General features: G+C 61.7%; 49 protein-coding genes and 1 pseudogene (1 of these 50 only partly in view). 24 read left to right on the forward strand and 26 right to left on the reverse strand.

Annotated features, from left to right (window positions below):
* Positions 1 to 209: 209 nt before the first annotated feature.
* The 10 genes from gcvT to arcD (KVQ74_RS19840) form a co-directional block, all read right to left on the reverse strand.
* Positions 210 to 1334 carry a glycine cleavage system aminomethyltransferase GcvT gene (gene gcvT, locus KVQ74_RS19795; protein WP_217832847.1) on the reverse strand — a complete coding sequence of 375 codons (1125 nt, stop codon included), beginning with the start codon at positions 1332 to 1334 and terminating at the stop codon, positions 210 to 212.
* Between the two features lie 176 nt (positions 1335 to 1510).
* The gene (locus tag KVQ74_RS19800; RefSeq protein ID WP_217832848.1) at positions 1511 to 2887 is read right to left on the reverse strand and encodes an L-serine ammonia-lyase; all 1377 of its coding nucleotides are present in this window, start codon (positions 2885 to 2887) and stop codon (positions 1511 to 1513) included.
* A 207-nt stretch (positions 2888 to 3094) separates the two neighbouring features.
* Complete coding sequence (gcvP, locus tag KVQ74_RS19805) at positions 3095 to 5947, reverse strand: aminomethyl-transferring glycine dehydrogenase (RefSeq protein WP_217832849.1); 2853 nt, start codon at positions 5945 to 5947, stop codon at positions 3095 to 3097.
* 11 nt (positions 5948 to 5958) lie between these two features.
* Positions 5959 to 6342, reverse strand: a complete 384-nt coding sequence (gene gcvH, locus KVQ74_RS19810; RefSeq protein WP_217832850.1) for a glycine cleavage system protein GcvH — start codon at positions 6340 to 6342, stop codon at positions 5959 to 5961.
* A 414-nt stretch (positions 6343 to 6756) separates the two neighbouring features.
* Complete coding sequence (locus KVQ74_RS19815; RefSeq protein WP_217832851.1) at positions 6757 to 8265, reverse strand: sigma-54-dependent transcriptional regulator; 1509 nt, start codon at positions 8263 to 8265, stop codon at positions 6757 to 6759.
* Positions 8266 to 8515: 250 nt separating this feature from the next.
* Positions 8516 to 8878, reverse strand: a complete 363-nt coding sequence (locus KVQ74_RS19820; RefSeq protein ID WP_217832852.1) for a DUF5064 family protein — start codon at positions 8876 to 8878, stop codon at positions 8516 to 8518.
* A 62-nt stretch (positions 8879 to 8940) separates the two neighbouring features.
* Complete coding sequence (arcC, locus tag KVQ74_RS19825; protein ID WP_217832853.1) at positions 8941 to 9870, reverse strand: carbamate kinase; 930 nt, start codon at positions 9868 to 9870, stop codon at positions 8941 to 8943.
* Between the two features lie 141 nt (positions 9871 to 10011).
* Complete coding sequence (locus KVQ74_RS19830; protein WP_217832854.1) at positions 10012 to 11022, reverse strand: ornithine carbamoyltransferase; 1011 nt, start codon at positions 11020 to 11022, stop codon at positions 10012 to 10014.
* 69 nt (positions 11023 to 11091) lie between these two features.
* A complete protein-coding gene (arcA, locus tag KVQ74_RS19835; RefSeq protein ID WP_217832855.1) occupies positions 11092 to 12348 on the reverse strand; it encodes an arginine deiminase in 1257 nt (418 codons plus the stop codon).
* A 34-nt stretch (positions 12349 to 12382) separates the two neighbouring features.
* Positions 12383 to 13810, reverse strand: a complete 1428-nt coding sequence (gene arcD / locus KVQ74_RS19840) for an arginine-ornithine antiporter (protein WP_217832856.1) — start codon at positions 13808 to 13810, stop codon at positions 12383 to 12385.
* Between the two features lie 449 nt (positions 13811 to 14259).
* Between arcD (KVQ74_RS19840) and arcD (KVQ74_RS19845) the strand changes: the two genes are divergently transcribed.
* The gene (arcD, locus tag KVQ74_RS19845) at positions 14260 to 15687 is read left to right on the forward strand and encodes an arginine-ornithine antiporter (protein WP_217832857.1); all 1428 of its coding nucleotides are present in this window, start codon (positions 14260 to 14262) and stop codon (positions 15685 to 15687) included.
* Complete coding sequence (locus tag KVQ74_RS19850) at positions 15684 to 16547, forward strand: DNA-3-methyladenine glycosylase family protein (RefSeq protein WP_217832858.1); 864 nt, start codon at positions 15684 to 15686, stop codon at positions 16545 to 16547. Before arcD (KVQ74_RS19845) ends, KVQ74_RS19850 begins: the two co-directional genes overlap by 4 nt.
* A 235-nt stretch (positions 16548 to 16782) precedes the next feature.
* Here KVQ74_RS19850 and KVQ74_RS19855 read toward each other — a convergent pair whose 3' ends face one another.
* The 9 genes and pseudogenes from KVQ74_RS19855 to gap form a co-directional block, all read right to left on the reverse strand.
* Positions 16783 to 18132, reverse strand: a complete 1350-nt coding sequence (locus tag KVQ74_RS19855; protein WP_217832859.1) for a CoA transferase — start codon at positions 18130 to 18132, stop codon at positions 16783 to 16785.
* A 38-nt stretch (positions 18133 to 18170) separates the two neighbouring features.
* Complete coding sequence (locus KVQ74_RS29625; protein ID WP_404822709.1) at positions 18171 to 18926, reverse strand: methyl-accepting chemotaxis protein; 756 nt, start codon at positions 18924 to 18926, stop codon at positions 18171 to 18173.
* 102 nt (positions 18927 to 19028) lie between these two features.
* A pseudogene (locus KVQ74_RS29630) lies at positions 19029 to 20309 on the reverse strand (PDC sensor domain-containing protein); the annotation flags it as partial.
* 213 nt (positions 20310 to 20522) lie between these two features.
* Positions 20523 to 20918, reverse strand: coding sequence for a YbaN family protein (locus KVQ74_RS19865; RefSeq protein ID WP_217832861.1), 396 nt, complete (start codon positions 20916 to 20918; stop codon positions 20523 to 20525).
* Between the two features lie 161 nt (positions 20919 to 21079).
* Positions 21080 to 21676 carry a biliverdin-producing heme oxygenase gene (locus KVQ74_RS19870; RefSeq protein ID WP_217832862.1) on the reverse strand — a complete coding sequence of 199 codons (597 nt, stop codon included), beginning with the start codon at positions 21674 to 21676 and terminating at the stop codon, positions 21080 to 21082.
* Positions 21677 to 21787: 111 nt separating this feature from the next.
* Entirely contained in the window at positions 21788 to 24373 is a 2586-nt protein-coding gene (locus KVQ74_RS19875) for a TonB-dependent receptor (protein ID WP_217832863.1), read from the reverse strand.
* A 122-nt stretch (positions 24374 to 24495) separates the two neighbouring features.
* Positions 24496 to 25461 (reverse strand): FecR family protein, encoded by a 966-nt coding sequence (locus tag KVQ74_RS19880; protein WP_217832864.1) that lies wholly within the window; start codon positions 25459 to 25461, stop codon positions 24496 to 24498.
* 110 nt (positions 25462 to 25571) lie between these two features.
* Entirely contained in the window at positions 25572 to 26090 is a 519-nt protein-coding gene (locus tag KVQ74_RS19885; RefSeq protein WP_217832865.1) for an RNA polymerase sigma factor, read from the reverse strand.
* Between the two features lie 190 nt (positions 26091 to 26280).
* The gene (gene gap / locus KVQ74_RS19890; protein ID WP_217832866.1) at positions 26281 to 27282 is read right to left on the reverse strand and encodes a type I glyceraldehyde-3-phosphate dehydrogenase; all 1002 of its coding nucleotides are present in this window, start codon (positions 27280 to 27282) and stop codon (positions 26281 to 26283) included.
* Between the two features lie 220 nt (positions 27283 to 27502).
* On the opposite strand from gap, the gene edd reads away from it, so the two are divergent.
* The 11 genes from edd (at position 27503) to KVQ74_RS19945 (ending at position 40887) form a co-directional block, all read left to right on the forward strand.
* Positions 27503 to 29329 (forward strand): phosphogluconate dehydratase, encoded by a 1827-nt coding sequence (edd, locus tag KVQ74_RS19895; RefSeq protein WP_217832867.1) that lies wholly within the window; start codon positions 27503 to 27505, stop codon positions 29327 to 29329.
* Positions 29326 to 30279, forward strand: coding sequence for a glucokinase (locus KVQ74_RS19900; RefSeq protein WP_217832868.1), 954 nt, complete (start codon positions 29326 to 29328; stop codon positions 30277 to 30279). The genes edd and KVQ74_RS19900 overlap by 4 nt, the downstream gene beginning before the upstream one ends.
* Before the next feature lie 118 nt (positions 30280 to 30397).
* Entirely contained in the window at positions 30398 to 31129 is a 732-nt protein-coding gene (locus KVQ74_RS19905) for a response regulator (RefSeq protein WP_025112821.1), read from the forward strand.
* Positions 31130 to 31160: 31 nt separating this feature from the next.
* The gene (locus tag KVQ74_RS19910) at positions 31161 to 32588 is read left to right on the forward strand and encodes an ATP-binding protein (RefSeq protein ID WP_217832962.1); all 1428 of its coding nucleotides are present in this window, start codon (positions 31161 to 31163) and stop codon (positions 32586 to 32588) included.
* A 106-nt stretch (positions 32589 to 32694) separates the two neighbouring features.
* Positions 32695 to 33954: a D-mannose isomerase gene (locus tag KVQ74_RS19915; RefSeq protein ID WP_217832869.1), complete on the forward strand. Its 1260-nt coding sequence runs from the start codon at positions 32695 to 32697 to the stop codon at positions 33952 to 33954.
* Between the two features lie 118 nt (positions 33955 to 34072).
* Positions 34073 to 35374 carry an ABC transporter substrate-binding protein gene (locus tag KVQ74_RS19920; protein WP_217832870.1) on the forward strand — a complete coding sequence of 434 codons (1302 nt, stop codon included), beginning with the start codon at positions 34073 to 34075 and terminating at the stop codon, positions 35372 to 35374.
* A gap of 157 nt (positions 35375 to 35531) precedes the next feature.
* A complete protein-coding gene (locus KVQ74_RS19925; protein ID WP_217832871.1) occupies positions 35532 to 36440 on the forward strand; it encodes a carbohydrate ABC transporter permease in 909 nt (302 codons plus the stop codon).
* Positions 36433 to 37278, forward strand: coding sequence for a carbohydrate ABC transporter permease (locus KVQ74_RS19930; protein ID WP_217832872.1), 846 nt, complete (start codon positions 36433 to 36435; stop codon positions 37276 to 37278). The genes KVQ74_RS19925 and KVQ74_RS19930 overlap by 8 nt, the downstream gene beginning before the upstream one ends.
* Positions 37279 to 37280: 2 nt before the next feature.
* Positions 37281 to 38441, forward strand: coding sequence for an ABC transporter ATP-binding protein (locus KVQ74_RS19935; RefSeq protein ID WP_217832873.1), 1161 nt, complete (start codon positions 37281 to 37283; stop codon positions 38439 to 38441).
* A 126-nt stretch (positions 38442 to 38567) separates the two neighbouring features.
* Positions 38568 to 39917 (forward strand): carbohydrate porin, encoded by a 1350-nt coding sequence (locus KVQ74_RS19940; protein ID WP_217832874.1) that lies wholly within the window; start codon positions 38568 to 38570, stop codon positions 39915 to 39917.
* A 115-nt stretch (positions 39918 to 40032) separates the two neighbouring features.
* A complete protein-coding gene (locus tag KVQ74_RS19945) occupies positions 40033 to 40887 on the forward strand; it encodes a D-hexose-6-phosphate mutarotase (protein ID WP_217832875.1) in 855 nt (284 codons plus the stop codon).
* Between the two features lie 213 nt (positions 40888 to 41100).
* On the opposite strand, the gene KVQ74_RS19950 is transcribed toward KVQ74_RS19945, so the two are convergent.
* Positions 41101 to 41961: a MurR/RpiR family transcriptional regulator gene (locus tag KVQ74_RS19950; protein WP_169842436.1), complete on the reverse strand. Its 861-nt coding sequence runs from the start codon at positions 41959 to 41961 to the stop codon at positions 41101 to 41103.
* Positions 41962 to 42187: 226 nt separating this feature from the next.
* Here KVQ74_RS19950 and zwf point away from each other — a divergent pair, with 226 nt between their 5' ends.
* From zwf to KVQ74_RS19970, 4 genes are all read left to right on the forward strand, one after another.
* A complete protein-coding gene (gene zwf, locus KVQ74_RS19955) occupies positions 42188 to 43654 on the forward strand; it encodes a glucose-6-phosphate dehydrogenase (RefSeq protein ID WP_217832876.1) in 1467 nt (488 codons plus the stop codon).
* Positions 43641 to 44351, forward strand: coding sequence for a 6-phosphogluconolactonase (gene pgl / locus KVQ74_RS19960; RefSeq protein ID WP_217832877.1), 711 nt, complete (start codon positions 43641 to 43643; stop codon positions 44349 to 44351). The genes zwf and pgl overlap by 14 nt, the downstream gene beginning before the upstream one ends.
* A gap of 17 nt (positions 44352 to 44368) precedes the next feature.
* Complete coding sequence (locus KVQ74_RS19965; protein ID WP_217832878.1) at positions 44369 to 45034, forward strand: bifunctional 4-hydroxy-2-oxoglutarate aldolase/2-dehydro-3-deoxy-phosphogluconate aldolase; 666 nt, start codon at positions 44369 to 44371, stop codon at positions 45032 to 45034.
* Between the two features lie 194 nt (positions 45035 to 45228).
* Positions 45229 to 45945: an intradiol ring-cleavage dioxygenase gene (locus tag KVQ74_RS19970; RefSeq protein WP_217832879.1), complete on the forward strand. Its 717-nt coding sequence runs from the start codon at positions 45229 to 45231 to the stop codon at positions 45943 to 45945.
* Here the strand turns inward: KVQ74_RS19970 and KVQ74_RS19975 are convergent.
* Together KVQ74_RS19975 and KVQ74_RS19980 are read right to left on the reverse strand one after the other, a co-directional pair.
* Positions 45942 to 47123: an aminotransferase class V-fold PLP-dependent enzyme gene (locus KVQ74_RS19975; RefSeq protein WP_217832880.1), complete on the reverse strand. Its 1182-nt coding sequence runs from the start codon at positions 47121 to 47123 to the stop codon at positions 45942 to 45944. The two genes, KVQ74_RS19970 and KVQ74_RS19975, sit on opposite strands and share 4 nt — an antisense overlap.
* A gap of 27 nt (positions 47124 to 47150) precedes the next feature.
* The gene (locus KVQ74_RS19980; RefSeq protein ID WP_025112833.1) at positions 47151 to 47387 is read right to left on the reverse strand and encodes a DUF3820 family protein; all 237 of its coding nucleotides are present in this window, start codon (positions 47385 to 47387) and stop codon (positions 47151 to 47153) included.
* A gap of 204 nt (positions 47388 to 47591) precedes the next feature.
* Between KVQ74_RS19980 and KVQ74_RS19985 the strand changes: the two genes are divergently transcribed.
* The gene (locus KVQ74_RS19985) at positions 47592 to 48059 is read left to right on the forward strand and encodes a ferritin-like domain-containing protein (protein WP_217832881.1); all 468 of its coding nucleotides are present in this window, start codon (positions 47592 to 47594) and stop codon (positions 48057 to 48059) included.
* Positions 48060 to 48168: 109 nt separating this feature from the next.
* Here the strand turns inward: KVQ74_RS19985 and KVQ74_RS19990 are convergent, their stop codons facing one another.
* Positions 48169 to 48639: a MaoC family dehydratase gene (locus tag KVQ74_RS19990; RefSeq protein WP_217832882.1), complete on the reverse strand. Its 471-nt coding sequence runs from the start codon at positions 48637 to 48639 to the stop codon at positions 48169 to 48171.
* A gap of 42 nt (positions 48640 to 48681) precedes the next feature.
* Positions 48682 to 49626 (reverse strand): alpha/beta hydrolase, encoded by a 945-nt coding sequence (locus KVQ74_RS19995; protein WP_217832883.1) that lies wholly within the window; start codon positions 49624 to 49626, stop codon positions 48682 to 48684.
* A 235-nt stretch (positions 49627 to 49861) separates the two neighbouring features.
* On the opposite strand from KVQ74_RS19995, the gene fadD2 reads away from it, so the two are divergent.
* Together fadD2 and fadD1 are read left to right on the forward strand one after the other, a co-directional pair.
* Positions 49862 to 51550: a long-chain-fatty-acid--CoA ligase FadD2 gene (gene fadD2, locus KVQ74_RS20000; protein WP_217832884.1), complete on the forward strand. Its 1689-nt coding sequence runs from the start codon at positions 49862 to 49864 to the stop codon at positions 51548 to 51550.
* A 357-nt stretch (positions 51551 to 51907) separates the two neighbouring features.
* Positions 51908 to 53608 (forward strand): long-chain-fatty-acid--CoA ligase FadD1, encoded by a 1701-nt coding sequence (fadD1, locus tag KVQ74_RS20005; protein WP_217832885.1) that lies wholly within the window; start codon positions 51908 to 51910, stop codon positions 53606 to 53608.
* A 227-nt stretch (positions 53609 to 53835) separates the two neighbouring features.
* On the opposite strand, the gene KVQ74_RS20010 is transcribed toward fadD1, so the two are convergent.
* The gene (locus KVQ74_RS20010; RefSeq protein WP_217832886.1) at positions 53836 to 54213 is read right to left on the reverse strand and encodes a hypothetical protein; all 378 of its coding nucleotides are present in this window, start codon (positions 54211 to 54213) and stop codon (positions 53836 to 53838) included.
* Between the two features lie 196 nt (positions 54214 to 54409).
* Here KVQ74_RS20010 and KVQ74_RS20015 point away from each other — a divergent pair, with 196 nt between their 5' ends.
* The 3 genes from KVQ74_RS20015 to def all read left to right on the forward strand — a co-directional run bounded on the left by KVQ74_RS20015 (position 54410) and on the right by def (position 56272).
* The gene (locus tag KVQ74_RS20015) at positions 54410 to 54601 is read left to right on the forward strand and encodes a CsbD family protein (protein WP_217832887.1); all 192 of its coding nucleotides are present in this window, start codon (positions 54410 to 54412) and stop codon (positions 54599 to 54601) included.
* A gap of 177 nt (positions 54602 to 54778) precedes the next feature.
* Positions 54779 to 55729 carry a YihY/virulence factor BrkB family protein gene (locus KVQ74_RS20020; protein ID WP_217832888.1) on the forward strand — a complete coding sequence of 317 codons (951 nt, stop codon included), beginning with the start codon at positions 54779 to 54781 and terminating at the stop codon, positions 55727 to 55729.
* A 3-nt stretch (positions 55730 to 55732) separates the two neighbouring features.
* Entirely contained in the window at positions 55733 to 56272 is a 540-nt protein-coding gene (gene def / locus KVQ74_RS20025; protein ID WP_217832889.1) for a peptide deformylase, read from the forward strand.
* A gap of 24 nt (positions 56273 to 56296) precedes the next feature.
* Here the strand turns inward: def and KVQ74_RS20030 are convergent, their stop codons facing one another.
* Positions 56297 to 56716: a GNAT family N-acetyltransferase gene (locus KVQ74_RS20030; RefSeq protein WP_217832890.1), complete on the reverse strand. Its 420-nt coding sequence runs from the start codon at positions 56714 to 56716 to the stop codon at positions 56297 to 56299.
* Between the two features lie 132 nt (positions 56717 to 56848).
* Here KVQ74_RS20030 and KVQ74_RS20035 point away from each other — a divergent pair, with 132 nt between their 5' ends.
* A protein-coding gene (locus KVQ74_RS20035; RefSeq protein ID WP_217832891.1) for a fatty acid desaturase crosses the window boundary here: on the forward strand, positions 56849 to 57671 show its 5' portion. The gene runs 119 nt beyond the window's last position; the window shows 823 of its 942 coding nt (coding positions 1-823); the start codon lies at positions 56849 to 56851; its stop codon lies beyond the right edge, outside the window.

The raw sequence follows: 57671 nt of genomic DNA on the forward strand, positions 1-57671 counted from the left end.
CCCCGTGAAGGCCCCGGTTTTCCTGCCCCTGATGGCAGTTAGTCGATTTGCGGAAGTGGCTTATACGATTAGCTTGTTCAATTGTTTTCGAACGTTATAAGCCAAGTTCATATTCGAATCGGATGTAAAAACAATGCACTGTTTTATGGCGATTGCGTTACACATTAGTGCACGCATAACGCAATCGCGTTACTTATAGAAACAGTCAATCAACCGCGATAGTAGCGTTGTGGAACAAATGGCATTTTGCTTACAAGCATTTGCACCTTTTTCCCACGAACGATGGCCCAGACTGGCGTCTCAAGTGCGACATAAGCGCTGTCGAGGTAACCCATGGCCAGCGGCCCACCCAGGGTCGGGCCGAAACCGCCGCTGCACACGCTGCCGATGATTTCGCCGGCCTCGTTGACGATTTCCGCGCCTTCACGCACCGGGGTGCGTTCCTGTGGCAGCAGGCCGACGCGTTTGCGGGCGACGCCGTTCTGTTGCTGGGCGAAGATGTTTTCCGCCCCCGGGAAACCGCCGGCCCGTGCGCCGTCGGCACGTCGTGGCTTGGACATCGCCCACAGCAGGCTGGCTTCGATCGGCGTGGTGTCGGTGTTCATGTCGTGGCCGTACAGGCACAGGCCGGCTTCCAGGCGTAGCGAGTCACGGGCGCCGAGGCCGATGGCTGCCACTTCCGGCTCGGCCAGCAGGGCGCGGGCGAGTTTTTCCGCGTCGGCGGCAGGCACCGAGATTTCGAAACCGTCTTCACCGGTGTAGCCCGAACGGCTGACGAAGCAATCCACGCCCAGCAATTGCACACGGTTGAACTGCATGAAGGTCATCTTCGCCACTTCCGGCGCCAGGCGTGCCAGCACGGTCACGGCGGCCGGGCCTTGCAGGGCGAGCAGGGCGCGCGCTTCGAACAGCGGCTCGATCGTGCACTGAGCGCCGATGTGCTTTTGCAGATGGGCCAGGTCCTGATCCTTGCAGGCAGCGTTCACCACCAGGAACAGTTCGTCGTTGCCGAGATTGGCCACCATCAGGTCGTCGAGGATGCCGCCGGTCTCATGGGTGAACATGGCGTAACGCTGCATGCCCACCGGCAGGTCGATGATGTCCACCGGCACCAGGGTTTCCAGGGCTTTGGCGGCGTTGGCGCCGGTCAGGCGGATCTGGCCCATGTGCGAGACATCGAACAGCCCGGCCTGCTCGCGGGTGTGCTGGTGTTCTTTCATCACGCCCAGCGGGTATTGCACCGGCATGTCGTAGCCGGCGAACGGCACCATGCGGGCGCCGAGTTCGATGTGCAGAGCGTGCAGCGGGGTTTTCGACAGTTGTTCGGTGGACATGCGGGACTCCTTTCAAAGTGGGTTCCGGGTCAGGAGCAAAAGCCCCTCACCCCAGCCCTCTCCCGGAGGGAGAGGGAGTTGATTGTGTTTACCTCTCCCGGAAGGAGAGGGCGCTGGTTACCTTTACCTCTCCCTTGGGAGGAGAGGGGATGAATACGTTTGATCCGGGTGACGGATCAGCACTCGATAATGTTGACCGCCAGGCCGCCGCGGGCGGTTTCCTTGTATTTGCTTTTCATGTCGGCGCCGGTCTGGCGCATGGTGCGGATGACCTTGTCGAGGGAGACGAAGTGTTGCCCGTCGCCGCGCATGGCCATGCGCACGGCGTTGATTGCCTTGACCGAGCCCATGGCATTGCGCTCGATGCACGGCACCTGCACCAGCCCGCCAATCGGGTCGCAAGTCAGGCCGAGGTTGTGTTCCATGCCGATTTCCGCCGCGTTTTCCACTTGTTGCACGCTGCCGCCGAGGACTTCGCACAGTGCACCGGCGGCCATCGAGCAGGCGACGCCGACCTCGCCCTGACAGCCGACTTCGGCGCCGGAAATCGAAGCGTTTTCCTTGTACAGAATGCCGATGGCGGCGGCAGTCAGCAGGAAACGCACCACGCCATCGTCGTTCGCGCCGGGGATGAAGCGCATGTAGTAATGCAGCACGGCCGGAATAATCCCTGCCGCACCGTTGGTCGGTGCCGTGACCACGCGCCCGCCGTTGGCGTTTTCTTCGTTGACGGCGAGGGCGTAGAGATTGACCCAGTCGAGTACTGACAGTGGATCGCGCAGCGAGGATTCCGGGTTCTTGCACAGTTGCCGATGCAAGGCTGCTGCCCGTCGTTTGACCTTGAGCCCGCCCTGCAGGATGCCTTCGTTGCGGCAACCGGCGGTCACGCAGTCCTGCATCACTTGCCAGATTTTCAGCAGGCCGGCGCGGGTTTCCGCTTCCGGGCGCCAGGCGCTTTCGTTGGTCAGCATCACCTGGCTGATCGACAGGCCATAGGTGGCGCAATGACCGAGCAAGTCCTTGGCGCTCTTGAACGGGAAGGTCAGTTTGGTCGTGTCTGCGACGATGCGGTCAGCACCGGCCGCGTCTTCGTCGACGACAAAACCACCGCCGACCGAGTAGTACTCGCGGCTGCGGATCTGCAATCCGGCTGCGTCGAAGGCGCGAAAAATCATGCCGTTGGGGTGATAGGCCAACGGTTTGCGGATCATCGCCAAATGTTCTTTCTCGTTGAACGCGATGCCGTGTTCACCGAGCAGATTCAAGCGACCGCTGCCACGAATGTCTTGCAGGCGGGCGGCGACGGTTTCGGTGTCGACGGTGTCCGGGTGCTCGCCTTCAAGGCCCAGCAACACGGCTTTGTCGCTGCCGTGGCCCTTGCCGGTGGCGCCGAGGGAACCGTACAGCTCGACTTTGACGCTGGTGGTGGCTGAGAGCAGGTTGTCCCGGCGCAGGCCTTCGACGAAGCGCGCGGCGGCACGCATCGGGCCGACGGTGTGGGAACTTGAGGGGCCGATGCCAATCTTGAACAGGTCGAACACGCTTAACGACATGAGTTGTTCTCCGGTTTCTTGTTATAGGAATTGGCGAAACGTCAGGCTTGGTGCAACTCCCCGGTGGAGGCGGGCTTGCTCGCGAAAACGGTCGGGACAGACAGCATCGGTGTGACTGACAAACCGCTTTCGCGAGCAAGCCCGCTCCCACGAAGAGAGTCGGGGTGTTCTTGAAGTGTGGGGCGAGCGAACCCGCCCCACACAGTCTTAAGCGTAGCTTTCGATCGACGGGCAGGCACAGACCAGGTTGCGGTCGCCGAACACGTTGTCGACGCGACCGACCGGCGGCCAGTATTTGGCTTCGATCAACGAGGCCACCGGGTAGACGGCTTGCTCGCGGCTGTACGGGTGAGTCCACTCGCCAACCAGTTCCGCTGCGGTGTGCGGAGCGTTTTTCAGCGGGTTGTCGTCCTTGTCCAGGGTGCCGTTTTCCACCGCGCGGATTTCTTCGCGGATGCGGATCATGGCCTCGCAGAAGCGGTCCAGTTCTTCTTTGGATTCGCTTTCGGTCGGCTCGATCATCAGCGTGCCAGCCACCGGGAACGACATGGTCGGGGCGTGGAAGCCGAAGTCGATCAGGCGCTTGGCGACGTCATCGACGCTGATGCCGCTGCTGTCTTTCAGCGGGCGCAGGTCGAGGATGCATTCGTGCGCCACCAGGCCGTTGCTGCCGGTGTACAGCACTGGATAGTGCTCTTCGAGGCGACGGGAAATGTAGTTGGCGTTGAGGATCGCCAACTGCGAAGCGCGCTTCAGGCCGGCGCCGCCCATCATGCGAATGTACATCCAGGTGATCGGCAGAATGCTCGCGCTGCCGAACGGTGCCGCGCAGACCGCGCCTTCCTTGCGCTCCATCTGGGCGTGGCCCGGGAGGAACGGGGCGAGGTGCGATTTCACGCCGATCGGGCCGACGCCCGGGCCGCCACCGCCGTGCGGGATGCAGAAGGTCTTGTGCAGGTTCAGGTGCGAGACGTCGCCGCCGAACTTGCCTGGCGCGCAGAGGCCGACCATCGCGTTCATGTTGGCGCCGTCGATGTATACCTGGCCGCCGTTGTCATGAATGATCCCGCAGATTTCACGGATGCCTTCTTCGAACACGCCGTGGGTCGACGGGTAGGTGATCATCAGCGCGGCGAGGTGTTCGCGGTGCTCGATGGCTTTGGCGCGCAGGTCTTCGATATCGACGTTGCCGCGGGCGTCGCACGCGGTCACCACCACACGCATGCCGGCCATTTGCGCGGTCGCCGGGTTGGTGCCGTGGGCGGACGACGGGATCAGGCAGATGTCGCGACGGTCTTCGCCACGGCTCTGGTGGTAGGCGCGGATGGCCAGCAGACCGGCGTACTCACCCTGGGAACCGGCGTTCGGTTGCAGCGAGATCGAGTCGTAACCGGTGGCGGCGCAGAGCATCGCTTCCAGTTCGTCGGTCAGTTGCTGGTAACCGGCGCTTTGCGCGGCCGGGGCGAACGGGTGCAGGGCGCCGAATTCGGCCCAGGTCACCGGGATCATTTCGCTGGCGGCGTTGAGTTTCATGGTGCACGAGCCCAGCGGGATCATGGTGCGATCCAGTGCCAGGTCCTTGTCCGCCAGTTTGCGCAGGTAGCGCATCAGCTCGGTTTCCGAGTGATAACGGTTGAACACCGGATGGCTGAGGATCGGCGACTGACGCTCCAGCGCGGCCGGGATGGTGCTTTGCACCGAGGCGGCGAGGGCGGCGAAGTCGGGCAGGGCCTTGCCGTCGGCGAACAGGCTCCACAGGGTTTCGATGTCAGCCTGGGTGGTGGTTTCGTCCACCGACAGGCCCAGACGCTGGGCATCGACCACACGCAGGTTGATCTGCCGGGCGCGGGCCTTGTCGTGCAGGGCGGCGGTTTGCGCGCCGGTTGCCAGGGTCAGGGTGTCGAAGAAGTTCGCTTGCTCGACGTTCAGGCCCAGGGCGGTCAGACCCTTGGCGAGAATCGCGGTCAGGTGATGCACGCGATTGGCGATTTGGGTCAGGCCTTTGGGACCGTGGTACACGGCGTACATGCTGGCGATGTTGGCGAGCAGCACTTGCGCGGTGCAGATGTTCGACGTGGCTTTCTCGCGGCGGATGTGTTGCTCGCGGGTCTGCATCGCCAGGCGCAGGGCCGGCTTGCCGAAACGGTCAACCGAAACACCGACCAGACGGCCCGGCATGTCGCGCTTGAACGCATCCTTGGTCGAGAAATACGCCGCGTGCGGGCCACCAAAGCCCAGCGGCACGCCGAAGCGTTGCGCGCTGCCGATGGCAACATCGGCACCGAATTCGCCCGGCGGGGTCAGCAGGGTCAGGGCCAGCAGGTCGGCGGCCACGGCCACCAGCGCGTTGGCGGCGTGGAAACGCTCGGTCAGCTCGCGGTAGTCGAACAGGTCACCGTTGCTGGCCGGGTATTGCAACAGGGCGCCGAAGAATGGCGTCACGTCGCTCAGCTCACGCTCGTCGCCCACCACGACTTCGATGCCCAGCGGCTCGGCACGGGTGCGCAGCACGTCGAGGGTTTGCGGGTGGCTGTGGATAGAGGCGAAGAACTTGTGGCTGCCTTTGTTCTTGCTCAGGCGTTTGCAGAAGGTCATGGCTTCGGCAGCTGCAGTGGCTTCGTCGAGCAAGGAGGCGTTGGCGATCGGCAGGCCGGTGAGGTCGCTGATCAGGGTCTGGAAGTTCAACAGCGCTTCGAGACGGCCCTGGGAGATTTCTGGCTGGTACGGGGTGTAAGCGGTGTACCAGGCCGGGTTTTCCAGCAGGTTGCGCAGGATCGGCGACGGCGTGTGGCAGTTGTAGTAGCCCTGGCCGATGTAGGTCTTGAACAGCTGGTTCTTGCCGGCGATGCCTTTGATCATCGCCAGTGCGTCGGCTTCGCTCAGGCCGTCGTCCATGCCGAGCACGCTGGTGCCCTTGATGCTTTCCGGGATGACGCTGGCGCTCAGGGCTTCCAGGGAGTCGAAGCCCAGGCTGTTGAGCATGGCTTGCTCGTCACCGGCGCGCGGGCCGATGTGACGGGCGATGAATTCGTTGGCGGTGCCGAGGTTTACTTGGGTCATGTCGGTACTCCTCAGGCTTCGGCTTGGGCTTTGATCAGGCGGTCGTAGGCGTCCTGGTCCAGCAGTTTGCCGACAGCGGCGGCGTCGCTTGGCTGGAAGCGGAAGAACCAGCCTTCGCCCAGCGGATCTTCGTTGACCAGTTCCGGGCTGTCTTCCAGCGCCGGGTTGGTTTCCAGCACTTCGCCGTCGAGGGGCATGTACACGCCGCTGGCGGCTTTGACCGACTCCACGGTGGCGGCTTCGGCGCCTTTGTCATAAGCCTGCAATTCAGGCAGTTGCACGAACACCACGTCGCCCAATGCGTTCTGCGCGAAAGCGGTGATGCCGACCGTGACGCTGCCGTCAGCTTCGGCGCGCAGCCATTCGTGATCTTCAGTAAAACGCAACTCGCTCATGGAAACTCCTAAGGGGCCAGACTCGTCTGGTGGACGCGGTGGAAGGCTGGGGCAGGAAAGCCCTTTATTTATGAGCGGGTACTTAGCAAAAAAGCGGCCAATATAAAATTATCGTTATAAATCAAGTATTTATGTGATTTTTAAGGCGCACAAGAAGATGTGGCTGTAGCGAAATCGCTACAGCGTAGGGCGAGGAGAAAAGCTGAACCGGATCAAAGCCTTGCAAAGTGGTGATCACAGAGGGGTGTAGCGATATCGTTCCGCTGTAGCGCTTTCAGTACAGATGGAGGTCGCTTTTGGCGCAAGCCCCGTAAGAGCAGGCTTGCCCCCGAAGGCGTCGGATCGGATGTAGCGCTTTTTGCGCGCAAGCCCACGCCCGCAAAGATCTTCAGTGACGACAAGGTTCAGGTTGTTTCAGGTCTTGTTGGGAATGCCGTACTTGCGCAGTCGATGGGCGATGGCGGTGTGGGAGGTCTGCAGGCGGCTGGCGAGCTGGCGGGTCGATGGGTAGCTGGCATAGAGCTTTTCCAGCAGGGATTTCTCGAAGCCTTCCACGGCCTGTTCGAGGCTGTCGACGTCGGTGTCGGTCTGCCGCGCCACCGAGGTGCCGGCGATGTCGAGGTCGCCGATGTCCACCAGGCTGCTTTCGCAGATCGCCGCTGCGCGGAAGATCACGTTCTGCAACTGTCGCACGTTACCCGGCCAGCGGTTGCCGAGCAGCGCCGGATACGTGCCGGGGGCCAGGCGGCAGACCGGGCGCTGGATCTGCGCGCAGGCCTGCTGCATGAAATAACGGGCCAGCAGCAGGATGTCCTGGCCGCGTTCGCGCAACGGCGGGACTTCGACATTGAGCACGTTGAGGCGGTAGAACAGGTCTTCGCGGAACAACCCTTCGCTGACCATCTTTTCCAGGTCGCGGTGGGTGGCGCTGAGGATTCGCACGTTGACCTTCACTTCACGATCGCCCCCGACCCGGCGGAAGCTGCCGTCGTTGAGAAACCGCAGCAACTTGGCCTGCAGGTACGGCGACATCTCACCGATCTCGTCGAGAAACACCGTGCCCTGGTTCGCCAGTTCCATCAGCCCCGGTTTGCCGCCGCGCTGGGCGCCGGTGAAGGCGCCGGGGGCGTAGCCGAACAGTTCGCTTTCGGCGAGGTTCTCCGGCAGGGCCGCGCAGTTCAGCGCGAGGAACGGCGCGTTGTGCCGTGCGCTGATGGCGTGGCAGGCGCGGGCCACGAGTTCTTTGCCGGTGCCGGTTTCGCCCTGGATCAACAGCGGCGCATCGAGTGCCGCCACACGCTGCGCGCGGGCCTTGAGGGTGCGGATCGGTGGCGACTCGCCGAGCAGTGCATCGAAGCCTTCGGCGTGGTCGTGGTGCAGCGCCGAGAGTTGTTCGCCGATGCGGTTCGGTTGGTAGAGGGTGAGCAGGGCGCCGGCGTCGGTGATCGGCGTGGCGTCCAGCAGCAGCGTCTGGCCGTTGACGGTGATTTCCCGCAGCGGCAGGCGAAAGCCCTGTTCGAGCAGGGTTTCCAGCAGGGCCGGGTCGTTGAACAGTTCAGCGACACTTTCACCCGCCGGCTCACGGCCGTACAAGGCGATCAGCGCCGGGTTGGCCAGCAGCACCTTGCCCGCGCTGTCGAGGGCCAGCACCGGGTCGGTCATCGCCGCGAGCAAGGCATCGAGCTGCAAGTGCCGACGCTGGCCGGGCAGGATGTCGACCACCACCACGGCCTCGACGCCGCGCACGCGGAACAGCGCGTCTTTCAGCTCCTCAAGTACTTGCGGGCTCAGGGTCGGGGCGTCGATGTAGACGTTCGGCGGCACCATCTCCACCGCATCCAGATTGAGGTTGCGCCCACCGAGCAAGGCCAGGACTTCCTGGGTGATGCCGACGCGGTCGATGAAGCTGACGTGGATACGCATGGGGCGATTCAGTGTTCTGGGATGCGGAGGGGGGCAAGTATGCCTTGAGCAGCATCAAAAGCCACCCCTCACCCCAGCCCTCTCCCAGGGGGAGAGGGAGCCGATTGTGCGATGCTCGGGAGATACGCCGACCTGAAAATACTGCTGTGAATCCATAATCGACTCAGGTGTTCAGGTCGATGTCTGCCGTTCGACAACTCGGTCAGTCCCCTCTCCCCCGGAGAGGATTAGGGTGAGGGGCCTTCGGGGTTTATTCGAAATGCTCGGGATTCACCGGCTCCCCGGACTTCATGTTCAGTTGCACCCGGATGTCCTCGAACATGGCGTCGTAATGCTTGTGGGTCGACTGGATGCTGCTCAAGGCCTTGGGGATGCCGTATTTTTCGGCAATCTGCGTCACGTTTCGGGCAAAGTTGTAGGCCTCCTCCTTGGGCAGAAAGAACGGCTCGTCCACCGCTTTGCCCTGGATCGTGCCGTGCATCCGGAACTGCATCCCTTTGCCTTTCTGCGGGTCCTGCGCCACTTCATAAGTCAGGCAAATGTCGTAGTTGACATCACCTTTGGTCAGCGCGTGTCGCTCGATGTGCAAACGGCCGGGTTCGAACTGGGCCATGGTGTTCTCCTTTCAAGGCATGGGAGAAGGGCAGACCGCCGGCCTGCCCCCGGAGTTTCTTGTTATCGGTAAGTGATCCCCGGCGTAGCGGTGCTGACCCGCGTGCCGGCGCTGCCCTGGACGATGGCTTCGATATCCGCGAGCGAACCGATCACCGCGACCTTGCCAGTATGGCGCGCAAATTCGCTGGCTGCCTGTACCTTTGGCCCCATGGAACCAGCGGCGAAGCCCAGACGCTCCAATTCATCCGGGTGGGCCTGGGCGATAGCCTTCTGGGTCGGCTTGTTGAAGTCGATGTAGGCCGCGTTGACGTCGGTGGCGATCACCAGCAAGTCGGCTTCCAGTTGTTCGGCCAGAAGCGCCGAGCACAGGTCCTTGTCGATCACCGCCTCGATGCCCTTGAGGTTGCGGTTCTCGTCATACATGGTCGGGATGCCGCCTCCGCCGGCGCAGATCACGATGCTGCCCTTGTCCAGCAGCCACTTGATCGGGCGGATTTCGAAGATGCGTTTCGGCCGTGGACTGGCGACCACGCGGCGGAACTTGTCGCCGTCCGGGGCAATCGCCCAGCCTTTTTCGGCGGCGAGTTTTTCCGCCTCGGCCTTGTCGTAGACCGGGCCGATCGGTTTGGTCGGGTTCTTGAAGGCGGGGTCCTGGGCGTCGACTTCGACCTGGGTCAGCAGGGTGGCGAACGGCACCTCGAAGTCCAGCAGGTTGCCCAGTTCCTGTTCGATGATGTAGCCGATCATGCCTTCGGTTTCGGCACCGAGCACGTCCAGCGGGTAAGGGGTGACGGAGGTGTAGGCCGCCGCCTGCAACGACAGCAGCCCGACCTGCGGGCCATTGCCGTGGGCGATGACCAGTTGATTGCCGGGATGGATCTTGGCGATCTGCTCGGTGGCGATACGGATGTTGGCGCGCTGATTGTCCGCGGTCATCGGTTCACCGCGACGGAGCAGGGCGTTACCGCCCAGAGCAACGACGATACGCATGATGCTGGTCCTTCTGAAAAAGGAAAGTACGGGCTCCCGGTCGACGGTGGGGGCGGGTGGGTTCGCGAAGGAAGCGTGTCAGGCAACATCGGTAGCGCCTGAAACACCGCATTCGTGAGCAAGCCCGCTCCCACTGGGGCTTTACAGGTCAGCCAGGGTCGAGACCAGGATTGCCTTGATGGTGTGCATGCGGTTTTCCGCTTGCTCGAAGGCGATGCAGGCTGGCGACTCGAACACGTCGTCGGTCACTTCGATGCCGTTGGCCAGGTGTGGATACTGCTCGGCGATCTGCTTGCCGACCTTGGTGTCGCTGTTGTGGAACGCCGGCAGGCAGTGCATGAACTTGGTGCGCGGGTTGCCCGAGGCTTTCATCAGCTCGGCGTTGACCTGATACGGCAGCAGTTGCTGGATGCGTTCGCCCCAGGCTTCGACCGGCTCGCCCATCGAGACCCAGACGTCGGTGTGGATGAAGTCCACGCCTTTGACCGCCGCTTTCGGGTCTTCGGTCAGGGTGATGCGCGCGCCGCTTTCTTCCGCGTACTTGTTGCAGCGTTCCACCAGATCGTCATGGGGCCACAGGGCTTTCGGCGCAGCGATGCGCACGTCCATGCCGAGCTTGGCGCCGATCAGCAGCAGTGAGTTGCCCATGTTGTTGCGCGCGTCGCCCAGGTAGGCGTAGCTGATTTCATGGATGGGCTTGTCGGCGTTTTCGCGCATGGTCAGCACGTCGGCGATCATTTGTGTCGGGTGATATTCATCGGTCAGGCCGTTGAACACCGGCACCCCGGCGAACTTCGCCAGCTCTTCGACGATTTCCTGCTTGAAGCCCCGGTACTCGATGGCGTCGTACATGCGCCCCAGCACGCGGGCGGTGTCCTTCATGCTTTCCTTGTGACCGATCTGCGAAGAGTTCGGGTCGATGTAGGTGACGTTGGCGCCCTGGTCATAGGCGGCGACTTCGAAGGCGCAGCGGGTGCGGGTCGAGGTTTTTTCGAAGATCAGGGCGATGTTGTTGCCCTTCAGGTGTTGTTGCTCGGTGCCGGTGTATTTGGCGCGCTTGAGGTCGCGGGACAGGTCGAGCAGGTAACGCAGCTCGCGGGTGGAGTGGTGCTCCAGGCTCAGCAGGTTACGGTTGTGGATGTTGAAAGCCATGATGGATCTCCTTCGGTATCGGTTATCCCCCTGGCTGCACTCGGTCAGTGACAGCCAGGGCTCAGAGGTTTAGTAGTCGATCGGATCACGCACGATCGGGCAGGTCATGCAGTGGCCGCCGCCACGGCCACGGCCCAGTTCCCCGGCGCTGATGGTGATGACCTCGACCCCGGCCTTGCGCAGCAGGGTGTTGGTGTAGGTGTTGCGGTCGTAGCCGATTACCACGCCCGGCTCCACGGCCACCACGTTGTTGCCGTCGTCCCATTGCTCGCGCTCGGCGGCGAAGCTGTTGCCACCGGTTTCCACCACGCGCAGGTTCGGCAGGTTGAGCGCCCCGGCCACCACTTCGAGGAAGGTCTTGTTCTCGCGTCGCACGTCCAGGCCGTAAGGCTTGCTTTCATCCTGACGGATGACGAACGGTACGATCTCCCTGACCACTTCCGGGAATACCGTGACCAGGTCGCGATCGCAGAAGCTGAACACGGTGTCCAGGTGCATCGCCGCACGGGATTTCGGCAGGCCGGCGACCACCACTTTTTCCACTGCGCCTTTGGCGAACAGCGACTGCGCCAGTTGCGCGATGGCCTGGCGCGACGAGCGCTCGCCCATGCCGATCAACACCACGCCATTGCCGATCGGCATCACGTCGCCGCCCTCAAGGGTGGCTTTGCCGTGATCTTTGTCCGGGTCGCCGTACCAGACTTCGAAGTCGGCGTTGGTGAACTCGGGGTGGAATTTGTAGATGGCGCTGGCCAGCAGGGTTTCCTGACGGCGCGCCGGCCAGTACATCGGGTTGAGCGTCACGCCGCCGTAGATCCAGCAGGTGGTGTCGCGGGTGAACTGGGTGTTGGGCAGCGGGTCGAGCAGGAAGCTCGAATGGCCCAGGTAGTCGCGGTACATCTTGATGACGTTGGAACCTTCGCTGTCGGGCAGGTCCTCACCGGACACGCCGCCGATCAGGAATTCGGCAAGCCGGCGTGGCTCCAGGCCTTCGAGCCAGCTGCGCACTTCGTTGGTCAGGCCGAGGCCGACGGTGTCAGCGGTGATCTTGCGATCGAGAATCCATTTCAGCGCTTCGGGGTTCTGCACGGTCTCGGTCAGCAGGTTGTGCATTTCCAGGACTTCGATGCCGCGCTCACGCATCTTGGTGACAAAATCGAAGTGATCGCGCTTGGCCTGGTTGACCCAGATCACGTCGTCGAACAGCAGTTCATCGCAGTTGCTCGGGGTCAGCCGCTGATGGGCCAGGCCGGGGGAACAAACCATGACTTTGCGCAGTTTGCCGGCTTCGGAATGGACGCCGTACTTAACTTTTTCCGTGGTCATTACAGTGATCCTCCAGAGTGAAACAATCGGTGCATTACAGGGTCAGGAAGCCGTCGTACAGTCCGTAGGCCGCCACGATGGCGCCCACGACCACTGCGGCGAAAATCAGCTTCTCGACGTTGGTGAATACCGGTTTGTTGAGTTCCATCTTGGCCTTGGCGAACAGGATCGCGCCGGGCGCATAGAGCAGGGCCGAGAGCAGCAGGTACTTGGTGCCGCCGGCGTACAGCAGCCAGATCGCGTAGATCAGGGCGACCGCGCCGATCAGCAGGTCCTTGCTGCGTTCGCTGGCCGCGCCTTCATAGCTTTCGCCGCGCACCGCCAGCAGCAGGGCGTACGCCGCCGACCACAGGTAGGGCACCAGGATCATCGAGGTGGCGAGGTAGATCAGCGACAGATAAGTGCTGGCCGAGAACAGGGTGATGACCAGGAACAGTTGCACCATGGCATTGGTCAGCCACAGGGCGTTGACCGGCACATGGTTGGCGTTTTCCTTGCGCAGGAACTCCGGCATGGTGTGGTCCTTGGCGGCGGCGAACATGATCTCCGCACACAGCAGCACCCACGACAGCAGCGCCCCGAGCAGCGAAATGATCAGGCCGACGCTGATCAGGATCGCCCCCCAGTGACCGACCACATGTTCGAGCACGGCGGCCATCGACGGGTTCTGCAGTTTCGCCAGCTCCGGCTGGGTCATGATGCCCAGCGACAGCACGTTCACCAGCACCAGGAACAGCAGCACGGTGATGAAGCCGATCACGGTGGCCTTACCGACGTCGGAGCGTTTTTCCGCCCGGGCCGAGAAGATGCTCGCGCCTTCAATGCCGATGAACACCCAGACGGTGACCAGCATCATCTTGCGCACCTGATTCATCACACTGCCCAGGTCCGGGTTTTTCACGCCCCAGATGTCGGCGGTGAAGATCTCCAGTTTGAAAGCGAAGATCGCGATCAGCACGAACAGCAGCAGCGGCACGACCTTGGCGACGGTGGTCACCAGGTTGATGAACGCCGCCTCCTTGATCCCCCGCAGCACGAGGAAGTGCACGCCCCACAGCAGCAACGAGGCGCCGATGATCGCCGCGACGGTGTTCCCTTCGCCGAACACCGGAAAGAAGTAACCCAGGGTGCTGAACAGCAGAACGAAGTACCCCACGTTCCCCAGCCAGGCACTGATCCAGTAACCCCAGGCGGATGAGAAGCCCATGTAATCGCCGAATCCGGCCTTGGCGTAGGCGTAAACACCACCGTCCAGGTCAGGTTTGCGATTGGCCAGGGTCTGGAAGACAAAAGCGAGGGTGAGCATGCCGACGGCGGTAATGGCCCACCCGATCAACACGGCGCCGACGTCCGCACTGGCGGCCATGTTTTGCGGTAATGAAAAGATCCCGCCACCGATCATCGAACCAACTACCAGCGCAACAAGTGCGCCGAGTTTTAGTTTTCCGGGGGATTCAGACATTGCATGACTCCAATGTAGGAGAAGAGAGACATCAGGTTAAGTCGACCTGTCGGTGAAACAGCTGACATGGATCAGTGCATCGCTACATTCCATTGTTGAATGAATGACTTATCTCTCGGGATCAGGCAAAAGCATACGACCGGAAAAGCCTGTTCCAGAGGCCTCTGGCTAGATCAAAAAGGAATTGCTCTCATTGCTTCGAATTTCAACTTAGATGGTTTTCGGGTTTTCGCAAATTTTCATCATCTGTTTTCGGAACAGATTCGATTTATTAGTGTCCCGGCTGGTAACTAGATGTTTCGTACTATGAGTTAGAGTGATCGGCTATATATAAAAAGCGAGAATTGGCGTTATCGAATAAACGTTATTACGCTTTATCCATTTAGTTAATGCCGGTTACATGACGGTTTTGCGGCAACCGCCGCCCTTGGGGAATGGGAGACGCTTCAATGTCGCAACCGACGCAAAAACTGCGCCTTGGGGCGCTGATCGCCCTGGTGGTCGGATCGATGATTGGCGGGGGGATTTTCTCGCTGCCGCAGAACATGGCGGCCCGCGCCGATGCCGGGGCGATCCTGATCGGCTGGGGCATCACCGCCATTGGCATGCTGACCCTCGCATTTGTCTTCCAGACCCTGGCCAACCGCAAGCCGGAGTTGGATTCCGGGGTGTACGCCTACGCCAAGGCTGGGTTCGGCGACTACATGGGCTTCTCCTCCGCCTGGGGTTACTGGATCAGCGCCTGGCTGGGCAACGTTGGCTATTTCGTGTTGCTGTTCAGCACGCTCGGGTATTTCTTCCCGGTGTTCGGCCAGGGCAACACACCGATTGCCATTGGCTGCGCCTCGCTGCTGCTGTGGGCCGTGCATTTCCTGGTGATGCGCGGGATCAAGGAGGCGACGTTCATCAACCAGGTGACCACCGTGGCCAAGATCATTCCGCTGATCATGTTCGTGGTGATTGCAGCGGTGGCGTTCAAGGCGGACGTGTTTACCCGGGACATCTGGGGCCGCAGCAACCCGAACTTCGGCGGGGTGATGGAGCAGGTGCGCAACATGATGCTGGTGACGGTGTTCGTGTTCATCGGCATCGAAGGCGCCAGCGTGTACTCGGCGCGGGCGGAGAAACGCAGCGACGTCGGGCGGGCCACGGTGATCGGTTTCATTGGCGTGCTGGCGTTGCTGGTGCTGGTCAACGTGCTGTCGCTGGGGATCATGAGTCAGCCGGAGCTGGCGACCTTGCAGAACCCGTCACTGGCGGCGGTGCTGGAACACATCGTCGGGCCGTGGGGCGCGTTGTTGATCAGCATCGGTCTGGCGATATCGCTGCTCGGCGCGTTGTTGTCCTGGGCGCTGCTGTGCGCCGAAATCCTCTTCGCCACCGCCCGGGACAAGACCATGCCGGCGTTCCTGAAAAAGGAAAACGCCAACCATGTGCCGGTCAACGCGTTGTGGCTGACCAACCTGATGATTCAACTGTTCCTGCTGATCACGCTGTTTTCTGAGGGCACGTACACCAGCCTGATCTACCTCGCGTCATCGATGATTCTGGTGCCCTACCTGTGGTCGGCGGCCTACGCGGTGCTGTTGAGTGGACGCGGCGAAACCTACGAACACGCCTCGGCCGAGCGCACCAAGGATCTGCTGATCGGCGGCATCGCCCTGTGTTACGCGGTGTGGCTGTTGTATGCCGGCGGGGTCAAGTACCTGCTGCTGTCGGCGCTGCTCTACGCGCCGGGGGTGATTCTGTTCGCCAAGGCCAAGCATGAGCAGGGCGAGCCACTGTTCACCACCATCGAGAAGGGCATTTTCACCTGCGTGATCGCCGGGGCAGGACTCGCGGCGTACGGGCTGTACAGCGGTTTGCTGTCGCTGTGAGGTTGCGACTCGAATATCAGCCGCCCTATGACTGGCCGGCGATGCTCGGTTTTCTGGCGGCGCGGGCGGTGACCGGGCTGGAGACGGTGGTCGATGGCGTGTATTCGCGCAGCATCGGTTTGAACGGGTTGCATGGTTGCGTTTCGCTGTGGCCGAGCGCCGAAGATGCGCTGGAGGTGGCGCTGGATTTTCCCGATGCGACGGCCGTGCCGGAGATTGTTGCGCGCTTGCGGCGGATGTTTGATCTGGACGCGGATTTGCCGGTGATGCACGGGCATCTGGCGCGTGATCCGTTGCTGGCGCGGTTGATTGCCGAGCGTCCGGGGCTGCGGGTGCCGGGGGCATGGGACGGGCTGGAACTGGCGTTTCGCGCGGTGCTTGGGCAGCAGATTACGGTGGTGGCGGCGATTCGGCTGGCAGGGAAACTGGTGGCCGGGTATGGCGAGCCTTTGGCGTGTGCGGTGCCGGGGCTGACGCACGTTTTTCCTCGTGCAGAGGTGCTGGCGGTGGCTGATCTGGCGGCGCTGGGCATGCCGAAGAGTCGCGGGCGAACCTTGTCCGGCGTAGCACAGGCGTTGCTGGATGATCCGGCGTTGTTCGAGCCAGGGCGCGAGGAAGGGGTGGCGCGGCTGTTGGCGTTGCACGGGATTGGCGAGTGGACGGCGCAGTACATCGCCTTGCGCCAGTTGCGGGACATGGATGGCTTTCCCCATGGCGATGTCGGTTTGTTGCGGGCGCTGGAAGTGCTGGAGGGCGAGCGGCCGACGGCGCGGAACCTGGCGGCGCGAGCTGAGGCCTGGCGGCCATTTCGCGGGTATGCGGCGCAGGTGTTGTGGTCAGTCATGAGCCGGGTGGACTGAGGTTTGGTGCCTGGCTCTTGACCGCTCACCCTCACCCCAGCCCTCTCCCGGAGAGGGAGAGAGAGGGGGCCGACCGAGTTGTCTGGCGTCTTGTATTGACCTGAAATACCGAGTTGATTATGGATTCGGTGCGGCCCGTCCAGGTTGACGCAGTTTTTGAGCATCCCCCATTCGGCTCCCTCTCCCCTCGGGGAGGGCTGGGGTGAGGGGAGCGGCCTTGAGTCATGCACAACAGTCAAAACCACCGCGCCCGATGCGCCCCCAACTCCGTAGCCGGTAAAGCCCATTGCAATGGCGTTCCCTCTATCCGCAGCGGCACCTGCAACCGATGTGCCGGCCCCCACGGTGTCTGCTCCACCCGCAAGTCCTGATCCTGTTGATCCTCGGCACGCAACACCTCATTCGTCCCCGGCCCATGCTCGATCAGCAGCTTCGCCGTGCGCGCCAGTGACAACCGTGCCGAACTGCCCCGTCCACTGTGCAAGCGCTCGCTCAGCAACCGGATCGCACTCGCTGCCATCAAATACCCGGTGGCGTGATCCAGTGCCTGTACCGGCAGTGGCGTGGGCTTGTCGGCATGTTTCCAGCGCTGTCCGGCCTCGGCGATGCCGCTGCTCATCTGCACCAGACTGTCGAAGCCCCGGCGGTTCTGCCACGGGCCGCTCCAGCCGTAGGCATTCAGGCAGACGTCGATCAACCCCGGCGCCAGTTGTCGGCGGCGTTCGGCACCGAAGCCAAGGTGTTCCAGCGCATCGGCGCGATAGCCGTGGAGCAGGATGTCGGCGTCTTGCAGCAGCCCCTCGAACACCGCGCGATCCGCCGGATCCTGCAGATTGAGGCGGGCACAACGCTTGCCGAGGGTCATTTCCGACACCACGCCGGGTTCGTTCCAGGTCGGTGGATCGATGCGCAACACATGGGCGCCGAGGCCGGCGAGAAAGCGGCTGGCGGTGGGGCCGGCGAGGACACGGGTCAGGTCGAGTACCTTGAGGCCGGCCAGCGGTTGCGCCATCGAGCCTTGCCACGCCTGGCGGTTTTCCTCCGGGTGATCGAGGAACTGAGCCAGCGGCTCGGCATTCACCGCCAGTCCTTGCGGATGTTGCTGCCATTGCGCCCAGCTGCGCATTTCAGCGGCGCAGCCGTTGGCGTCGACCACCGCTTGTTCCAGATCGGCGCTGGACCATCGCGCGACTTTCGCTGCCATCGCCGCACGGTCGGCACAGGCACCCAGCACGCTTTCAGCGGCGGCGCGATGGTGCGGGGCGTTGGTGTGCAGACGAATCCAGCCGTCCTTCGTCGGATAGTCACCGGCGACCGGATCCCACAGCGGCGGCACTTCCCAGCCGATCGGTCGCAGTGAGGCGGCAAACCAGAATGACGCGAGGCGGCGGTCAACTTCTACGCTGGGCAAGTCGCCGGTTTGCTGCTGGAGGAGTTCGGCGACGGCTTGCCCGGCAGCGGCAATGCTCGCACAGGCAAGGTCGGTGACGGCAAACACCGAGGGCACAGCGCCTTCGCCGGTCAACGGAATCGGTGTGTGGGACAAGCCGAGTGCGGCTTGAACGGACGTGAGCAGATCAGTCATCGCAGGCCCTCCGGAAGAGGGCCTGATCATAAATCAAATCAGACGCGGAACTGATCCATCAACTTCATCTGCTGGCTCGCCAGGGCATTGAGCTGGCTGCTGATCGCCGCCGATTCGGTGGCCTGTTCGGTCAGGGTTTCGGTCACGGTGCGGATCGCCGAGACGTTGCGGTTGACCTCTTCGGCCACCGCGCTCTGCTGTTCGGCGGCGCTGGCGATTTGCAGGTTCATGTCGCTGATGACCGTCACCGCGTCGCTGATCTTGCCCAGGGCGTCCACGGCCTGGCGGATCTGCCCGGCATTGTTGTGGGCCTGGGTCTGGCTCGAGTGCATGGTCGCGACCACGCCACGGGTGCCGGTCTGGATGCGCTCGATCACCAGGCGGATTTCCTCCACCGAATCCTGGGTGCGCTTGGCCAGGTTGCGTACTTCGTCGGCGACCACCGCAAAACCGCGTCCGCTCTCGCCGGCGCGGGCCGCTTCGATCGCCGCGTTGAGGGCCAGCAGGTTGGTCTGCTCGGCGATGCTGCGGATCACCTCCAGCACCGAACCGATCTGCTCGCTGTTGACCGCCAGCGCTTCGACTTCGGCCACCGCTTTGCTGACCTCGTCGGCCAGTTGATTGATGTCGCGGGTGCTGCGCTCGATGATCGACATGCCGTCCTTCGCCGATTGGTCGGCGCCTTTTGCCGCGTTGGCAGCGTTCGAGGCGCTGTTGGCGACGTCGTGGGCGGTGGCGCTCATTTCGTTGGACGCGGTGGCGACCTGATCGATTTCGCGGAACTGCACCTGCATGCCTTCACTGGTCTGGCGGGCGATTTCCGAAGACTGGTCGGCGGTGCCTCGGGCTTCGGTGATGCTCTGCTTGATCTGCGCGATGGTCGGTTGCAGCTTGTCGAGGAAGCGGTTGAACCAGTTCACCAGCTCGCCCAGCTCATCCTTCTTGCTGTAGTGCAGACGCTGGGTCAGGTCGCCTTCACCGCTGGCGATGTTTTTCAGCATCTCGGCGACGCTGTTGATCGGCCGGGTGACGCCCGATGCGGTCAGCCAGATCAGCAGCAGCCCCACCAGGCCCGCGACTACCGCCACCAGCAATGCGGTGAGCGTGCCGGTTCGCTGGGCGTCGTCGAGCACGGCTTGCAGCTTGACCGAATCGGCCAGCAGCACTTGCTTGGGCAGGTCGATGACCACCGCCCAGGCCTTGGAATCGGCAATCGGATTGACCGGGTACACCGCGCGGATCAAATCGCCCTGTTCGAGGATCTTCGGTGCGCCGGCACCGAGCAGTTGCAGGATGTCCTTGCCTTCGGCGCCGAGGGTTTCGCCGATGCTTTTGCCGACCTTGCTCGCGTCGTTGCTGTAAGCGCCCAGCACGCCGCTGCCGGAGACGATCAGCATGTGCCCGGCGCTGTTGAACAGCTCACGCTGGGAGTCCACCGCCGCCGCTTGCAGGGCGTCGAGGGCGATGTCGATACCGACCACGCCGATCGCCTTGCCGTCCACCAGCAGCGGTACGGAAATGGTGGTCATGAGCATTTCCTTGCCGCCGACGGTATCGGCATAGGGGTCGAGCAGGCAGGTGCGCTTGTTGTCGCGCGGGCAGGTGTACCAGCTGTTGTAGGGCGTGCCGCTGAGGCTCAGGGTGGTCTTGGTCATGTCGTCTTCGACCATGATCGTGTTCAGCGCGGCCCCGGCGGCACGGCTCCAGTACGTCGCGAAGCGCCCGGCTTCGTTGGACTGGCGGGCGGCATCGTTGACGAATTCGCTGTCCTTGCCATCGAGGCCATTGGGTTCGAACGCCAGCCACACGCCGAGCACTTTGCCGTTGCGCTCGAACGCGGTTTTCACGCTCTGGTTCAGCTCCTCGCGCAGGGCTCCGGCGTCCAGCGAACGCTTGGCGGCCATCACCCGCATGTCCTTGATCTGATCGGCCAGGGCGGTGATCACCGTCAGGCTTTCGCCAAAGGTTTTCTGCACCCGCACGGCCTGCTCGCCAGCCTTGGCCTGCAACAGATTCTGCACACTGGCGGTGAGCATCTTGCTGCTGGAGTCGTTGACCAGTTCGTCGTTCTGGTTGGTCTGGTAGATGTTGATGCCGACGATCAGCGCAACCACGCCGAGCAGACACAGGCCGGACAGCAGGACGATTTTCAGGCGAATGGAAAGAGAGTCGAACATGGGGCGATCTCGCGAATGGAATGTACGGTTGGCCACGGGGCGGACTCACCCGGTTCGCCAAATCCATTCAGCGCCATGTTTTGCTCATCGGCGCATAACGAGGGCGCATGAATGGCCTGCCGACGAACGGTCATGGCTAAACGTTTGCGCAGGAAAATGTGCTGAAAAGGCACTTAATTACAGTGAAGTTTCACGGCTGTTGCAGGGGTGTGATCAGACAGGATCAGGCAGGGATTCGGGGCGCGACCAGATCCACAGGTTGCCCAGGCTCATGCCGGCGATTGCCAGGTAGATTGGCCAGCCGTGATCGAGCATTACCAGCATCAGGGTGGCGCACAGCAACATGCTGACTGTGGCGCTGACCTTGGCCTTGCGGGCGATGATCTTGCCGTTGCGCCAATTGCTCAGGATCGGCCCGAACAACCGATGGTTTTCCAGCCAGGCACTCAGGCGCGGCGAGCTGCGCGTCGCGGCCCAGGCAGCGAGCAGAATGAACTCGGTGGTCGGCAGGCCGGGCACGACAATGGCGATCAGGCCGATGCCGAGGCTGACGTAGGCCAGCAGGCCGAACAGCACACGGGCTAGTTTTGAGGAGGCGGGTTGCGGCATGGGCTCGGAACAAGACTTCTGAAGCGGGAGCGGGATCTTACAGGCTTACGCAATTCCCTGTGGGAGCGGGCTTGCTCGCGAAGAGGCCGTGTCAGCCGCCGACTGTGTTGACTGACACAGCGCATTCGCGGGCAAGCCCGTTCCCGCAAGGGGAGAGCGGGTCAGGCCGGTTCGGCTTCCGCCGCGTAAGCCTGCTCCAGCAGCACGGTGAAGCGGTTGAAGGCATCGAGGGCGCCTTGCTCGGCTTCGGCTTCTTCCTCGGCCGTGAACTGCAGCGAGTCCAGGGTTTTGACGAAGCGCTTCCAGCCTTCGGCGCGACCACCTTCCGGCTCGCCGAGGTGACGGGCGCCGAAGGTTTCGCTCAGTTCCAGCGCCACCGCGCGTTTGATCAGGAACGCGGCGCCGAGTTTCGAGCCTTCGGAGACGAAGATCCAGCCCAGGGCGCGGGCCTTGCTCGGGTTCTTCACCGCGCCGGCCACCGGGGCCGGGATTTCAGTATCCAGGTCCGCCAGGTCAGCCTTGGCCGCTTCGGCGCGGCAACGGGCTGGCAGGTCAGGCACGATGGCGGTCAGTTCGGCATCGTTGTACAGGTCGACCAGCTCCGACTGGAACAGGTACTGCGCAACCACGAAACGGGCGAAACTGGCGCGGGTCTCGAACGGCGCATGGGCCTTGACCAGCGCATCGAGCTTGCTGTGCGGTTCGTGGGTGATCTGGTTCAGGCGTTGCGAACGCAGGGATTTTTCCGGGGCAGTCATGAGATGTCCTTGAAAAGAATTGGCACTTGATAACGAGACGAACGGGCCAGTGCCGGACAGTAAAAAAACCTCACTGCGCGACGATGAACGCACGCAGTGAGGCGGGCAGTATCAGATGTCCCAGATCAGGTTGACCGCAAAGTTGCGACCCGGTTGAGTCAGACGGTCGAGGTTGGCCGGGCTCAGTACCGCCGCTTCGCCGACGCTGTCGTAACCGCGCACGTCATCCCACAGCCAGTATTTTTTGTCGGTCAGGTTGTAGATACCGCCGCTGACGGTGACGTCGTTGGTAACTTTGTAGAACCCGGTCAGGTCAAGAATGCCGAAGCCCGGCGACTTGAACTGGCTGCTGACACCGTCCGGCGACTTGAAGTTGCTGTCGTCGACGCGATCCTTCTTCTTCACTACGGTCCAGCTCAGCAGGCCGCCGTAGTTGTCCTGGTCGTAGCCGAGGCCGAACACGCCGGTCAGCGGGTTGACGCTGTTGAGCGGCTCGCCGCTGTCGTCGTTGCGACCGTAGGCGTAGGCAATCGAACCCTGGGTGTACAGGCCTTGCGGCGCTCCGAAGGTATCCAGGTTCAGGCGACCCTTGACCTCGGCACCCTTGATGGTGGCGTGCTTGATGTTGTTGGTCTGGAAGGTCAGCTCGCTGTAGCCGGGAGTGACGGCGTCTTCGTTGATGAAGTCGCGGTACTTGTTATAGAACACCGCCACATCGAACGAGCCGGACTCGAAGTTGCCGCGCAGGCCGGTTTCATAGCTTTTGCTTTTTTCCGGTTCCAGATCCGGGTTCGGCGCCACGTTGTAGCCGGTGGTGCTGTTTTCGAAACGTCCGTACAACGCTTTCGCGGTCGGGGTGCGGAAGCCTTCGGCGTATTGACCGTACCAGGTGTAGTTCTCGCTCAGGGCGTAGGTCAGGCCGAATTTCGGCGAGACTTTGTGCCAGGTCTTGTTCTCGTCGCTGACGGTGCCCAGGCCATCGGCGGCCACGGTGTTGAGGAATTCCTGGGTGATGTGCGGCTTGAGCTGGGTGTAGTCGTAGCGCAGGCCCGGCAGGAAGGTCCAGTTGTTCCAGCTGATCTGATCCTGGGCGAACAGGCTGTAGGTGTTGATGGTCGGGTCCGGGAAGTCGCTGGACTTCTTCAACACGTCGGCCGCACTGGTGGCGCCGATGGCGGTGCAGCCACGACCGACCGCCAGGCACTTGCCGTCGCCGCTGCGCGAACCGGTGACTTCCTGCTGCTTGAGGGTGGTGCCGTAGGTCAGGACGTGATCGGTGGCGCCGATGCTGAAAGCCTTGTCCGCCTGAGCGTCGAAGATCCACTGCTTCTCTTCGTAAATCGTGTCGCGGGTGCGCAGCACTTTACGGGTGATCGGGTAGTAGAACTCGTCGGTGCTCTGGTCGGTCTTGGCGGTCTGGTGGTTGAGGCTCCACTTCACGTTGTCTGCCAGCAGGCTGTTCAGCTCGAAGCTGTGTTCCAGACCGAAACGTTCGCGGGTGATGGTGTCGTTACCGGTGCGCCACTGGTACATGCCGCCGGGCAGCACGCTGTCCGGGATGGTCGGGGCGCCGTTGAAGTACGGGCCGCCGTAGGCGCTTTTCTGATCGGTGTCGCGATCATCCTTGTACTTCTCGTAGGTCAGGCCCAGGCGCGAACCTTCGTTGTAGTTCCAGCCGATTTTTGCCAGTACGTTGGTCGCTTTCACGTCTTCCGGGTTGGCGGCGGTGCGCTCAAGGCCAGTGCCGTTGTTGCTGCCGTAAGAGTCGGTTTCATGGCCGTCGCGCTGGCTGTAGTGCAACAGACCGTCGAACTGGTCGGCGCGACCGGCGACGGTGGCGGACTTCAGCCAGCTCTCGTCGGCGGAGCTGTAGCCGGTTTTCAAACGGGCGCCGACGTCCTTGCCCGGTTTGATGATGTCATCCGGGTCGAGGGTGAAGTAGCTGACCGCGCCGCCGATGGCGTTGCTGCCGTACAGCACCGAGGCCGGGCCGCGAAGGATTTCCACACGCTTGATGATTTCCGGGTCGACGTAGTTGCGCTGGGTCTTGGCGTAGGGGCCGTTGAAGAAGCCGTCTGGCACTTCGACGCCGTCGACCTGAGTCAGGATGCGGTCACCGTCGATGCCACGGATGTTGTAGCCGCTGATCCCGCCACGCTGACCGGCGCCGCCCACGGAGACGCCCGGCTCGTAGCGCACCAGATCCTTGATGGTGTTGACGTTGTTGCGATCGAGCTCTTCGCGGGTGTGTACGGTGACGGTGCTTGGCACGCTGTTCACCGACTGCTCCTGACGGGTGGCGCTGATGGTCACCTGATCGAGATTGAGCGCGCCGCTGGTGCTGCGTTTCTCCAGCACGACGTTGTTGTTGCCCAGTTTGCGGAAGCTCAGGTTGGTCCCCACCAACAGGCGCTCCAGGGCTTTTTCCGGTGGCAGCGAACCGCGCACGCCCGGCGACGACACGCCTTCACCCAATTGCGCCGGCAAGCCGACCTGCCAGCCCGTGACGGCAGTGAAGGCATTGAGCGCCGACACCAGCGGCTGCTGACCGATGGCGAACGAGTAGTCGCCCATGTTGCGCGCCGGCTGTTCGTTGGCGGCCATCAGCGGCGCGGTGCCGGCCATCAGGATGGCGGCGGTCAGCAGCGACAGCACGCGGGAAGGGGAAGAGGTCTGGCGGGTAAGGCGTGAGGACATCGATAGCGCTCCGTGTCGCACGAATCTTTATAGGTGCTGATTGAGTTCGCGAGATGCGAATCAATTGCATTGGCTATAACGAGACGAACGAGCTTTCGCTATCGAGTAAAAATAATTCTCATTTAGTTCAAAATCACCAGCGCCGGGAATTCCTGGAGCTTGGCCGAGGTGATGTGGGCCAGCGAACGCACCACGTCCAGCGGCTGGTCGAGACGGTAATTGCCGGTGACGGCGACGTCGGCCAACTGCTCGTTGGTGTTGATGATCCAGCCCGGATAGTAGCGACGCAGCTCCGCCAGCACCTGGCTCAGCGGGCAGTTTTCGAACACCAGCCGACCCTGCACCCAGGCCAGATCGGTGGCGGCGTCGACTTTCGCCGGACGGTCGAAACCGTTGGGGCCGATGCGGATGCTTTCCCCGGCGGACAGACGCACCCGGGCGTCATCACGGGTGGCTTGCAGATCGACGTCGCCACGCTGCACGCGGACCTGCGCCACGCCGTCGAGGTAGCGCACGGCGAACGCGGTGTCGCGCACGCTGGCCTTGACCGGGCCGGCATCGATTTCCAGCGGCTGGCCGCGATTGGCCGCGACCTCGAAAAACGCCTCGCCCTGATACAGTCGAGCCACGCGTTTCTGCTCGTTGATCGTGCTGGAGAACGCCGAATTGGTGTTGAGCAGAACCTTCGAGCCGTCCTCCAGTTGCAGGCGCTGGCGTTCGCCGACGACCGTCAGGTGATCGGCCTGCAAACGCATCGGCAGATTGCTGAAACTGAACAGACCGAGCACAAGAACGGCGGCGGTAGCCAGCGGTTTCCAGTGCGGACGCAGCCGGGTGAGGACGGTGACTTTTGCCGGTTTTGCCGCCAGGTGTTGCGCACATTCGGCGACTTGCGGGCCATCCCAGATCGCCTGGGCCTTGGCGAACGCCGCCGCATTCAACGGGTCCGCCGCCAGCCAGGCATGAAATTGCCGGGTCTGCTCTTCATCCGGACTGCCGAGCACGATGAGCCAGTCCAGGGCCTGGTCCATTGCGCTTGCGGCGTCCTGCGCCGATGAGGGCGAAGGCGAGCGGTGGGTGTCCGTCACGGTGTTTCCTCGGCAGTGTCTGTGCACGGCTGTTTTTTTAGTGAAGCGTAAAAGTCGGGCAAGGGTAACAAAGCCCGATGATCCGTGCAGTCGATCTGCAACCGGCCGGCTCAGTCGCCATTCAGGCGTTCGGCGACGCCAATGCAGATGGTCATGATCAGCTTGAGTTCTTTCTGCACGGTGCTGAGGGACACGTTCAGTTCGCTGGCGATTTCCTGATAGCTGTGCCCGTGCAGGCGGCTGAGGATGAAAATCTGCTGCTGACGCGGGCTGAGTTCACTGAGGCTCACGTTCAGGCGCTCCAGCAATTGTTCGGCGTGGGCGGCGTCTTCGGCGCTGCTGGCGGGGGCGGCGACGCTGTGCACCACGTCCTGTGGCACGTCGTCGACCATGGTGCGCGAATGGATCTTGCGCGCCCGCAAATGGTCCAGCGCCAGATTGCGCGCGGTCTGGAAGACAAAGGGTTCAAGGTGATCGATGGCCCGCTCGCTCAACGCCCGCGTCACGCGCAGGTAGGTTTCCTGCAACAGGTCTTCGGCGGTGCTGTGGTTGTTGACCATCCGTTCCAGCGTGCGCAGCAGCGAATTGCGCTGGGCAAGGAAGACGTGATTGAAGTGCGATTGACTCACGGGAGGACCTGATCCGTTTCGAGCGAATGATAATGCTTATCATCCAGTCGAGTGGTCAAGTCCTGATTTCAAAATGAAGATGTGGAAACGGGCTGGCTTGCGAAGGCTGCGTGTCAGTCGAAATCAAGGCTGACCAACACGGCCTCTTCGCGAGCAAGCCCGTTTCCACAGGAGGGATGGGGACGACTGCTTACTCGGCGTTGCACAGCGCCAGGCAGTTATCGAGCATGCGGTTGGAGAAGCCCCATTCGTTGTCGTACCAGGCCAGCACTTTCAGCAATTTGCCGCTGGATTTGGTGTGGTTGGCATCGAAGATCGACGACAGCGGGTTGTGGTTGAAGTCGCTGGAAACCAGCGGCAGCGCGTTGTAGCCGAGAATCTTCGAATGCTGGCTGGCGGCCTTGAGCAGGGCGTTGACTTCGTCGGCAGACGCTTCGCGCTTCAATTGCACGGTCAGGTCCACCAGCGACACGTTGATCACCGGTACACGCACGGCCATGCCGGTCAGCTTGCCTGCCAGCTCCGGCAGCACCAGGCCCACGGCTTCGGCGGCGCCGGTCTTGCTCGGGATCATGTTCTGAGTGGCCGAACGGGCGCGGTACGGGTCGCTGTGATAGACGTCGGTCAGGTTCTGGTCATTGGTGTAGGCGTGGATGGTGGTCATCAGACCGCTTTCGATGCCCAGTTCGCGGTGCAGCACCTGGGCCACCGGGGCCAGGCAGTTGGTGGTGCACGAGGCATTGGAAATGATCTGGTGCGACTGGCGCAGGATGTCGTGGTTCACACCATAAACGACGGTGGCGTCGGCGCCCTTGGCCGGTGCCGAGATAATCACTTTGCGTGCGCCGGCAGTAATATGCGCGGCGGCTTTGGCGCGGTCGGTGAACAGACCGGTACATTCGAACACCACATCAATCTTTTCCGCCGCCCAGGGCAGGTCGGCCGGGTTGCGAATCGCGCTGACCGAAATGCGGTCGCCGTTGACGGTCAGGCTTTCGTTGTCATGCTGAACATCGGCATCGAACGTGCCGTGAACGGTGTCGTATTTGAGCAGATGGGCGTTGATCGCGCTGTCGCCCAGATCGTTGATGGCGACGATCTGCAAATCCTGTCGATAGCCTTGGGTATACAGTGCGCGCAGGACATTACGGCCGATGCGGCCAAAACCATTGATTGCGATTCGAAGAGTCATTGAGCAGCGCCGCCGTCGTTTTGTTGTTGGAATTACAAGATTATTCGCATAAAAATAGAAAACAAGCCTTTTTAGTGGCAATATTTTGTTTTATCTACAACGAGTGACCTGAATCAACTGGTCCGAATGATCAAGAAAACCGTCTGTCATCCCACGCATGCGGGCTTTTGATCAGCATAGACAATCAGGTCGCCACATCCGTTAGCCTGGAGTTCTACACATGCATCCCCGCGTCCTTGAGGTCACCGAACGGCTTATCGCCCGCAGCCGCGCCACGCGTCAGGCTTACCTTGCACTGATTCGCTCAGCTGCCACTGACGGGCCGATGCGCGGCAAGCTGCAATGCGCCAACTTCGCCCACGGTGTGGCCGGTTGCGGCAGCGAAGACAAGCACAGCCTGCGGATGATGAACTCGGCGAACATCGCCATTGTGTCTTCGTATAACGACATGCTCTCGGCGCATCAGCCGTACGAAGTCTTCCCGGAGCAGATCAAGAACGCCCTGCGCGAAATCGGCTCGGTCGGCCAGTTCGCGGGTGGAACTCCGGCGATGTGCGATGGCGTGACCCAGGGCGAGCCGGGCATGGAGCTGAGCCTGCCGAGCCGCGAAGTGATCGCGATGTCCACGGCGGTGGCGCTGTCTCACAACATGTTCGACGGCGCGCTGATGCTCGGCATCTGCGACAAGATCGTGCCGGGACTGATGATGGGTTCCCTGCGTTTCGGCCACCTGCCGACGATCTTCGTACCGGGCGGGCCGATGGTTTCGGGGATTTCCAACAAGGAAAAAGCCGACGTGCGCCAGAAGTACGCGGAAGGCAAGGCCACCCGCGAAGAGCTGCTGGAATCGGAAATGAAGTCCTACCACAGCCCCGGCACCTGCACCTTCTACGGCACCGCCAACACCAACCAGTTGCTGATGGAAGTCATGGGCCTGCACCTGCCGGGCGCCTCTTTCGTCAACCCGAATACGCCGCTGCGCGACGCGCTGACTCGCGAAGCCGCGCATCAGGTCACCCGTCTGACCAAGCAGAACGGCAGCTTCCTGCCGATCGGCGAAATCGTTGACGAGAAGGCGCTGGTCAACTCGATCGTCGCGCTGAACGCCACCGGCGGCTCGACCAACCACACCCTGCACATGCCGGCCATCGCCATGGCGGCGGGCATCCAACTGACCTGGCAGGACATGGCCGACCTCTCCGAAGTGGTCCCGACCCTGAGCCACGTCTATCCGAACGGCAAGGCTGACATCAACCACTTCCAGGCCGCTGGCGGCATGTCGTTCCTGATCCGCGAACTGCTTGAAGCGGGCCTGTTGCACGAAGACGTCAACACCGTGCTCGGCCATGGCCTGAGCCGCTACACCAAAGAGCCGTTCCTCGATAACGGCCAACTGGTATGGCGCGAAGGTCCGACCGAAAGCCTCGACGAAAACATTCTGCGCCCGGTGGCGCGGGCGTTCTCGCCGGAGGGCGGTCTGCGGGTGATGGAAGGCAACCTCGGCCGCGGTGTGATGAAGGTGTCTGCCGTGGCGCTGGAAAACCAGATCGTCGAAGCGCCGGCCATGGTGTTCCAGGATCAACAGGATCTGGCCGATGCGTTCAAGGCCGGTCTGCTGGAGAAAGATTTCGTCGCGGTGATGCGCTTCCAGGGGCCGCGCTCCAACGGCATGCCGGAGCTGCACAAAATGACGCCGTTCCTCGGCGTGCTGCAGGATCGCGGCTTCAAGGTCGCGCTGGTGACGGACGGACGGATGTCCGGCGCCTCGGGGAAAATCCCGGCGGCCATCCACGTCAGTCCCGAAGCTTATGTCGGCGGCGCTTTGGCGCGGGTGCAAGAGGGCGATATCATCCGCGTCGATGGCGTCAAAGGCACCCTGGAACTCAAGGTCGACGCCGCAGAATTTGCAGCGCGCGAACCGGCCAAAGGCTTGTTGGGCAACAACATCGGCAGCGGTCGCGAACTGTTCGGCTTCATGCGCATGGCCTTCAGCTCGGCGGAGCAGGGCGCCAGCGCCTTCACTTCTGCCCTGGAGACGCTTAATTGAAACTGGCTTTGGTCGGTGATATCGGAGGCACCAACGCACGGTTCGCGTTGTGGAAAGATCAGCAGCTCGAAGCGGTGCAGGTGCTCGCCACGGCCGACCATGCCAGCCCGGAGGAGGCGATTGCCCTCTATCTGAGCGGGCTCGGTCTGGCGCCGGGGGCCATCGGTTCGGTGTGCCTGTCGGTGGCGGGGCCGGTCAGCGGTGACGAGTTCAAATTCACCAACAACCACTGGCGCCTGAGTCGCAAGGCGTTCTGCCAGACCTTGCAGGTCGAGCAACTGTTGTTGGTCAACGATTTCTCGGCCATGGCGCTGGGCATGACCCGTTTGCAGCCCGGCGAATTCCGTGTGGTTTGCGAAGGCACGCCTGAGCCGTTGCGTCCGGCGGTGGTGATCGGCCCGGGCACCGGCCTGGGTGTCGGCACCTTGCTCGATCTTGGCGAAGGGCGTTTTGCCGCGTTGCCGGGAGAGGGCGGTCACGTCGATCTGCCGCTGAGCAGCCCGCGTGAAACCCAGTTGTGGCAACACATTTACAACGAAATCGGCCATGTCAGCGCCGAAACCGCGTTGAGCGGTGGCGGCTTGCCGCGTGTCTATCGGGCGATCTGCGCGGTGGACGGGCATGAACCAAAACTCGACACGCCGGAGGCGATCACCGCCGCCGGCCTGGCCGGTGACCCGATCGCCCTGGAAGTGCTGGAGCAGTTCTGCTGCTGGCTCGGCCGTGTGGCCGGCAACAACGTGCTGACGACCGGCGGACGCGGCGGGGTGTACATCGTGGGTGGCGTGATTCCGCGCTTCGCCGATTTCTTCCTCGAAAGCGGCTTTGCCCGCAGCTTCGCCGACAAGGGTTGCATGAGCGATTACTTCAAGGGCATTCCGGTGTGGCTGGTGACGGCGCCGTACTCGGGCCTGATGGGCGCGGGTGTGGCGCTGGAACAGGCGGGTTAAAAGTGGTTGCAGGTTGTGGGAGCGGACAAGTCTGCTCCCACGGCAGTTTTGTGGTGTTTGTAAAATCAGTGCTTAAGGCATAATCCGCCCCAATTCCAATAATCAGGATGCCTTCGAAGTGAGTTCAGTCAACAAGTCGATTTTGTTGGTCGATGACGACCAGGAGATACGCGAGTTGCTGGAGACGTACCTGACCCGCGCGGGTTTTCAGGTGCGTGCCACGGCCGATGGCGCCAGTTTTCGCCAGGCGTTGAACGAGGCGCCGAGCGATCTGGTGATTCTTGATGTGATGCTGCCCGATGAAGACGGCTTCAGTCTGTGCCGCTGGGTGCGCCAGCATCCGCGTCAGGCCCAGGTGCCGATCATCATGCTCACTGCCAGTTCCGACGAAGCCGACCGGGTGATCGGTCTGGAGCTGGGCGCCGACGATTACCTCGGCAAACCCTTCAGCCCGCGCGAGCTGCAAGCGCGAATCAAGGCGTTGCTGCGTCGCGCGCAATTCGGTCAGGAGCGCAGTGGCAGCGAAGTGCTGGCCTTCGACGAATGGCGGCTGGACATGGTCAGTCACCGGCTGTTCCACACTGACGGCGAGGAAGTGATTCTGTCCGGCGCCGACTTCGCCCTGTTGAAACTGTTCCTTGACCATCCCCAGGAAATTCTCGACCGCGACACCATCGGCAACGCCACCCGTGGCCGTGACCTGATGCCGCTGGATCGCATTGTCGACATGGCTGTCAGCCGCTTGCGCCAGCGTCTGCGCGACACCGAAAAACCGCCGCGCCTGATCCGCACCGTGCGTGGCAGCGGTTACCAACTGGCAGCCAATGTGGTTGCCGGCAATGGCCACTGAGTTGTTGCGCCAACTCGCGCGCAAGGTGCCGATGCCGCGTTCGCTGCTCGGGCGGATGCTGTTGCTGACTTTGCTCGCGGTATTGTTCGCGCAGACGTTGTCCAGCGTGATCTGGGTGTCGCAACTGCGTGCGACGCAACTTGAAGGCCTGGTCACCAGCGCCCGCAGTCTGGCGCACTCAATGACCGCCAGCGTCAGTTACTTCCGCTCCTTGCCTGTGGCCTATCGACCGCTGGTGCTCGATCAGTTGCGCAGCATGGGCGGCACGCGCTTCGTGGTGACGCTCAACGACAAGCCGCTGGGCATGGACGTGTTGCCGGTCACGCCACGCAAAGCGGCGGTGATGAAAGCCGTGGACGAAGTGCTGCATCAGTCCCTCGGCCAGGACACCGACATCTCGGTGACCTTCGTCAGCCCCGAGGATCTGCGGATCTTCAACGCCGGCCTGAAACTCGATGAATTGCCGCGTTCGTGGGCGCATTACGCGCTGACCCTGGAGCCGGTGAATCCGCCGGTGCTGGTCACCCAGATCCAGATGGCCCCGGGCGAATGGCTGTACATCGCCTCGCTGCTGCCCGAGCCTTACACCAGCCTTGAAGAACAAGGCCTGCCGTCGCAGCAGGTGTGGTTCATCGTGCTGACCAGCGGATTCTTGCTGTTGTTCATCGGCCTGTTGGTGCATTGGCAGAGCCGGCCGCTCAAGCGTCTGGCCCGGGCAGCGCGGGATCTGTCGCTGGGGGCTGACGTCGAGCCGGTGGCCGAGGGCGGCGGCAGCGAAGTGGTCGAGGTGGGGCGTGCATTCAACACCATGCGCGAGCGCATCAGCCGTTACCTGACTGAGCGTGCCCAGTTGTTCAGCGCGATTTCCCATGACCTGCGCACGCCGATCACCCGGCTGCGCCTGCGGGTCGAGCTGCTGGAAGACGAGCAGTTGCAAGCCAAGTTCGGTCGCGATCTGGATGAGCTGGAGCTGCTGGTCAAAGGCGCGTTGCAGTGCGTGAAGGACACTGACATCCACGAGAACATCGAGTCGGTGGATCTGAACCACGTACTCGAATGCCTGGTGGAACCGTACCTGGCACCGAATGGCAACGGCCGTGTGACCCAGCAGGGGCGGGCGCTGGCAGCGTATCCGGGCAAGCCGCTGGCGCTGAAACGCTGCATCGGCAACCTGATCGACAACGCGCTGAAATACGGGCGGAACGCACATCTGCACATCGATGACGATGAGAGTGCGTTTGTCCTGCACGTCGACGACGAGGGACCGGGCGTGCCCGAGCAGCGCCTGGAGCAAGTCTTCGAACCGCACTTCCGTCTGGCCGGACAGCAGCAGGGGTACGGGCTGGGATTGGGGATTGCGCGCAACATTGCCCACAGTCATGGCGGGGAGGTGACGTTGCAGAATTTGCGTGAGGGCGGGTTGCGGGTGACCCTGCAGTTACCGCGCTCGGTGGATTGAACGTCCTTTGTCACGGTTTGGTGACAAAACCCGCCCCCTTCGTTACAAGCCCGCCCCGGCCCGTTGTTTAGACTGCCCGCAGTCATAACAACAAAAAGGGCCACCCATGGATCAGTTCAATCCAGGCTTCAGCAGTTGGCTGAATGCTCCTGCCCACCAGCACTGGCTCGCGGCCGAAGGCCTGCGCCTGCTGGCGTTCGCCAAGGCTTCACGACTTCCCGAAGGGTTCGGCAACCTCGATGAGCGCGGTCATCTGCCCGCCGGTGCGCAGGCCGAAACCATGAACACTGCGCGTATGACCCACAGCTTCGCCATGGCCCACATTCAGGGTCTGCCGGGGTTCGCCGAACTGGTCGATCACGGCATCCAGTCCCTGCGCGGGCCGTTGCGTGATGGGCTGCACGGCGGCTGGTTCGCCAGCGCCGAACACCGTGACGGCAACACCGGCAAGAATGCCTATCTGCATGCCTTCGTTGCTCTCGCCGCCAGCTCTGCCGTGGCCGCCCGGCGTCCGGGCGCCCAGGCGCTGCTCGATGACGCAATCGACATCATCGACAGCTATTTCTGGAGCGAAGAAGAGGGCGCCATGCGCGAGTTCTTCAACCGCGACTGGAGCGAAGAGGAAGCCTATCGCGGCGCCAACAGCAACATGCACGCCACCGAAGCCTTCCTCGCGCTGGCCGATGTCACCGACGACCCGCGTTGGCTGGTGCGCGCCCAGCGCATCGTCGAGCGGGTGATCCACGGTCACGCTGCCGCCAACGACTATCTGGTGATCGAGCATTTCGACCGCGACTGGCAGCCGCTGCGCGAATACAACCACGACAATCCCGCGGACGGCTTTCGCCCTTACGGCACCACCCCGGGCCACGGTTTCGAGTGGGCGCGGCTGTTGCTGCACCTCGAAGCGGCGCGCGTGCGGGCCGGCATGCTCACGCCAGGCTGGCTGGTCACTGACGCGCAGAAACTGTTCGAGCACAACTGCCGTCACGGCTGGGACGTCGATGGCCTGCCGGGCATCGTCTACACCCTCGACTGGGACAATCGCGCGGTGGTGCGCCATCGTCTGCACTGGACGCACGCCGAAGCCAGCGCCGCCGCCAGTGCCTTGCTCAAGCGCACCGGCGATGAGCAGTACGAGGCCTGGTATCGACTGTTCTGGGAATTTTGCGAAACGAATTTCATCGACCGCTGCGACGGCAGCTGGCACCACGAGCTCGACCCGCAAAACCGCCCGAGTGCCGATATCTGGGCAGGTAAGCCGGATCTGTATCACGCCTGGCAAGCGGTGTTGATCCCGCGTCTGCCGCTCGCGCCGAGCATGGCGACGGCGCTGGCGTACTTGTCCCAGAGCGTTCCTGTGTAACCATGCGGTGACATTTGCGCGTCCCTTCGTTACCTGCGAGGGCGCGCGCCCTGTTTAAACTCCTGTGCAGCGCAAGCACCAGACTTGCATGCATAACAACAAGAAAGGTACATCTCAGATGAATGCGATTTCTCGCCTCGCTACTGTCATTTCTGTCGCCTCCCTGTTCCCGCTCGCAATTCTGCCTCTCAGTGTTTCCGCTGCCGAATCCAAAGGTTCGGTCGAAGTCGTGCACTGGTGGACCTCCGGTGGCGAAAAAGCCGCTGTCGATGTGCTCAAGGCGCAAGTTGAAAAAGACGGTTTCACCTGGAAGGACGGCGCCGTTGCCGGTGGTGGCGGTGCGACTGCCATGACCGTGCTGAAAAGCCGTGCCGTCGCCGGCAACCCGCCAGGCGTGGCCCAGATCAAAGGCCCGGACATCCAGGAGTGGGCCTCCACCGGCCTGCTCGACACCGACGTGCTGAAAGACGTTTCCAAGTCGGAAAAGTGGGACAGCCTGCTCGACAAGAAAGTCTCCGATACCGTGAAGTACGACGGTGATTACGTGGCCGTGCCGGTGAACATCCACCGCGTCAACTGGCTGTGGATCAACCCGGAAGTCTTCAAGAAAGCCGGCATCGAAAAAGCCCCGACCACCCTCGAAGAATTCTATGCCGCCGGTGACAAGCTCAAGGCAGCGGGTTTCATCCCGCTGGCCCACGGCGGTCAGCCTTGGCAGGACAGCACCGTGTTCGAAGCCGTCGTGCTTTCGGTCATGGGCGTGGATGGCTACAAGAAAGCCCTGGTCGACCTGGACAACGCTGCGCTGACCGGCCCGGAAATGGTCAAGGCCCTGACCGAGCTGAAGAAAGTCGCGACCTACATGGACCAGGACGGCAAAGGCCAGGACTGGAACCTGGAAGCGGCCAAGGTCATCAACGGCAAGGCCGGCATGCAGATCATGGGTGACTGGGCCAAGTCCGAATGGACTGCCGCCAAGAAAGTCGCTGGCAAGGACTACGAGTGCGTAGCGTTCCCGGGCACCGACAAGGCGTTCACCTACAACATCGACTCCCTGGCCGTGTTCAAGCAGAAGGACACGGGCACTGCAGCCGGTCAGCAGGACATCGCCAAGGTCGTGCTGGGCGAGAACTTCCAGAAAGTCTTCAGCATCAACAAGGGCTCGATCCCGGTGCGTAACGACATGCTGGCCGACATGGGCAAATACGGTTTCGACTCTTGCGCCCAGACCGCCGCCAAGGACTTCCTGGCAGACGCCAAGACCGGCGGCCTGCAGCCGAGCATGGCGCACAACATGGCGACCACGCTGGCGGTGCAGGGTGCGTTCTTTGACGTAGTCACCAACTACATCAACGACCCGAAAGCCGACCCGGCCGATGCCGCGAAGAAACTGGGCACCGCCGTCAAGGCCGCCAAGTAAAGGTCAGCACCGCTCTCCATGGTGAGGGCGGGCTAGCCCGCGAAGGCGTCGTGTCAGGTGATGCACCTGCTGCCTGACACAGCGCTTTCGTGAGCAGGCCCGCTCCCGCCGGGAGGGGATGCCCCAGCCATTTCTTTTCCCTGTACTGGATCTTCCCATGAGTTCTGTTGCTGTGTTCAGCAAGGCCTCGCCGTTCGATGCGTTGCAACGCTGGCTGCCCAAACTGGTGCTGGCGCCGAGCATGTTCATCGTTCTGGTGGGCTTCTATGGCTATATCCTGTGGACGTTCGTCCTGTCGTTCACCACCTCGACCTTCCTGCCAAACTACAAGTGGGCGGGCCTGGCGCAATACGCGCGGCTGTTCGACAACGACCGCTGGTGGGTGGCGAGCAAGAACCTGGCGCTGTTCGGCGGCCTGTTCATCGGCATCACTCTGGTGATCGGTGTGCTGCTGGCGGTGTTCCTCGACCAGCGCATTCGTCGCGAAGGTTTCATCCGCACCATTTACCTGTACCCGATGGCGCTCTCGATGATCGTTACCGGTACGGCCTGGAAATGGCTGCTCAACCCGGGCATGGGCCTGGACAAATTGTTGCGTGACTGGGGCTGGGAAGGCTTCCGTCTCGACTGGCTGATCGACCCGGATCGCGTGGTGTATTGCCTGGTGATCGCAGCGGTCTGGCAGGCTTCGGGTTTCATCATGGCGATGTTCCTCGCCGGCCTGCGCGGCGTCGATCAATCGATCATCCGTGCCGCGCAGATCGATGGCGCGAGCATGCCGACGATCTACTGGAAAGTGGTGCTGCCAAGCCTGCGTCCGGTGTTCTTCAGTGCGGTGATGATCCTGGCGCACATCGCGATCAAGAGCTTCGACCTGGTCGCAGCCATGACGGCTGGCGGCCCGGGTTACTCCTCCGACCTGCCGGCGATGTTCATGTACTCCTTCACCTTCAGTCGCGGCCAGATGGGCATGGGCTCGGCCAGTGCGATTCTGATGCTCGGTGCGATTCTCGCGATCATCGTGCCTTACCTGTACTCCGAGCTGAGGACCAAGCGTCATGACTAGTCTCGCCGACAAACCTTCCATCAGCCTGAGCCGCATTGCGATCTACGCGGTGCTGATTCTCGCCGTCCTGCTGTATCTGGTGCCGCTGGTGGTGATGCTGCTGACCAGCTTCAAGACCCCGGAAGACATCAGCACCGGCAACCTGCTGAGCTGGCCGACCGTGGTCAGCGGCATCGGCTGGGTCAAGGCCTGGGCCACGGTCAACGGTTACTTCTGGAACTCGATCAAGATCACCGTTCCGGCGGTGCTGATCTCCACCGCCATCGGTGCGCTGAACGGCTACGTGCTGTCGATGTGGCGCTTCCGTGGTTCGCAACTGTTCTTCGGCCTGTTGCTGTTCGGCTGCTTCCTGCCGTTCCAGACCGTGCTGCTGCCGGCCTCGTTCACCCTCGGCAAGATGGGCCTGGCGAGTACCACCACCGGCCTGGTGTTCATCCATGTGGTCTACGGCCTGGCGTTCACCACTCTGTTCTTCCGTAACTACTACGTGAGCATTCCCGACGCACTGGTCAAGGCTGCACGCCTGGACGGCGCAGGGTTCTTCACGATCTTCCGGCGGATCATCCTGCCGATGTCGACCCCGATCATCATGGTCTGCCTGATCTGGCAGTTCACCCAGATCTGGAACGACTTCCTGTTCGGCGTGGTGTTCTCCAGCGGTGATTCGCAACCGATCACGGTGGCGCTCAACAACCTGGTCAACACCAGCACCGGCGCCAAGGAATACAACGTTGATATGGCGGCGGCGATGATCGCCGGGCTGCCGACCCTGCTGGTCTATGTGGTGGCAGGCAAGTATTTCGTGCGCGGCCTGACGGCCGGCGCAGTCAAGGGGTAATCATGGCAACGCTCGAACTTCGCAATGTAAACAAGACCTATGGCGCCGGCCTGCCGGATACCCTGAAGAACATCGAACTGTCGATCAAGGACGGTGAGTTCCTGATCCTCGTCGGCCCTTCGGGCTGCGGCAAGTCGACCCTGATGAACTGCATCGCCGGCCTGGAAACCATCACCGGCGGCGCGATCATGATCGGCGACCAGGACGTCAGCGGCATGAGCCCGAAGGATCGCGACATCGCCATGGTGTTCCAGTCCTACGCGCTGTACCCGACCATGAGCGTGCGCGAGAACATCGAGTTCGGTCTGAAGATCCGCAAGATGAGCCAGGCGGCCATCGACGAGGAAGTGGCGCGCGTCGCCAAGCTGCTGCAGATCGAACACCTGCTCAACCGCAAGCCCGGCCAGCTCTCCGGCGGCCAGCAGCAGCGGGTGGCGATGGGCCGTGCCCTGGCGCGGCGGCCGAAGATTTATCTGTTCGACGAACCGCTGTCCAACCTCGACGCCAAGCTGCGCGTCGAGATGCGCACCGAAATGAAACTGATGCATCAGCGCCTGAAGACCACCACGGTCTACGTGACCCACGACCAGATCGAAGCGATGACCCTGGGCGACAAAGTGGCGGTGATGAAGGACGGCATCATCCAGCAGTTCGGCACGCCGAAAGAGATTTACAACGACCCGGCCAACCTGTTCGTGGCGAGCTTCATCGGTTCGCCGCCGATGAACTTCATTCCGCTGCGCCTGCAACGCAAGGACGGCCGTCTGCTGGCGCTGCTCGACAGCGGCCAGGCCCGTTGCGAGTTGCCGATGAGCATGCAGGACGCGGGTCTGGAAGATCGCGAAGTGATCCTCGGCCTGCGCCCGGAACAGATCACTCTGGCGAGCGGCGAGGGCAATGGCCTGCCGAGCATCAAGGCTGAAGTCCAGGTCACCGAGCCGACCGGTCCGGACACCCTGGTCTTCGTCAATCTCAATGACACCAAGGTCTGCTGCCGCCTGGCGCCGGACGTGGCACCGCAGGTGGGCGAAACCGTGACCCTGCAATTCGATCCGGCGAAAGTGCTGCTGTTCGATGCCAAGACCGGTGAGCGTCTGGGAACGGCAGGTGCGCCGAAGGCCGAAGCGCATTCGGCAAACGTCGCCCAGTTCAAGGGCCGCTGAAAGACAACAGATGGGAGCCGTCGGCTCCCATCGGGGGCACGCGGCGGATGGCCTGTTATCCGTCGCAAGTTATGTAAACCGCGTTGGAAAAAAACAGTTAATAACAATAAAGACGAGGATGTAGGGATGAAAAAGAAACACTTAAATGCCCGGTTGATCTGCCAGGTTTCCGCTGCCGCAGCCCTGGTGCTGGCCGGCAACGCAATGGCCGCCGACGCATTCAGCTCCGATTCCAAATGGATGACGGGCGACTGGGGCGGAGAGCGGACCAAGCTGATCGAGCAAGGTATCGACATCAAGGCCGACTACGTGGGGGAAATGGGCTACAACGCCCACGGTGGCTACAACGACGACAAGACCGGCCGCTACAGCGACCAGTTCGGTCTGGGCGTGGCACTGGATCTGCAAAAGCTGTGGGGCTGGGATAACACCCAGACCAAGATCCAGCTCACCAACCGTAATGGCCAGAACATCTCCAACGACCGTATCGGCGACCCGCGTGCCGGCACCCTGAGCTCCTCGCAAGAGGTTTACGGCCGTGGCCATATGGTGCGTCTGACCCAGTTGTGGATTCAGCACCAGTTCTTCGACAACAAGCTCGACGTCAAGGCCGGTTACTTCGGTGAAGGCGAAGACTTCAACACCTTCCCGTGCGAATTCCAGAACCTGGCGTTCTGCGGCTCCCAAGTGGGTAACTGGGCGACCAACATCTGGTACAACTGGCCGGTCAGCCAGGCTGCGATCCGTGTGAAGTACAACATCAACGACGAGCTCTACGCGCAAATCGGCGCGTACAACCAGAACCCGTCGCAGCTGGAACACGGTAACGGCTTCAAACTCAGCGGCAGCGGCACCGCCGGTACTGTATTGCCGGTCGAGCTGGTGTGGTCGCCGAAGGTCAACAGCCTGCCGGGCGAATACCGTGTGGGTTACTACAAGAGCACGGCCGATGCCAATGACGTCCGTGAAGACGCCAACGGTAACGACGCTGCGACCACCGGTGACGCTTACCGCGTTCACAACAGCAAGCATGGCTACTGGTTCGTTGCGCAACAGCAACTCACCAGCCACAACGGCGATGCATCCCGTGGTCTGAACATCGCCGCCAACGCGACGTTCCACGACAAGGACACCAACTTCATCGACAACTACCAGTCGTTGATGTTTGTGTACAAAGGCCCGTTCGACGCACGTCCCAAGGATGACGTCGGTATCGGTTTCGCCCGTATCCATGTCAACGACGACGTGAAGAAAAACGCCGAGCTGCTCAACGCTTCGAACGGTGTTTCGGACTACGACAACCCGGTTTTCTCGCCTATTCGTGAAACCGAATACAACTACGAGATCAACTACGGTTTCCACGTCACCAACTGGCTGACCGTGCGTCCGAACCTGCAATACATCACTCATCCGGGCGGTGTGGATGAAGTGGATAACGCATTGGTCGCCGGCCTGAAAATTCAGTCGGTGTTCTGACGCGTCTGCGATAAGCTCCTCTCCATGTGCGCATATTTGCGGACAGCCAAGGCTGTCCGCTTTTTTTTGGAAGGGCTGGCGCCGCCCTTGGACGATGAATTCGGAACCGTGGCCCATGCATGAGCATCCGCTGCAACGCTTTTTCAGATCCTTGCGCGAACGACCGGTGTTCGCCTGGGAGCGCTATCAGATGCGCGATGTGCTGGTGATCGATCATCCGCTGTGTCAGGCGGTGTTCAGTCGGCAGGGCGCGCAGTTGCTGCATTTCCAGCCACGCGGGCAAAAACCGTGGTTGTGGTGCGCGGCGAAGTGGCCGCACGTCGGCGCGATCCGTGGTGGCGTGCCGGTCTGCTGGCCGTGGTATGGCCGCCATCCCAGCGAGAATGCGTGGCCGTCCCATGGCTGGGCACGACTGCTCGACTGGAAACTGCTCGACAGCAGCAGTGCCGAGGATGGTGTGCGCCTGCACTGGCAATTGCAGCTGTGCGACTGGCAGGTCGACCTGCACGCGCACTTGGGTGAGCGCATGGAATTGCGCCTGAGCACCGAGCACCAGGACGACATGCCGTGCCAGTTGAGCCAGGCTTTGCACGCTTACTGGCGTATTGGTGACGTCGGTGAGATAGCGCTGTCTGGGCTAGAGGGCGCGCAAGGTTATGACCAGCTGAACCGCCAGGCCTGCCAGCAGGAAGGCGAGTTGCGGGTCGAGGGCGGTTGTCAGCGCGTGTTTCAGCACGACGGCGAATTACAGATCAAGGACCACGCCTGGCAGCGTGCGCTGCGCATTGATACGGGTGAGAGCGCCGACACGGTGGTCTGGCACCCGGGCTCGCGACCGTTGCTGGGTGTGAGCTGGGATGAGGTGACAGAGTTTGTCTGCGTGGAGGCGGCGGCAGGCGGGACGGACAGTCTGCATCTGGCGCCGGGGGAGAAAGCGCATTTGAGTTTGCAGGCGTGGGCGGGGGCCTAGGTGTGTCAGTTGCACCGCTGCCCTCACCCTAACCCTCTCCCGGAGGGAGAGGGGACCGATTGGGGGATATTCAAGAGATTCACCGACTTGAACGAATGTCTTTGAATCCATAATCGACCCAATCTTTCAGGTCGATGTATAGCGTCAGCCTCTTCGGTCGGCGCCCTCTCCCTCGGGGAGAGGGCTGGGGTTGGCCTTCAGGCTTTTGAGGCCTCAGTTGAACTCATCACCCACCGGATACCGGCTCGCATTCAAGCTCTCTTTGATCTTGCGCAGATGCGGCTGGAAATCCACGCCTCGGCGCAGCGTCATGCCGGTCGCCAGCACATCCAGCACCGTCAGCTGAATGATCCGCGAGGTCATCGGCATGTAGATGTCGGTGTCTTCCGGCAGCGGAATGTTCAGGCTCAGGGTGCTGGCCTTGGCCAGCGGCGAGTTCTCGGCGGTCAGACCCAGTACCGAGGCGCCGTTTTCCCGGGCGATGCGCGCCACTTCCACCAGTTCGCGGGTGCGGCCGGTGTAGGAAATGATCACGAACAGCTCACCGGTATGCGCCACCGAGGCAATCATCCGCTGCATCAGCACATCGGCATGGGCCGTGACCGCCAGGTTGAAACGGAAGAACTTGTGCTGCGCATCCAGCGCCACCGGGGCTGAAGCGCCGAGGCCGAAGAAGTGGATCTGCCGGGCCTGGATCAACAGGTCGACGGCGCGGCTGATCAGGTTCGGGTCCAGAGCCTGGCAGGCGCTGTCCAGCGAGGCGATGGCGCTGCCGAAAATCTTCTGGGTGTAGGCCTCGGGATTGTCATCGGCCTCAACGGCGCGACTGACATACGCAGCACCGCTGGCCAGGCTCTGGGCCAGTTGCAGCTTGAGTTCGGGGTAGCCGCTGACGCCGAACGAACGGCAGAAACGGTTGACGGTCGGCTCACTGACCGACGCTGCCTGGGCGAGGGCGGCGATGCTGAAGCGGGTAGCCTGCTGTGGGTTGAGCAGGATCACTTCGGCGACTTTGCGTTCGGCCTTGTTCAGCTCTTCAAGGCGACTCTGGATCTGTTCCAGTAAATTTCGCACGCGGTCCATATGGGGTTCCTAATTCACCGGCGCCGATAAGCGCGCGGCTATGCAAATTGGGCCTTTGATGTGGCCCGTGACGGTGGCCTATCCTACTGATGGCTCCGACCGACCACCACTCGGAATCTGTATTTTGCGAAAATGTTGTGGTTATTACTACATTTTCCCTTGAGTGATGCCTTGAAAAAAGGTATTTGTAGCTTAACTTGATAAAAGAACAAACATCATGCCTTCGATTACGGTAGATCCGTGCAACTTTGCCTTGTTCGGCGCTTTGGGCGATCTGGCCCTGCGCAAGCTGTTTCCTGCCCTTTATCACCTGGATGGCGCCGGTCTGCTGCACGAGGACACGCGTATTATCGCGCTGGCCCGTGAAGCCGGCACCGAGCAGCAGCATCTGGCGTTCATCGCCGCCGAACTGCGCCGTTACGTTGGCAAAGAGCTGGACGAGGCCGTGGCCGAGCGCTTCCTGGCGCGCCTGAGCTACCTGCACGTCGACTTCCTCAAGACTGAAGACTATGCGGCCCTGGCCGACATCGCCGGCAACAGCCAGCGGATGATTGCCTACTTCGCCACCCCGGCGGCGGTCTACGGCGCGATCTGCGAGAACCTGGCGAAAGTCGGCCTCGCGGAAAACACCCGTGTCGTGCTGGAAAAGCCAATCGGCTCCGACCTGGAATCCTCGCGCAAGGTCAACGACGCCGTGGCGCAGTTCTTCCCGGAGAACCGCACCTACCGCATCGACCACTACCTGGGCAAAGAGACCGTCCAGAACCTGATCGCCCTGCGTTTCGCCAACAGCCTGTTCGAAACCCAGTGGAACCAGAACTACATCTCCCACGTGGAAATCACCGTGGCCGAGAAGGTCGGCATCGAAGGCCGCTGGGGCTATTTCGACAAGGCCGGCCAGTTGCGCGACATGATCCAGAACCACTTGCTGCAACTGCTCTGCCTGATCGCCATGGACCCGCCGGCCGACCTGTCCGCCGACAGCATCCGTGACGAGAAAGTCAAAGTGCTCAAGGCCCTGGCGCCGATCAGCCCGGAAGGCCTGACCACGCAGGTGGTGCGCGGCCAGTACATCGCCGGTCACAGCGAAGGCAAATCCGTACCGGGTTACCTCGAAGAACCGAATTCCAACACCCAGAGCGACACCGAAACCTTCGTTGCCCTGCGTGCCGACATCCGCAACTGGCGCTGGGCCGGGGTGCCGTTTTACCTGCGTACCGGCAAGCGCATGCCGCAGAAGCTGTCGCAGATCGTCATTCATTTCAAGGAACCGTCGCACTACATCTTCGCCCCCGAGCAGCGCTTGCAGATCAGCAACAAACTGATCATCCGCCTGCAACCGGACGAAGGCATTTCCTTGCGGGTGATGACCAAGGAGCAGGGCCTGGACAAGGGCATGCAACTGCGCAGCGGGCCGCTGCAACTGAATTTCTCCGACACCTGGCGCAGCGCGCGGATTCCCGATGCCTACGAGCGGTTGTTGCTGGAAGTAATGAACGGCAATCAGAACCTGTTTGTCCGTAAAGATGAAATCGAAGCCGCGTGGAAATGGTGTGACCAGTTGATCGCCGGGTGGAAAAAATCCGGTGACGCGCCCAAGCCGTATGCGGCCGGGTCGTGGGGGCCGATGAGCTCCATCGCCTTGATCACGCGGGACGGGAGGTCGTGGTATGGCGATATCTGATGTGAAACTGCCGGCGGGCGTGAGCGCCCACCCCTTCAAGAGCCCGGTGCTGCTGGCTGAAGGCCTGGCGCTGAATGTCGCCAAGCAGCTGAGCGAGGCCATCGCGGCACGCGGCAACGCGGTGCTGGTGGTGTCCGGCGGGCGCAGCCCGGTGGCGTTCTTCCAGCACCTGGCCAAGCAGGAGCTGGACTGGTCGAAGGTCGTCGTGACCCTCGCCGACGAGCGTTGGGTGCCGGTGGAACATGCTGACAGCAACGCCGGGTTGCTCAAGCAGTATCTGCTCAAGGGGCCGGCAGCCAAGGCGCAATTCCTCAGTCTCTACAGCGCTGCGGCGAACGTCGAGCAGGCTGCTGAACAGGCTGATCGTTTGCTCGGCGAACTGCCGGCGATCGATGTGCTGGTGCTGGGCATGGGCGATGACGGTCACACCGCGTCGCTGTTCCCCGACAGCCCGAACCTCGCCGAAGCCCTGGCCGATGGCAGCCGTCGCTGCTGGCCGATGCTTGCGCCCAGCGTGCCGCGTCAGCGCCTGACCATGAGCCGCGCGCTGCTGGCCTCGGCCCGACACAAGATTCTGTCGATTTCCGGTCAGTCGAAACTGACCACCCTGAACGCCGCCGTGGCCGGTGACGATGTCGCCGCCATGCCGATTCGCGCGTTTCTGCAACCCACGTTAGAGATCTACTGGTGCCCATGAGCCAAGGAACAGCCGCTATGACAAATCCATCCCCGACCGTTTCCATGGCGGATAAAGTTGCCCTGATCGACAGTCTCTGTGCCAAGGCGCGGATCCTGCCGGTGATCACCATCGCCCGTGAACAGGACGTGCTGCCGCTGGCCGACGCCCTGGCCGCCGGTGGCCTGACCGCGCTGGAAGTGACCCTGCGCTCGCAGTTCGGCCTCAAGGCGATCCAGATCCTGCGCGAGCAGCGTCCGGAGCTGGTGACCGGTGCCGGCACCGTGCTCGACCGCAATATGCTGGCCGCCGCCGAAGCGGCCGGTTCGCAATTCATCGTCACCCCGGGTATTACCCGTGACCTGCTGGAAGCCAGCGTCGACAGCCCGATTCCGCTGTTGCCGGGCATCAGCAACGCCTCCGGGATCATGGAAGGCTATGGTCTGGGCTATCGCCGCTTCAAGCTGTTCCCGGCTGAAGTCAGCGGCGGCGTGGCAGCGATCAAGGCCCTCGGCGGCCCGTTCGGCGAAGTGAAATTCTGCCCGACCGGCGGCGTCGGTCCGGCCAACATCAAGAGCTACATGGCGCTGAAAAACGTCATGTGCGTGGGCGGTAGCTGGATGCTTGATCCTGAGTGGATCAAGAACGGCGACTGGGCGCGCATTCAGGAATGCACGGCTGAAGCCCTGGCCCTGCTGGACTGATCTTTCCGGCTTAACCCTACACCTCGTTGTGTGTTCTACGGCTTTACGGTGCGCTTGGTCGGTGCACCGTTTTTTTTTGCCCGGAAAAAAGCGTCGGGCAACAGCCGCGTCGTCAATTCGAGATACATAGTTACCGCACGGAGGGTTTCTTACGGCGCTAACCTGCGTTCATCTTATGGAAGAGAGAACGCGTCATGGGTAACCAGTCTTCAACCTCAGCTGTCTATCAACTGGCCCCCGAGCAGATCGCCGGGCCGTACTTTCGCAACCCGAAACTGCTGCGTCGCAACATCAGCGAAGGCGCCGAAGGCCTGCCGTTGCTGCTGCGCCTGACCATCGTCGACGCCATGACCGGAGAGCCGGTCAGCGGGGCGCTGGTGGATATCTGGCATTGCAACGCGCGGGGCGCCTATTCCGGCTGGAGCCGGATCAATCCAGATCTGGAAGTCGACGACGGCGATATCGGCTCGATTCCGCGAACCGACGATCACACCTACCTGCGCGGCGGGCAGTTCAGCGATCACAAGGGCAGGGTGCGTTTCACCACGATTTATCCAGGGTTCTATGCCGGACGTGCCTTGCACATCCATGTGGCGGTGCGGATTGTCGCCGGCAACGAGTATCTGGAGGAGCGCAACGTGGCCTGGGTCGGCCAGCTGTATTTCCCCGAAGTCATTTCGCGCTCGGTGCTCAACGCCAAGGCCTATCGCGGTCGCGCCTCGACACCGCTGAACAATGCCGAGGACAGCTTTTACACCGAGATGGGCGGTGAGGACTCGACCCTGACGGTCTGGCCGATCGGTCGCGACTCCCACGAGGACGGCTACTTCGGTCACCTCACGATCGGCATCGACACCTTTGCCGTATCGTCGCAGATCAAGCCCGAGGATTTCGACAAGTACACCGTTTAACGCAGCTCGTTCAGCGCGCGCACCAGGCACTGCATGTCGTCCGCCATGGTGGTCAGCCCCGGCGTGATGCGGATGCACGGCCCGCACGCCGCGCCGGTGCGCACCACGGTGAACAGGTTGTAGTCGCTGAGCAGACGCTCGACCATCAGTTGTTGATCGTCGTGCCGGGTAAAGCGCATCGAGGTGATGCCGCAATACAGGCGTGGATCGTCCGGCGTCATCACTTCGATGCCCGGCAGGTTGCGCACCGCCTTGACCCACAGGTTGCGCAGGTAATTGAGCCGTGCGCCCTTGGCCGCCGCACCACCAAGCGCGCGGTGCTCCTCGAACACCAGCGGCAGGGTCATCAGCGCCGGGATGTTGGGTGTGCTGTAGGGCGTGCGTGAGCGGATGTCGTTGACCGGGTAATGCATCTCGCCCATGTCCGGGTCGATATCGGCCAGGCGTTGCGGGGCGATGTACAGGAAACCGAGGGTCAGCGGCGAGCCGATCCACTTGTGCAGGTTATAGCCGGCGAAGGCGATGCCCAGCGCTTCCAGATCGAATTCGATCTGCCCCAGCGCATGGGCGCCGTCGAGGATGACATCGATCCCGTGGGCCTTGGCCTGCGTGGCGATGGCTTGCACCGGCATCACCAGACCGGTGCGGTGGGTGACGTGGGTCAGGGCCATCAGCTTGAGCTTTGGATGGCGGATGAACGCTTCGCGATAGGTTGCCACCAGGCTGTCGAAGGTGGCCGGGTGCGCGTGGTCGATCTCGATCACTTCCACGCCGCGATGCCGCGCCAGCCAGCGCATGGCACTCTTGACCGTGTCGTACTCCAGGTCACTGATGAGGACCTGATCGCCGGGCTGCAAGCGGTTGTAGTTGCGGATCAGCGATTGCAGGCCGGCGCTGGCGTTGGCAGTGAAGGCGACACTTTGTGCGCGTACGCCGATCAACTCGGCCAGTTGTGCGCGGATGTCGAGATTGTCGCTCTGCTCGAAGCGCTGGCGCACGTACACCGAGTTGCTGTTGTTGATCAGCTCGATGTTGCGCTGGTACTCGTCGACCACGGTGCGCGACATGCGCCCGAAGTAGCCGTTCTCCAGGTTCACGGGGCCGGGGTGTGAATCGTAGCGGTCGGCGAATGTCCGCCAGAAGACTTCATCATGGGCGCGCAAGGTGTTGTCGGGCATGGTCGACTCGGATCAGAAAGGGCGCCGTCAGTGGCGGGGGGCAGGTTTGCCGTGTTTGGCGCGCAGCGGTTCGAGCAGATCCGACAGGCCGTTGTGATCGATTTCGTGCATCAGTGCCAGTAACCCGCCCAGTTCGCCGTGGGGAAAACCTTCGCGGGCGAACCAGTTCAGGTAAGGGCCGGGCAGGTCGGCAATGATCCGCCCCTTGTATTTGCCGAAGGGCATTTCGCGGGTGATCAGCAGTTCGAGCTTTTCAGGATTCATCGCAGGGATCGTCAGGATTCAAACACTGCGAAAAATACAGGCATTCTGCATGCAGGCCAAATGACAGATCATGCAAATAACCGGGATACAGTTTTTGCGTATAAATATAACTTGTTGAAAATTAACGATTATTTATCGAATCTGAAGCTGGCACGTCTGCTGCAATATCCCTTGCATCTTCCACCGATCGCAAGGAATTGAAAAATGACCGACATGAATAAAGAAGCCATTTCTGTACTCAATGACCTGATTGAAACCAGCAAGGACGGTCAGGAAGGGTTCAAGACTTGCGCTGAAGACATCAAGCACCCTGAACTCAAGGCGTTGTTCACCAAACGCTCCGCCGATTGCGCGACCGCCGCTGCCGAACTGCAAGCGACCGTGCGTTCGATGGGTGGCGATCCGGAAACCTCCACCAGCGTCAGCGGTGACCTTCACCGTCGCTGGGTCGACGTCAAAGCCATGTTCACCGGCAAGGACGAAGAGGCGGTGCTGAACGAAGCCGAGCGCGGCGAAGACCATGCGCTGAAGGCTTATCGGGAAGCCATCGAGAAGATCAACAAGCACAACCTCGTCGGAATTCGTGATCTGGTCGAGCGCCAGTATCACGGCGTGCAACGCAATCACGACCAGGTGAAGGCCCTGCGTAACCAGGCTCGCGCACGTTCGTAAGCGTTCACCGAGCATAAAAAAACGCCAGAGATGTCTGGCGTTTTTTTATGTCTCCAATCCAACCCTTTCCCCTCGCCTCCTTGGGGCAGAGGGTTGGGGTGAGGAGGCATCAGCCAATCTTGATCGCCGGCAGCGTCGGCAGCGTCACGGTCTGCTGCTTGCGTGGTGCGAGGATTTCCGCTTCGCCATCCACCACCAGCTCATCACGCTGGTTGAACACGCGAGTCGCAATGCGCACGCGGAATTTCGGCAGTTTCTCGAGGATTTCCAGACGCACCGTCAGGGTGTCGCCGATCTTCACCGGCTTCTGGAAACTCATCTGCTGGCCGAGGTAGATGGTGCCCGGGCCAGGCAACTCGCAGGCGACCGCCGCGCTGATCAGCGCACCGCTGAACATGCCGTGGGCGATGCGTTCCTTGAACATGCTGGCGGCGGCGAACTCGGCATCCAGGTGTACCGGGTTGTGGTCGCCGGACATCGCTGCGAACAGCTGAATGTCACGCTCTTCGACGGTCTTGCTGTAGCTGGCGGTCTGGCCGACTTCGAGGGCTTCGTAAGGGATGTTGGTAACCTGGGTCATCGGTTTCGATTCCTGTGACGGATTAAATGAATCCATAAAAAATTATTCGCTGCGATGCGGACGACGATGGCTCAGGGCCTGGTCGATCCAGGCGAGCACATCGGCGATCACTTCGTCGCGATTGGTCTCGTTGAACAATTCGTGCCGCGCCTGCGGGTAGATCTTCAATTGCAGGTTCTGGCTGCCGGCCGCGCGCAATGCATCGGCCAGATCAGTCAGACGCTTGCCTTCGCTCACCGGATCACATTCGCCGCCGATCACCAGCAGCGGCAGGCCCGGGTCGATCTGGGCGAGATTGGACGCTTTGCTGATTTGCTGCAAGCCGCCCAGCAGGTCGATCCACAGCTGGTTGGTGCAGCGAAAGCCACACAGCGGATCGGCGGCGTACTTGTCGACTTCGGCCGGGTCGCGGCTGAGCCAGTCGAACGGCGTGCGCGTCGGTTTGAACGCCTTGTTGAACGAGCCGAACGACAGCCACTCGATCAGCGCGCTGCGACCCTTGCCGCCCTGGCGCAGTTTTTCCACGCGGGCGATCTGTCGCGCTGCGCGGTACAGGGCAATCGGCTGGAAATTCGAACCGCTGAGAATCGCCCCGTGCAGGCTGGCGCTGTGGTGCAGCAGATAACCCTGGGCCAGATAGCTGCCCATGCTGTGGCCGAGCAACAGGATCGGCACGTCGCGATGGCGCTGGCCGATGAACTGGTTGAGGCTCGCCAGATCGCCGACCACCTTGCACCAGCCGTCGTCATCGGCGAAGTGCCCGAGCGTGCCGTGGCCGGCCGTCTTGCCATGTCCGCGCAGGTCCGGGGCGTACACACCGTAGCCGGCATCACAGAAGGCCTGCGCCAGTCGCGCATAACGGGCGCTGTGTTCAGCCATGCCGTGGGCCAGCAGGATCACCGCTTTCAACGGCGTGCCCGGCAGCCACTGGTTGACGAACAGGCGGCTGCGGTCACTTGCGTCCAGCCAGAAGGTGTCGTGGATCATGGCGCTTCCTTTTGCTGCATGGGCTCTGAGACGTTGCATTGTATAGCGCGTCCGATCAGCCCACGCCACGGCAGGAAGATTCACACGATCAATGAGGACGCTGGCCATATTTGCCTGTTTGACCATAGCTGCTAGTGTCCGTGAAGCTCCGCTTTTCGCATGCCGTTTCTGACGGATCAGGGATAAATGACAGAAAAGCGGCCCCGGATCGGCTCAGGTAAAGAGGACAAGAACAATGCAACCTGATTTCTGGAATGACAAACGCCCGGCGGGCGTACCCCTGGACATCGATGCGGGTGAATTCAAATCGGTGATCGAGGTGTTCGAGCGTTCCTGCAAGAAATTCGCCGATCGTCCGGCGTTCAGCAACATGGGCGTGACCCTGACCTACGCCGAACTGGAGCGTTACAGCGCCGCCTTCGCCGGTTACCTGCAAGCGCACACCGATCTGGTGCCGGGGGATCGCATCGCGGTGCAGATGCCCAACGTCCTGCATTATCCGATTGCCGTGTTCGGCGCCTTGCGCGCCGGGCTGATCGTGGTCAACACCAACCCGTTGTACACCGCGCGGGAAATGCGCCACCAGTTCAAGGATTCCGGTGCCCGGGCGCTGGTGTATCTGAACCTGTTCGGGCAGAAGGTCCAGGAAGTGCTGGCGGACACCGACCTGCAATACCTGATCGAAGCGAAGATGGGCGACCTGATGCCCACCGCCAAGGGCTGGCTGGTCAATACCATGGTCAGCAAAGTGAAGAAGATGGTGCCGGACTATTCGCTGCCCCAGGCGATCTCTTTCAAGAGCGCGCTGCGTCTTGGCCGAGGGCTGGGCATCAAGCCGTTGAACGCCGGTCTGAACGACATCGCCGTGCTGCAATACACCGGCGGCACCACGGGCCTGGCCAAGGGCGCGATGCTGACCCACGGCAACCTGGTGGCGAACATGCAACAGGTGCGCGCCTGTCTGGCGCAGTTGGGCGCTGACGGCCAGCCATTGTTGCGCGAAGGGCAGGAGGTGATGATCGCGCCGCTGCCGCTGTATCACATCTATGCCTTCACCGCGAATTGCATGTGCATGATGGTGTCTGGCAACCACAACGTACTGATCACCAATCCACGGGACATCGGCGGCTTCATCAAGGAGCTGAAAAACTGGCGCTTCTCGGCGTTGCTGGGGCTCAACACCCTGTTTGTCGCGCTGATGGATCACCCGGATTTCAAGACCCTGGATTTCTCCAGCCTCAAACTCACCAACTCCGGCGGCACCGCTTTGGTCAAGGCCACGGCTGAGCGCTGGGAGCAGCTCACCGGTTGCCGCATCACCGAAGGCTATGGCCTGACCGAAACGTCGCCGGTCGCCTGCACCAACCCGTATGGCGACAAGTCGCGCCTGGGCACGGTCGGTTTGCCGGTGCCGGGCACCACGCTGAAAATCATCAGCGACGATGGCGTCGAGCAACCTCTTGGGGAGCGCGGCGAACTGTGCATCAAAGGGCCGCAGATCATGAAGGGCTACTGGCAGAAGCCGGAAGCCACTGCCGAGGTGCTGGATGCCGAGGGCTGGTTCAAGTCCGGTGATATTGCGGTGATCGATCCCGACGGCTTCGTGCGCATCGTCGATCGCAAGAAGGACATGATCATCGTCTCCGGTTTCAACGTGTACCCGAACGAGATCGAAGACGTGGTGATGGCTCACCCGAAAGTCGCCAACTGTGCAGTGATCGGCGTGCCGGACGAACGTTCGGGAGAGGCGGTGAAACTGTTTGTGGTGGCGCGGGAGACCGGGGTCAGCCTGGAAGAGCTGAAGGCCTACTGCAAAGAGAACTTCACGGCGTACAAAGTGCCGAAGCACATCGTCTTGCGTGAGTCATTGCCGATGACACCTGTCGGGAAAATCCTGCGGCGGGAATTGCGCGATATCGCTTGATCGATGGATGGCCGCGTGCAGCGCGGATCGCGGGCAAGCCATGTTGCCACAGGGTGATCGATGATCCTGTGGCAGCGGGCTTGCCCGCGATGCTTTTGGGCGCAAATGTCCCTGAATTCCGGGGCTTTTCAGAGGGTATAGGTTTTTTGCTCTAAAATGACTTTTAGTAAGTCTTGAGTCATTTAAATGACTGGGCGGGCCATTTTTGGCTCTAGTCGACCCTTGGCAAAGCTGCTACTCTCGGCGCGCTTTGTGACTTCTCGGCCTTGTAGAAAGCCAGATTCACCAATGACCAAACACCAATAATAATCGCATCAAATGCGGTGCTGAATTCGCGTTGCTGAGGAGTGGGCTTCCATGATCGAAGACTTTTGGAAGGATAAGTACCCCGCTGGAATTGCTGCCGACATCAATCCAGACGAGTACCCGAATATTCAGGCAGTGTTGAAGCAATCCTGCCAACGCTTCGCCGACAAACCGGCGTTCAGCAACCTGGGCAAGACGATCACCTACGGTGAACTGTACGAATTGTCCGGTGCCTTTGCCGCTTATCTGCAACAGCATACCGATTTGCAGCCCGGTGATCGAATCGCCGTGCAACTGCCCAACGTGTTGCAGTACCCGGTCGCCGTGTTCGGTGCCATCCGCGCCGGGCTGATCGTGGTCAACACCAACCCGCTGTACACCGCGCGGGAAATGGAACACCAATTCAACGACTCCGGCGCCAAGGCCCTGGTATGCCTGGCGAACATGGCGCACCTGGCCGAGGCTGTGGTGCCCAAGACCGGCGTCAAGCACGTCATCGTCACCGAAGTCGCCGACCTGTTGCCGCCGCTCAAGCGCCTGCTGATCAACAGCGTCATCAAGTACGTGAAGAAGATGGTGCCGGCCTATCACCTGCCCAAGGCCGTCAAGTTCAACGACGTGCTGAGCAAGGGCCAGGGCCAGCCCGTGACCGAAGCCAACCCGAACAGCGGCGACGTCGCGGTGCTGCAATACACCGGCGGCACCACCGGCGTGGCCAAGGGCGCGATGCTGACCCACCGCAACCTGGTGGCGAACATGCTGCAGTGCAAGGCGCTGATGGGTTCCAACCTCAATGAAGGTTGCGAGATCCTGATCACGCCGCTGCCGCTGTACCACATCTATGCGTTCACCTTTCATTGCATGGCGATGATGCTGATCGGCAACCACAACATCCTGATCAGCAACCCGCGCGACCTGCCGGCGATGGTCAAGGAACTGTCGAAGTGGAAGTTCAGCGGCTTCGTCGGCCTCAACACCCTGTTCGTGGCCCTGTGCAACAACGAAGGTTTCCGCAAGCTGGATTTCTCGGCGCTGAAAGTCACCCTCTCCGGCGGCATGGCCCTGCAACTGGCGGCGGCTGAACGCTGGAAAGCGGTCACCGGTTGCGCCATCTGCGAAGGCTACGGCATGACCGAGACCAGTCCGGTCGCCACGGTCAACCCGATCCAGAACATCCAGATCGGCACCATCGGCATTCCGGTGCCCTCGACCCTGTGCAAAGTCGTCGACGATGCCGGTGTCGAGCAGCCGCTGGGCGAAATCGGCGAGCTGTGCGTCAAGGGTCCGCAGGTGATGAAGGGCTACTGGCAGCGTCAGGAAGCCACCGATGAAATGCTCGACAGCGAAGGCTGGCTGAAGACCGGTGACATCGCGCTGATCCAGCCGGACGGCTACATGCGCATCGTCGATCGCAAGAAAGACATGATCCTGGTCTCCGGTTTCAACGTGTACCCGAACGAACTGGAAGACGTGCTGGCGACCCTTCCGGGCGTGTTGCAGTGCGCCGCCATCGGTGTACCGGACGAGAAGTCGGGCGAGGCGATCAAGATTTTCATCGTCGCCAAACCGGGCGTCACGTTGACCAAGGAACAGGTGATGGAGCACATGCGCGCCAACGTCACCGGCTACAAGGTGCCGCGTTCGGTGGAGTTCCGCGATGCGCTGCCGACCACCAACGTCGGCAAGATCCTGCGTCGCGAATTGCGCGACGAAGAGCTGAAGAAGATCAAAGCGAAGGCCAGCGCCGCGTAAACCACGGCCCGGTAAAACAACAAGCCCCGCAGATGCGGGGCTTGTTGTTACTGAGCGGTGCGGCGTGGGTTCGGGGTGTGAGAGCAAACTTGCCCCTCACCCCAGCCCTCTCCCGAGGGAGAGGGAGCCGATCGCATGTATTTCAGCTTCAACGTTCGACTCGATCTATCAGATCTCCCCGGTCAGTCCTCTCTCCCTCCGGGTGAGGGGGGTGGTCAACCCGGTGCTTACTGACGGAACTGCGCGAAGTTCACCTGGGTGCCCGCCGGACGCATGTCCTGCAGGAACGAGTCCTTGTCGGCGCTCAGTTCCAGGCTCAGAGCCGCCTTGCGCTTGCCTTCGTTGCGGATCACCAGACCTTCAAGCTTCTCGCGCAGGAACGCGGTCGGCACTTTGACGTGCAGCAGTTGGTCGGTGGCCGGGGTGTGCATCAGCAGGTGAATCCACTCGTACTGACCAATCGCCAGACGCGTGACCGGCAGGTCGAACCACCAGATATTGCGGTTGCGGTTCAGTTCGGCGAAGTGGCAGTTGTTGACGCCGAGCACGGCACCACCCAGTTCCTGGTTGCGACGGGCAATGGCCTGCTTTTTATCGAGTTTCATAACATTCCTGCGGGATCGGTTCTCTGGCGCGTTGCGCCCATAGGTGCGCATTCTCGTGGGAAAGCCTGCAAACATAAAGCGCAACCTGTTGCCGGCGACGAAATGAACCCGTGAAAATAAATGAAACTTGGCGTAAACCGGGCCAGTCAATCCTTGTGTACTGACTTTCCCCGTCAATGTTCCAAGGAGAAACACCATGGGTAGCACGAGCGATAAAGTGAAAGGCATGGCCAACGAAGCAGTCGGCAACATCAAGCAAGGCGTCGGCAAGGCCACCGACAACAGCAAACTGCAGGCCGAAGGCAAGATCCAGGAAAAGAAAGGCGAAGCCCAGCAAGCGGTCGGCAAAGCCAAGGACGCGGTTAAAAAGGGTGTCGACAAGGCTTGATCCAGCCGTGAACGAAACCCCCGGGCGGCCATCCAAGGATGGCCGTTTTTGTATCTCGCTCACATGCCGTCACGGATCACGGTGTTTCAAAGTCGCCAAGTAAGCTACTTTGATCAGAGACAAACGGCCCCTGAGTCGCCACGACTTCAACCTGCTTTGCGGCGAAAGGAGACGCGAATGATTTTCCCGGACATGAAAGGTCTGCCCCTGCATCGGGTGATGATGCGCACGGTCACTGAATTCATGGACGACGAGATGTCGACCTATGCCTCGGCACTGGCCTACCAGATGCTGTTCTCGCTGTTCCCGTTCATTCTGTTCCTGATTGCCCTGATCGGTTTCCTGCACCTGCCGGACTTCTTCTCCTGGCTGCGCCTGCAATCGGAGCTGGTGTTGCCGCCCCAGGCGCTGGAGCAGGTCAACCCGGTGATCGATCAGTTGCAGCAGTCCAAGGGGGGCCTGCTGTCGGTGGGTATCGTCATCGCCCTGTACACCGCGTCCGCCGGCGTGCGCCTGATGATGAGCGCGATGAACGCCGCCTACGACGTGGTCGAGGGCCGGCCGATCTGGAAGCGTTTCCCGCTGTCGATCATCTACACCGTCGGTATCGCCGGCATGTTGCTGGTGGCTGCCGCGCTGATGGTGCTCGGGCCGCAGGTGATGGGCTGGATCGCTGCGCAGGTCGGTCTGGAAGATTTCATCGTGACGGTATGGACCATCGCCCGCTGGCCGGTGATCGTGATTCTGATGATGGTCGCCGTGGCGTTGATCTACTACGTGATGCCGGACGTCAAACAGGAGTTCCGTTTCATCACGCCGGGGTCGGTGCTGGCGGTGGTGGTGTGGATCGTCGCGTCCCTGGGGTTTGCGTTCTACGTCAAAACGTTCGCCAACTACAACGCCATGTATGGCAGCATCGGTGCGATCATCGTGCTGTTGCTGTATTTCTATATTTCCGCCGCCGTGCTGTTGCTCGGTGCGGAGATGAATGCGGTGATCGAACACATGTCCAGCGAGGGCAAGGACCCGGGCGAGAAAGTCCCTGGCGAACTCGATGAGCATCCCAAACAACATGTTTCCGGCCTTGGGCGCGATCACTCGCTCAATCCGAACACTGACGAAGCCTGACCAATGATCCGTGAAATCCTGAAAATGGGTGACGAGCGCCTGTTGCGCATCGCGCCACCGGTGCCGGCCGGGATGTTCGACAGCCCTGAACTGTGGCAACTGATCGACGACATGTTCCAGACCATGGAAAGCGTCGGCGGCGTTGGCCTGGCTGCGCCGCAGATCGGCGTCGACCTGCAACTGGTGATCTTCGGCTTCGAACACAGCGAGCGTTACCCGGACGCCGAAGCGGTGCCGCAGACGATCCTGATCAACCCGTTGATTACCCCGCTCAGCCCGTTGATGGACGAGGGCTTCGAAGGCTGTCTGTCAGTGCCCGGCCTGCGCGGCGCAGTGGATCGCTATCAGCAGATTCGCTACGAAGGTTTCGACCCCAAGGGCGAGCCGGTCGTGCGCGTGGCGTCAGGGTTCCATGCGCGGGTGGTGCAGCATGAGTGCGATCACCTGATCGGCCGTCTCTACCCGTCGCGCATCACCGATTTCAGCAAGTTCGGCTTTACCGAAGTGATGTTCCCGGATCTGGACCCGAACGCGGACGACTGATATTCCCGACATCGCCGCTCCCACTCAGATCGGGCGCGGCTCCAGTCCCATCGCAATCATCGGCTTGCTCCGCGCGTAACGGCTCAATCGCTCGGCCATGGCGTAGGGCAGGGTGGTGTCGAAGCTGAACCCGCGCCGCTCGTAAAACCCCCGCAGATCCGGGTGGCAGAACAGCCACACCGGTGCTTCCACTCCCTTTACCGCTTCGGCGATCAACTGCGCAGCAATGCCCTGCTCGCGACAGGCCGGGTCGACGAACAGCCCGGTCAGCCAGAACCCGCCCGCCACCGGCCGCAGACACAGCGCGGCAACGATCTCCTCACGGCGCGCCACCCACAATTGCGCATCGCGCACCGCTTTCATCGACGATTGATGGGCGCGGTAGAACTTGTTCATCAAGGGCCAGGACAGCTCGTCGAGCTGGCTGTAGCGAAGGTTGGTCATGGCGTCGGACTGTCGTTGCAAAAGGCGCTGATTATAAGAGAACCCAAGGGTTTGCTTCCTGCGTAAAAATAATCTGCAAGATTGCCCGAGGGTGTTGCACAGAACGGATAGGTCCCCGTTCCGAGCCGCGCCATGTCCCATTACTTCGATGACCGTCATCGTCAACAGATCGAAACCCTGCGCCAACGCTTCACCGCCCGCACCGAATGGCCCACCTGGCTGTTGCTGATCGGCGTCTACGCTGGTTGGTTCGCGGTGGTGCTGGGCAGCGAGTGGCTCGGTCGCGGCTGGAGCACGCTGCTGATGATTCCGTTGCTGGTGCTGTGGCTGTCGGTGCAGCACGAATTGCTTCACGGGCACCCGACGCGCTGGACGACCTTCAACAAGATCCTCGGCTACGCGCCGTTGGCGGTGTGGTATCCCTACACCCTCTATCGCGACAGCCATTTGCAGCACCATCGCGACGAGCACCTGACCATCCCCGGCGTCGATCCTGAAAGCCGTTACCTCAGCGCTTCACGCTGGCAGGGCAGTTCGCTGTTCGAGCGCAGCCTGCACTGGCTGAACAAAACCGTATTCGGCCGCTTCCTGCTCGGTGCGCCGCTGGCGTTGTTGGCGCTGGCTGCTGAAGAGTTGCAACGCCTGAAAAACGGCGAGCGCCAAGCCTGGCTGATGTGGTTGAGCCACGGCGCGCTGACCCTGCTGATGCTGGGGTTCATCGCACGCTACAGCGTATTGCCGGTGTGGCATTACCTGCTGCTGATCAGCGTGCCGGCGCTGTCGATCGCGATGATCCGCTCCTACTATGAACACCGGCCCCACGCGCAACCGGAGCAGCGCACCGTACTTAACGAGGCTGGCTGGCCGTGGCGCTGGTTGTTCCTCAACCTGAATTTTCATCTGGTGCATCACGACTTGCCCGCCCTGGCGTGGTACGACTTGCCCCAGGCCTACT

Source organism: Pseudomonas botevensis, from assembly GCF_019145475.1.
Lineage (GTDB): Bacteria > Pseudomonadota > Gammaproteobacteria > Pseudomonadales > Pseudomonadaceae > Aquipseudomonas > Aquipseudomonas botevensis.

What these genes read in the sequence shown, in the direction of transcription:
- gcvT (WP_217832847.1), bottom strand. Translation starts at nt 1,334, where the DNA reads ATGTCCACCGAACAACTGTCGAAAACCCCGCTGCACGCTCTGCACATC.
- KVQ74_RS19800 (WP_217832848.1), bottom strand. Translation starts at nt 2,887, where the DNA reads ATGTCGTTAAGCGTGTTCGACCTGTTCAAGATTGGCATCGGCCCCTCA.
- gcvP (WP_217832849.1), bottom strand. Translation starts at nt 5,947, where the DNA reads ATGACCCAAGTAAACCTCGGCACCGCCAACGAATTCATCGCCCGTCAC.
- gcvH (WP_217832850.1), bottom strand. Translation starts at nt 6,342, where the DNA reads ATGAGCGAGTTGCGTTTTACTGAAGATCACGAATGGCTGCGCGCCGAA.
- KVQ74_RS19815 (WP_217832851.1), bottom strand. Translation starts at nt 8,265, where the DNA reads ATGCGTATCCACGTCAGCTTCATCGACCGCGTCGGCATCACCCAGGAA.
- KVQ74_RS19820 (WP_217832852.1), bottom strand. Translation starts at nt 8,878, where the DNA reads ATGGCCCAGTTCGAACCCGGCCGTTTGCACATCGAGCGACACGCGCTG.
- arcC (WP_217832853.1), bottom strand. Translation starts at nt 9,870, where the DNA reads ATGCGTATCGTCGTTGCTCTGGGCGGTAACGCCCTGCTCCGTCGCGGT.
- KVQ74_RS19830 (WP_217832854.1), bottom strand. Translation starts at nt 11,022, where the DNA reads ATGGCTTTCAACATCCACAACCGTAACCTGCTGAGCCTGGAGCACCAC.
- arcA (WP_217832855.1), bottom strand. Translation starts at nt 12,348, where the DNA reads ATGACCACGGAAAAAGTTAAGTACGGCGTCCATTCCGAAGCCGGCAAA.
- arcD (WP_217832856.1), bottom strand. Translation starts at nt 13,810, where the DNA reads ATGTCTGAATCCCCCGGAAAACTAAAACTCGGCGCACTTGTTGCGCTG.
- arcD (WP_217832857.1), top strand. Translation starts at nt 14,260, where the DNA reads ATGTCGCAACCGACGCAAAAACTGCGCCTTGGGGCGCTGATCGCCCTG.
- KVQ74_RS19855 (WP_217832859.1), bottom strand. Translation starts at nt 18,132, where the DNA reads ATGACTGATCTGCTCACGTCCGTTCAAGCCGCACTCGGCTTGTCCCAC.
- KVQ74_RS29625 (WP_404822709.1), bottom strand. Translation starts at nt 18,926, where the DNA reads ATGCAGGTGCAGTTCCGCGAAATCGATCAGGTCGCCACCGCGTCCAAC.
- KVQ74_RS19865 (WP_217832861.1), bottom strand. Translation starts at nt 20,918, where the DNA reads ATGCCGCAACCCGCCTCCTCAAAACTAGCCCGTGTGCTGTTCGGCCTG.
- KVQ74_RS19870 (WP_217832862.1), bottom strand. Translation starts at nt 21,676, where the DNA reads ATGACTGCCCCGGAAAAATCCCTGCGTTCGCAACGCCTGAACCAGATC.
- KVQ74_RS19875 (WP_217832863.1), bottom strand. Translation starts at nt 24,373, where the DNA reads ATGTCCTCACGCCTTACCCGCCAGACCTCTTCCCCTTCCCGCGTGCTG.
- gap (WP_217832866.1), bottom strand. Translation starts at nt 27,282, where the DNA reads ATGACTCTTCGAATCGCAATCAATGGTTTTGGCCGCATCGGCCGTAAT.
- edd (WP_217832867.1), top strand. Translation starts at nt 27,503, where the DNA reads ATGCATCCCCGCGTCCTTGAGGTCACCGAACGGCTTATCGCCCGCAGC.
- KVQ74_RS19910 (WP_217832962.1), top strand. Translation starts at nt 31,161, where the DNA reads ATGCCGCGTTCGCTGCTCGGGCGGATGCTGTTGCTGACTTTGCTCGCG.
- KVQ74_RS19915 (WP_217832869.1), top strand. Translation starts at nt 32,695, where the DNA reads ATGGATCAGTTCAATCCAGGCTTCAGCAGTTGGCTGAATGCTCCTGCC.
- KVQ74_RS19920 (WP_217832870.1), top strand. Translation starts at nt 34,073, where the DNA reads ATGAATGCGATTTCTCGCCTCGCTACTGTCATTTCTGTCGCCTCCCTG.
- KVQ74_RS19925 (WP_217832871.1), top strand. Translation starts at nt 35,532, where the DNA reads ATGAGTTCTGTTGCTGTGTTCAGCAAGGCCTCGCCGTTCGATGCGTTG.
- KVQ74_RS19930 (WP_217832872.1), top strand. Translation starts at nt 36,433, where the DNA reads ATGACTAGTCTCGCCGACAAACCTTCCATCAGCCTGAGCCGCATTGCG.
- KVQ74_RS19935 (WP_217832873.1), top strand. Translation starts at nt 37,281, where the DNA reads ATGGCAACGCTCGAACTTCGCAATGTAAACAAGACCTATGGCGCCGGC.
- KVQ74_RS19940 (WP_217832874.1), top strand. Translation starts at nt 38,568, where the DNA reads ATGAAAAAGAAACACTTAAATGCCCGGTTGATCTGCCAGGTTTCCGCT.
- KVQ74_RS19945 (WP_217832875.1), top strand. Translation starts at nt 40,033, where the DNA reads ATGCATGAGCATCCGCTGCAACGCTTTTTCAGATCCTTGCGCGAACGA.
- zwf (WP_217832876.1), top strand. Translation starts at nt 42,188, where the DNA reads ATGCCTTCGATTACGGTAGATCCGTGCAACTTTGCCTTGTTCGGCGCT.
- pgl (WP_217832877.1), top strand. Translation starts at nt 43,641, where the DNA reads ATGGCGATATCTGATGTGAAACTGCCGGCGGGCGTGAGCGCCCACCCC.
- KVQ74_RS19965 (WP_217832878.1), top strand. Translation starts at nt 44,369, where the DNA reads ATGACAAATCCATCCCCGACCGTTTCCATGGCGGATAAAGTTGCCCTG.
- KVQ74_RS19970 (WP_217832879.1), top strand. Translation starts at nt 45,229, where the DNA reads ATGGGTAACCAGTCTTCAACCTCAGCTGTCTATCAACTGGCCCCCGAG.
- KVQ74_RS19975 (WP_217832880.1), bottom strand. Translation starts at nt 47,123, where the DNA reads ATGCCCGACAACACCTTGCGCGCCCATGATGAAGTCTTCTGGCGGACA.
- KVQ74_RS19980 (WP_025112833.1), bottom strand. Translation starts at nt 47,387, where the DNA reads ATGAATCCTGAAAAGCTCGAACTGCTGATCACCCGCGAAATGCCCTTC.
- KVQ74_RS19985 (WP_217832881.1), top strand. Translation starts at nt 47,592, where the DNA reads ATGACCGACATGAATAAAGAAGCCATTTCTGTACTCAATGACCTGATT.
- KVQ74_RS19990 (WP_217832882.1), bottom strand. Translation starts at nt 48,639, where the DNA reads ATGACCCAGGTTACCAACATCCCTTACGAAGCCCTCGAAGTCGGCCAG.
- KVQ74_RS19995 (WP_217832883.1), bottom strand. Translation starts at nt 49,626, where the DNA reads ATGATCCACGACACCTTCTGGCTGGACGCAAGTGACCGCAGCCGCCTG.
- fadD2 (WP_217832884.1), top strand. Translation starts at nt 49,862, where the DNA reads ATGCAACCTGATTTCTGGAATGACAAACGCCCGGCGGGCGTACCCCTG.
- fadD1 (WP_217832885.1), top strand. Translation starts at nt 51,908, where the DNA reads ATGATCGAAGACTTTTGGAAGGATAAGTACCCCGCTGGAATTGCTGCC.
- KVQ74_RS20010 (WP_217832886.1), bottom strand. Translation starts at nt 54,213, where the DNA reads ATGAAACTCGATAAAAAGCAGGCCATTGCCCGTCGCAACCAGGAACTG.
- KVQ74_RS20015 (WP_217832887.1), top strand. Translation starts at nt 54,410, where the DNA reads ATGGGTAGCACGAGCGATAAAGTGAAAGGCATGGCCAACGAAGCAGTC.
- KVQ74_RS20020 (WP_217832888.1), top strand. Translation starts at nt 54,779, where the DNA reads ATGATTTTCCCGGACATGAAAGGTCTGCCCCTGCATCGGGTGATGATG.
- def (WP_217832889.1), top strand. Translation starts at nt 55,733, where the DNA reads ATGATCCGTGAAATCCTGAAAATGGGTGACGAGCGCCTGTTGCGCATC.
- KVQ74_RS20030 (WP_217832890.1), bottom strand. Translation starts at nt 56,716, where the DNA reads ATGACCAACCTTCGCTACAGCCAGCTCGACGAGCTGTCCTGGCCCTTG.